This window comes from Halomonas sp. Cn5-12, from assembly GCF_021532545.1.
GTDB classification, from domain to species: Bacteria; Pseudomonadota; Gammaproteobacteria; order Pseudomonadales; family Halomonadaceae; genus Vreelandella; species Vreelandella aquamarina.
On sequence record NZ_JAKGAY010000012.1, the window covers coordinates 1 to 56,616 of the forward strand.

A 56,616-nucleotide genomic window follows, 5' to 3' on the forward strand; every position below is an offset into this window, starting at 1 on the left:
CTGGAAGCGGATCAAGGGGTTCAACAAGCTGGAGCTGGTCGTGAACAACGTCCAGTTCAAGGACGGCGAACCCTTGACCGATCAGTCAGACAGGACTGCCGCCTGACCGGCCATACACAGAATTTGAGTGCGCCAGGCAAAGCCTGGACATCCGGGAAACCGAGAAGGTGGAAAGGATGTCGTGAAACCCAGTGGGTGAAAGTCCCACCCGGCCAAGGCTAGCCACCAGCCGGCAGCGAGTGTTGCGTGGTGTCGGGTAACCGCCGCTGCGAAGCGTACACAGCGAGTGGATAGGCCGTGTGATAGAGCCCCGAAATTGTGGTAGTGGCAGTCGCCGACAGTTTTCAAATGCTGGAAGGCAACACGACCCTGCCGTATGGCTTGGCAGGGAAGGGCCGCCGGGGTCGAAGAGCAGGGCATGTCCATACAGGGGTTTCCCAGGAACCTGGGAGGCCCGTCCTTCTCCTCTGAACGACAAAGGTACAGGCATGGGGCTGCCTGCGGCGAAAGCTCCCGGTCCGGTGCTGTCGTGCCTGACGGTACCGGAAGCAAACAACAGGCACTCAGGGGGTACGGCCAGGCGACCATAAGGAGCCAGCCGGATGGAAGGGCGGGAGTCGGAGTCGCTCATAGTACCGAAGAAGGCGGGGAACCTACTCGACGGGACCCGCTGGAGGGAAGGGGCGGCCAATCATCAGAACTGCACGAGGGCAACATGACAGGTGCACAGGAACCTGAGGTCATGTCCACGAAACAAGTGCGGATAGCAGCGCTGGCAGAGCGCTTTCCGCAGCGTGCCTTCACGTCACTGGCGCATCATATCGACGCCCAGTGGCTGAGGACGGCCTACCTGATGACGCGCCGTGACGGCGCCGTCGGGATCGACGGCCAGACGGCGGACGACTTCGCGCGCGACTTCGAGGCTAACGTCCAGCGTCTGCTGGAAGCGGCCAAGAGCGGTCGCTACCGGGCGCCGCCGGTGCGGCGCGTCAATATTCCCAAGGGAGACGGGCGCTCCACACGGCCGATTGGCATTCCTACCTTCGAAGACAAGGTCCTGCAACGTGCCGTGGTGGCCCTGCTGGAGCCGCTCTATGAGCATGATTTTCACGAGTGCTCGTATGGTTTCCGGCCGGGGCGCTCGGCGCATCAGGCCATCGGAACGGTGAGGAATGGCCTGATGTCGATGGGCGGAGGCTGGGTCATTGATCTGGACATCAAAGCCTTCTTCGACACGATCGACCACCAGCACCTGCGTGCGTTTCTGCAGCAACGAGTGAAGGACGGCGTGATCCTCCGCCTGATCGGCAAGTGGCTCAAGGCCGGGGTATTGGACGCCGGGCAATGGCAGAAGGGCGAGATAGGCAGCCCACAAGGGGGTGTGATTTCCCCCTTGCTGGCGAATGTCTACCTCCACTACGTGCTGGATGAGTGGTTTGAGCAAGACGTCAAACCACGCCTGCGCGGACGAGCATTCTCGGTGCGCTTCGCCGATGATGCCGTGCTCGCCTTCAGCAACGAAGCTGATGCCCGCAAGGTGCTGGAGGTACTGGCCAAGCGCTTTGCGCGCTTCGGCCTTACCCTGCACCCGACCAAGACTCGGCTGGTACGGTTTCGGCCACATCGCGAGCTACGGGCCGAGACCTTCGACTTCCTGGGCTTTACCTATTACTGGGGGAAGTCCCTGCGTGGACGCTGGATCATCAAGCAGAAAACGGCCAAGGACCGGTTCAAGCGAGGCCTGAAGCGAATTTCGCTGTGGTGCCGAGCCAACTGCCACCTGCCCCTGCGTGATCAGCACCGCCAACTCTGTCGAAAGGTTATGGGGCACTATGCGTACTACGGGATAACCCACAACATCGAGTCTCTGCAACGCTTCCAATACAGGGTTCAGACAACCTGGATCAAGTGGCTCAGGAGGCGATCACAGAGAGGATGGTTCCCGTGGGAGAAGGCAAGGCAACTGTTGCTGACACTCCCGTTACCGCGAGCGAGAATCGTGCACCGAGCGTCCTTCGTGTGAACCTGACGGTTGAGGAGCCGAGTGCGTCAATCGCGCACGCTCGGATCTGTGGGGGGCCGGAACGAGCAATCGTCCGGTCTACCCGACCAATAACTCTAGTTTCATTGCAGCATTCAAAAGCTAAATATCAACTGCTTTATTAGTTTCTTGCGTGATTGGGTTGTTGGCTGTACCTGTTACTGCCAATCCCTACTTTGGTGAGCCTGGTGCCTGGGCAAGTGGTTGGGGTCAAGGAACGGCAGAATATATGGCGGTAAGCTCTAACGGCTCTGCTGAGTTTGTACATTGCATGTAATGATGAAAACCCAGTGAGCATGACGCTGACTATTGACGGTATCGCTTATGGGAATGATCGTCAGGGTGAGTTCAATCTTGTATTAGATGGTTATGAAATATCCAGCCCACATTTCACTAATTCACGCGCGCACGCTGGAGGGTTTCTTTATGCTTGGGAACGCATGCGCAAAGCCACAAGTATTATTGCTGTGACAGATGATGGTATGCGTGTGGAGCTTCCAAGTCGTGGCTCTGCGGCAGCACTGCCAAGTGTCGACTCTCCCGCGATGGGCTGTAAAACACCATTCTACTCGTTCTGAAGGATTTTAGGCGCTGTACCCAGCAGCGCCTAAATGTGACAGTTGTTCCTTAAATGATGTAATTCGCCCATTCCTGCATCATTGCTCTACGCTTTTCAAACAGATCTCCACGTCGATATGCGGCTTCCACTTTGTTTTCAATGGCATGTGCTAACGCCATTTCAGCTACATCCCTAGGGTAGCTCGTTACCTCGCCTGTCCAATCCCTAAAACTTGAGCGGAAACCGTGGGGTACAAAGTAACCTTGCTCGCCGTTTGGTCCGTACCCCAGCCCCCGCATGAACTGTAAAAGAGACATATTGGAAAGTGGGCGGCCAGTTTTCATGCCTGGAAAAATATGGTTGTTACCTTTCATGCGCGGGAGAGTAAGAAGCAGATCTACTGCTTGACTAGATAATGGCACCCTGTGCTCACGATTCGCTTTCATACGTGTGGCGGGTATCTGCCAAGTTGATTTTGCTATGTCGATTTCATGCCACTCAGCATTGAGTACTTCTGACGTGCGAGTAGCGGTCAATATGAGGAACTGCAGCGCCTTAGAAGACATGCTGTTGTAATGCTGAATTGAGTTCATAAACGCCGCTACTTGCTCGTAAGGCATAGCAGGGTGGTGATTCACCTTTTGTATCCGTGATGGCTTAGCCAGCAGCTTGTCGAGATGGCCACGCCAGCGGGCAGGATTAACCGGGTCGCGATATTCATGTGCTGCTGCGAAGTCTAATACGTTTTCAATACGCCCTTGTACACGCTTAGCGGTCTCGTTTTTGGCCGTCCAGATAGGCGTTAAAATCTTCAATATATCCTGCGTGGTGACCTCCTCTACTGGGAGGTTGCCTATTACCGGGCGCACGTATGTTTTTAGCGTACTTACCCACTGGCGCGCATGCTTTACGTTTCGCCAGCTGCGACGGTGAGACTGAATGTAGCGCGCTGCACAATGAGTGAACGTTACAGGCCCCGCTTCTGTATCAGCTTTCTGTTCACGTGCTGACAGCGGGTCGATGCCTTGCTTGACGAGCTTGCGTTGTTCAGAAGCAATCTCTCTCGCCTCTGATAGGGACGTATCTGCATAGCTACCGAGACCCATATCTCTCAGCTTGCCACTCCAGCGAAAACGGTAAATCCAGCTTGCGCCGCCACCTTTTCCAATTTTGAGGTACAGCCCATCCCCATCATTAGTCAGGCCAGGCTTTGATTCCCTGACAAGTTTTTGAACGCCTTTTGTTGTGAGTTTGCCCATGGCCGCTACCTCCGAATTAGGTTTTTAGCGTACCATATCTCAGCCCATACACCAGCCCATACTTGAGCTCTGTTTTACGTTGTATGTGAGTGGATGGGATTGGACTATGTTGACTATTTTTTTATTTTAAATCAGTGGTTTGCTGGATTTAGGTAGATGTTGTGGGATGTGTAGTATACGGACTGTCCCTCCGCCATTATTAAAAAAGCCCGTAGAGTCAACGACTTGCGGGCTTTGATTTTTTTGCATTCTAACCACTTTTTCTAACCATTTTTTTGAGAGCTATTCTCAGGTAGTCATACTGGATAGATTTCCAGTTTCATGGTGAAAAGTCGGTTCCCCTCCTGACCTTCTTTCTAGCCTTTCATTCTGCTGGGCACCTAACCGATATGGGCCGCCGCGCTGTAGCGAGCGCCACCGATCCCGCCGCTAGTCAGCCGACACGCCCCGCCGAACTCCCGCTGGGGCCGGGTGACAAGTAGCGCTGAAATTGATGTGAGCGAGCCGCACCGGGTGCGGTTGATTGTTGTTTAGTCGAAGTCTCAAGCATTCGATGCTGTGGAGGTGGTGGTCATAGCCAGCCGTAAAAGGTGACGAACCGCACCTTTTACGCTGAAACTATGGGCAACGCATTGATTTAGCGTGATTCCTTCAGAGAGTCGGAATTATAGCCACACGCCACCTTAGCGGCTGTGGCTGTGCTCTTGAATGTACGTCTTTAGCGCCTGATCTATGCGCCGTTGCCAGCCTTCACCTTGCGCCTTGAAGTGCTCGATCACTTCCGGCGATAAGCGGATGGAAGTCTTTACCTTGGTGGGTGCCTGCTGGCGGCCACGCTGACCAATGGCGCGTTGTAGGTTAGCGGGCAACACCTCAGACATAGGGCGCATCTGCTTAACGTCCTGGTCTGTGAGTTCTCTTACTTCACCGTCTTTATTCGTGAGCCGCGTTTTCATAGCGCCTTACCTCCCGTGTGTTGGCTTTCCTCAGGCTGATAACCCGTATGCCGCCTTCAATGGGCGTAAAGCACACCACGTGTACCCGTTGCCCGATCTTGCCCAACCCGATGAAGCGCTGTTCTGGATAGTCGTAGCGGTCATCTTCATGGAATAGCGCGCCGTCCCAATCAAAGCGTTCAACCGCTGTGAAAGGTAAGCCGCGCTCCTCCTCATTGCGAGCGCTTTTGTTCGGGTCAAAGTCGATTATCATGTTATTTAATTGTATGGACAAAAAGAAAGAAAGGAAAGTTCTATCTAGCTGGCGCTAGGGTCATAGCTACGCCGTTGTTTGCTGGGGTAGGGTATTCCATTATTAGCTTGGGCTGCCTGGCCACCGCTTGAAAGCGGGCAAGCCGGGGAAGGTAAAGCGCCCACCTACCTTAGTGTGTTGCGGGGGCTGAGCGTGTACGAGCGCAGGTGGGCGATGAAGCCTTGCGCCAGCACTGCCGCGCTCAGCTCGCCAGGTTGTTGGCCCTGAGGCGGCTAACCCAACGCGGGATGTGATTAAAGATTGGGCGCAGGAGACGTTCACCGCTACCCACACTGATCAACAGCCCAGCGAGCATCATGGGATAGCACCGTCTGCTCGCGCTTGCGATGGGGCCTTGGCAGCTTTGCTTAACTGGCATTGGTAGCGAATGGGGTGAACAGTATGCCGGGTATTTAGCCGGTGCCATTGAAGCCGCCGAGCGGGGTGTGGCGGGCTTGTTGGCTAAGTAGAGCGCTTGCCTACGCGCTAATCCAGCAGCGATTCGCCAGAGCGAGTGAGCAGCGCTTTTAGGCTGGGGGATTCAAACCGGCGTTGAATGGTAATGGCGTAGAATTCTTCCCATACGCCGGGCAGCGCGCCGTAATCTTTTAGCGTGCAGTTGTGCAGCTCGTCACGTACTACCACGGGGGGCATAACGGCAATGTGCTGCGTGTCCCGCGCCAATAGGCGCATCATTGCCATGTCGTCGACTTCGGCGGCAATCTTGGGCGTTAGCCGGTAGTGGCTGCACAGCTGGTCGAAGGCGTGGCGAGTGGCGTTTTCAACCCCAGGCAGAATAAACGCGTGGCCGTTTAAGCCTTTGGGAAAAGCAGGGGGCGGCGAGAGGTGGGGTGCTGCAATTAAACTTACCGGCTGGCGCGCTAACCGTTGGGAGCGCCAGGGGTGTTCACTATCGCCACGCACGGGTTGGTTAGAGAGCACCACGTCTAGCTTGTGGGCCGAAAGCCGCCTTAGCAGGTCATCCAGACCACCGCTTTGCAGTATCAAATCTAGGTCGTCTCGGCCCAGCAGCGGCCGTACAAATCCTTCCTGAAAGTTGCGCGATAGCGTGGCCACTGCCCCGACGCGTACCACTTCGCGATGGGCGTGGCCGCCTTCAGCAAACAGCGCGCTCAGCTCTTCGCCTTGGGTGAAGATGATTTCCGCGTAATCAAACGCCATCCTACCCGCTTCGGAAAGGTGCAGCTGCCGCCCTTCGCGAATAAACAGCGCTTGGCCTAGGCGCTCCTCTAACTGGCGAATTTGCTGGGAAAGCGACGACTGTGACACGTGCAGCGCTTCGGCCGTGCGGGTCAGGTGGCCTGATTTCGCCACTTGCCAAAAATAGTAAAGGTGATGGTAGTTGAGCTTCATGGCAGAGGGGCCTCAGGCTGCGTGTTGGCTATTCGTTCTGTTTTAAAGAACGGTTCTTTAAAAATAAACTATTTTTTATATGGTGGCGAGCTGGGCATAGTTTGTGGCATACGACTGAAGGGGAAAGGCTATGCCACATTTCATCAACATAACGGTGCTATCACTGCTAGCGCTGTGGTTACTGGTCCCGGTTTCGCTGTTAGTGATGGCGGGCGTCAGCGCACGGGCCAGCACGCCCGCATCGCTGAAGCGCGCTTGGCAAATAGGCCGCTGGTTAGCGGCAAGCGCGCTGGTCGCGAGCCTAGCGGTGGGCGGGCTACTGGTGCTGGATGCGCTGGGTGTACCTACCGGCCTGCCCGAAGCCGCTCAGCCGCTGGGCTTGTATCCGGATGGTTTGGCCGTGTGGATGGCGCTACTCATCAGCCTGTTAGGCACGGTGCTGCTGCGTTTTGCAGAGAACTACCTAAAGGGCGACCGTGGCGAGCGTCGGTTTTTGCCCTGGTGTTTGGTGGTGCTGGCAAGCGTGATGCTGCTGGTCTTTACCCATCACTTGGTCGTGATGCTGATTGCCTGGGTGGGAGTGAGTGTGGCGCTGCACCACTTATTAACGCTCTACCCTGAGCGTGTGGAAGCCCAACGGGCGGCATGGCAAAAATTTGTGGTTAGCCGTATAGGCGATGCGGCGCTGGTTGTAGCGGTAGTGCTTTTATATGCACGTTTCGGTACCTTTCAGCTACCTGAGCTGTTTGCGGCCGCTGCGGCGTCCTCTAGCGGCTGGCAGGTGGAGGCCGCCTCAGTGGCGCTGGCCATCGCGGCACTGTGCAAATGCGCCCAGGTGCCGATGCATGGCTGGTTGATCAAAGTGATGGAAGCGCCCACGCCGGTCTCCGCGCTGCTGCATGCGGGGGTGATTAACCTGGGGGGCTTTGTGTGGCTGCGTTTGTTCCCGGTGTTTGATGGCCTAACGCTGGGCCACTACCTGCTCATTGCGGTGGGTGGTTTTACCGCACTGGTCGCGGTGATGACGATGCTGACCCAAACCTCCGTCAAGCATGCTCTGGCGTGGTCTACCTGCGCGCAAATGGGCTTTATGCTGTTTGAAATTGGCGTAGGGGCGTACACCTTGGCGCTGGCTCACCTGTTGGCGCACTCGCTTTACAAAGCTCACTCCTTCTTGGCGTCTGGCCGTACCGTGAGGGCCTCGCGCTGTGAGCGCCTGCCGCTTGCACCGCTGCGTCAGCGTCTTTCTCTTGCGCTGCCTGCGGCCGCTGTCGCGGCGATGGTACTGATGCTGTGGCCCTCGCTGGTTAGCCATAATCCGCTGCTGGGTGCACTGCTTAGCTTGGCGGTGGGCAGCACGCTGTTGGGCATGCCGGTGGGCACCGCCAAACCCAAGCGTTTAGCGCTGGTAGGAATGGCGCTTGCCCTGGTGCCGCTGTATGCCTTGCTACATAGCGTGTTGGCACCGGCGCTGTCCAGCGCCTACACGCCCTTAACACTCACGGCAGGCCTTTTAGGGGCACTGATGCTGGCAAGCCTAGTGCTGGCCGCAGGGGCCGTGACGCTGTTCCCTCAGGCTACCTGGGTAGCCCGCTGGCGCGTTCACTTTAGCCAGGGGCTTTACCTGGCACTGCCGTTTCAGCGTGCGGTGGATGCGGTGGCCCCCATTCGTGCCTGGTCGCGTCCTTCATCGCTTGCCCCTGGTTTAAAAGGAGAGTGGTCATGAGTCAGCCTGTTGCCGTAGACACATCCTTACACCATTCGTCAGTGCCGTCGCCAGAGCAGTATCACGATGCGCTAAAGCGCGCGACTGACGCCATTGCCCCGGTGTGGCCGCTGGACCAGTGGATTGCGGTGAACCCATGGTGGGGCCTGAAACATCAGCCCATTGAGCAGGTGAGCCAAGCGCTCAGCCGCCGGGCCGGGCAGCCAATGACCATGCCTGCCGAGTTTTATCGTAACGCTTGGGAATCGGGCCGGATTACCCCGCAAGACCTGCAGCAGGCGCTGCGCCAAGGCGGCTACGCCTATAGCGAGCAGAGCTTAGTGAGCTACTTGGCAACACCGCCAAAGCCGGTAACGCCGCTACGCAGCGCCTGGGATTCCCTGGCAGGGCATGATGGGTTTGACCCGCTGGCGGAAAGCTGTGCCAGCTACTTCGATCACCATCAACAGCGCTGGGCAAGCCGTTTTGTGCCTTCGCTTTATCACTTCTGGAAAACGTCGGCACAACACGATCTGCGCTGCCCTAAAGCGCAGCGCCAGGCGTTACAAGCTCTGCCAGATGACCCCACAGCAGCGGTTGAGCAAATAGCTGAGGATTGGGCGCTCACCCCAGAAGCGTTTGAGGTACTGGCCCACACCCTGTTGTTACGGATTAACGGCTGGGCTTCCTGGTGCCAAGGCATTGGTTGGCATACCGCCCACCAGCAGGCAGAGGCGGGCATTACCCAGCTGGCTGCCATGGTACTGGCATGGGAGTGGATAGGCGTTGACCAGCTCACCAGCATCCAACAGAGCGAGTGGTTTGCCCAGTGGCAAACCGCCGATGCGGGCATTACTTCTGCGCATGAGGCGCTGTGGTGTTGGCAGCATGCCTATGAGCTGGGCTATCAGCGGGCGCTAGCCATGACGTTAGCCGCGCCGAGTGCCGAGCCTTTCTCAGCCCCTAAGGTGCAGGCTGCGTTCTGTATCGACGTGCGCTCTGAGCGGTTTCGTCGCCATTTAGAGCAGGCCACCCCTACCGTTGCCACCTTAGGCGTGGCGGGGTTCTTCGCTATGCCGGTGGCCGATGCGGCTACAGGGCCCGAGCGTGCCCAGCCCCGCGTGCCGGGGTTGTTAAAACCTGCTTATCGGGTGGGCTCTTTGCATCCCCAGCAGCGGGGCGTTCAGCGCTATCAAAAAGAGAGCCAGCGCCAAAGCGTGCGCCACGCGAAGTACGCGCCGCTTTCAACCTTCACCCTGGTGGAAACAACCGGCATTGCCTGGGGCTGGAAGCTGATTAAAGACAGCCTGCGTAAACAGGCAACCGTGCCCCAGTGCGAAGCGCCCGCCGGGCTTTTCCACACCTACGACGGCGAGCCAATTGCCCGCCATGAAAAAATAGCGCTGGCGAAAAACCTGCTAACGCTGCTGGGAACCCCCACGGCGTCGCTGCTGGTGCTGGTGGGCCACGACTCCCAAAGCGAAAACAACCCGCATCACGCCGGGCTGACCTGCGGGGCCTGCGGCGGGCAGGGAGGCGGCATGAATGCGCGGGTGGCCGCTGCGCTGCTGAACGACCCAGAAGTACAGCAGGCCTTGCAGCACGAGGGTATGACGTTGCCCAGCCCGTTTTATGTATTGGCCGCCACCCACTGCACGCTCACCGACCGCGTGCATATCTACCGGGATGAGCAGATGCCCGAAGCGCTAGAAGACGCGCTGGCCGCATTTGAAAGCGGTGTACACGTGGCGGGTGAGGCTACTCGTCTAGAGCGGGCACCTGACCTGGGGGTGGATGACGCCGACCCTATTGAGCGCCTGAAAACCTTCGCTACGCGCGGTGCCGACTGGTCGCAACCACGACCTGAGTGGGGGTTGGTAAATAACGCCGCGCTTATTTTAGCGCCACGGGCGCGTACCCAAGGGAAAGCGTTGGAAGGGCGCGCGTTCTTGCACGACTACCACCCAGAGCAAGATCCAGAAGGCAAGGTGTTAGAAGGGCTGATGATGGCACCGATGCTGGTGGCCAGTTGGATCAACCTGCAGTACTACGCGTCTACCGTGGTGCCTGGGCTGTACGGCGCTGGCAATAAGCTGCTGCATTCAGTGGTGGGTGGCCATGTGGGCGTTATTGAAGGTAATTCGCCCCAACTGCGCATTGGCCTGCCGGAGCAGTCGCTGCGCGATGGCGAGAAGCTTCATCACGAGCCGTTGCGCTTAACCGTGGTGATCGACGCGCCCAGAGAACGCATCGAAGCGATTATTGAACGCCAGCCGGTGGTGGCGGATTTAATCAACCACCGCTGGCTGTGGCTCACCCGGATGGGGGATAACGGCCTTGAGCGCTATTCGCCAGAAGGCTGGCAGCCGGTTGCCGTTTGAGGGGCGAGCTACTCAGCGCTGAGGCACGATGAGCACGCTGCCTTTAGCGTCTTCTCCAGCGGAGACCAAATAACCTTCAAAACTCTCGCCATTCAGGCCGTAAGTGATGTCTTTGCCGCTAGGGGTATAGCCATAGACCGTTGTGGAAAGTAATAAGGTGGAAAAGGTAAGGGCAGAAAGTGTAGAAATACCCGTTACTGAGAGGGGAGTGGGGATTTTAAAGCGCATTGTAGTGTCCAAGTCGATGTGGGAGTTAAAGCATGCCGAGAGGAGATGCGTAAAAACGTGCGGATTGCGTGGAAGACAAAGACTTGCGTCTGGAACTAGGTAACGGCATGCTTGTCCGTTGATAGTATGACTACTAGGGAGCATAGATACATGGCTTTTAACGATTCGAATATGGCAAGAACGCAAACACACAGTTCGGTGAGTAGTGCGAGCGCCAATAAGGTGTTACGCAACACATACGCGCTGCTGGCAATGACGCTGCTGTTCTCTGCCGTCACCGCGGGTGCCTCAGTGGCGATGGGCATCCAGCAGATGAATATCTTTGTATTCTTCATCGGTGCTTACGGCCTGATGTTCCTGGTTCACAAAACAGCTAACTCCGCAGTTGGACTGCTGTCGACCTTTGCGTTTACTGGCTTTATGGGCTTTACCCTGGGCCCAATTATTTCTACGTACCTAACGTTGCCTAATGGCGGTGCGCTGATTATGAACGCGCTGGCTATGACCGGCCTGACGTTTATCGGCCTCTCTGCGGTTGCGTTGACCACGAAGAAAGATTTCAGCTTCCTCAGCAATTTCCTGATGGCAGGTGCCATCGTGTTGATTCTGGCGATGGTTGCAGGCATCTTCTTCAACATTCCTGCGCTGTCGCTGATGGTTTCTGCAGGCTTCGTGCTGTTTGCTTCTGCAGCGATTCTCTATCAAACCAGTGAAATTGTGCACCGCGCTGGCGAGACCAACTACATCCTCGCTACCGTGACGCTGTACGTTTCTATCTACAATCTGTTCGTCAGCCTGCTGTCTATTCTGGGCATCATGAGCAACGATTGATTGGGTAGCAAGAACGCGATCACTTGATCGAAGTGACATCAATGACAGACCCTACTCAGTAGGGTCTGTTTTTTTTCGTTGAATTGGCACGAGATGATGCAATGGAGTACGGCTTATTAGTCATGGGTGCCCCCTACACAAGTGCGGCACCTCATTCGGCACTGCGCTTTGCTAAAGCAGTGATCAGCCGAGGCCATCAAGTGGCGGGCGTATTCTTCTATCAAGAAGGGATTCATAACGCCTCCAGCTTAATGACACCTCCGCAGGATGAACTCAACATGCGCGACGCTTGGATAGCGCTGCATCATGAGCATGGCGTGATGCTGGACGTGTGCATTGCGGCGGCGCTGCGCCGTGGCGTAATGAGTGAAGCTGAGGCAAAACGCCATGGGCAAGCGCACTCTAATCTGGATGCGCCATTTGAGTTAACCGGGTTAGGGCAACTGCTGACGCTTCAGCAGCGTTGTGACCGTTTAATCACATTTGCCTAGAGAGAGCGCCCAATGAGTCATGAACACGAGCGGCTAGTGATTATTCGCCATGCCCCCTATAGCTCCAATGCCTTGAGAGAAGGGCTAGATGTAGCGCTGGTCGCTGCGGCTTTTGGCCAAACGGTTAGTCTATTGTTTCTTGGCCAGGGAGTGCTGGCGCTTCTCAAAGAGCAGGCAGCCGGTGCGCCAGGACAAAAGGCAACGCTACCGACCATTGATATGCTGGAGATGTATGATATCGACCAGCTGCTAGTGCCTCAAAGCGCGCTGGATGCGTTGAACTTGCAAGCAGCCCAACTAGTGGATGGGGCCACGGTGGTGGCCGACGATACCTTACCCGAATTGGTACAGCGTCACTCCTATGTCATGAATTTTTAAGCGGGCAGCAACATGTTACATATTCTGAACAAGCCCCCGCACAGCGAAGCGGCCGCGCAGATGCTCTCTACCGTTGCGGAGGGCGATGGTATTTTACTGATTGAAGATGCCGTACAGGCGTTACTGCATGCTGATTGGCAAGGTTGGGATGCGGCGGCTGATGTGAGCGTGTGTGTGCTAAAAGAGGATGCGGCTTCTCGCGGCTTAAGCGGAGCTGCGCTCAATAGCCAAGCAATCCTGGTGGATATGGAAGGCTTTGTCGAACTGACTGAGCAGCATACTAAGATTCTGTCATGGTACTAAATCAATGAGTGATGAAAATTTATACCGTTATCTTGATGCTAATAAACAAATCAAACTCGACCCTGAGGGGTATTTAGTAAAGCAAGGGGACTGGGACGAGGGGGTTGCCGATTTGTTAGCTAAGGATGAAGAGCTAACACTTACAGAGGAGCACTGGGAGCTCATTCGCGTGGTGCGGGATTTTTATGCCCGCTATGAAATGGCACCAGCGATGCGACCGCTAGTCAAAGCCACCAAGCAAGCATTAGGCGAGGAAAAAGGGCGCTCGGTCTATTTAATGAGCCTATTCCCCGGCAGCCCGCCGAAACGTTTGGCTCGTATTGCTGGGTTGCCGAAGCCCACGAACTGCTTGTAGTAAGCAACCTTAGCGCTAAACCAAATCCCCTCGGGTACACACCGATAGCACGACAGCATCGTCTTGGCTGGTAGAGACTAGGGCGTGGCCCATGTCACTATCGAAGTAGATGCTGTCGCCCTCGGCCAGTACCAGCGGCGCATAGAACTCTGTATAGAGCATGATGTCGCCGTGCAGCACCATCAAAAACTCTTCGCCATCGTGACGCACCCACTGGTGATACTCTTCGAAACTACGCGCCCGTACGATGGTTTTGAACGGGATCATGCGCTTTTGGGCGAGCTGATGGCCTAGCAGCTCATGCTCGTAGGTGGGAGTAGGGTGCAACTGCCCTTTTCCTTTCCGCGTGAGATCGCGCCTACCCATGGTGTAGCGTTCGCGCTTTGGTGGCGTAAAGAGCTGGGGCAGGTCGATATTGAGACCACTAATCAGTTTCTGCACCACGCTAAACGTCGGCGACACCTGATCGTTCTCGATTTTGGAGAGCGTGGAGCGGGCAATGCCGGTGCGCTGGCTCACATCTTCCAGCGTCCACTGATTGGCAAGGCGAATCTGCTTGAGGCGCTCGCCCAGGCGTAACGGCTCGACAAAGGGTTTGCGCCCTGACGCGATGCGCAGCGCTGCGTGCTCTTCAGAAGTGGCGGTCATAACGGTCACGTAGAATGGAGGGCAACATGGTGGCTGCATAGTACCACAGCTCCCTAACTGCGGGTGCGGCTAGGGAACATTGGTGAAAGGCAGGCCCAAGAGCGCTTTCAGGTGTGCTTCGGCACCGCTAGCCAATGACGTGGGGTTGTAGCCACCCTCCAACACAGACACGACTCGGTTATCGGCGTAGAGCGCCGCGATTTCCATAGCCAAGTGTGTTACCCAGTAGAAATCTTCATCCTCTAGGCAGATGTCGCCCATAGGGTCATCTTTATGGGCATCAAAACCTGCCGATAGCATCACCAGGTCGGGTTTGAATGCGTGCAGCGCGGGCAGCCACTGATGCTCTATCACGCGACGGTACTCCTGACTTGCCGTGCCTACTTCTAGCGGCGTGTTCACTACGTTCTGCGATTCGCTGCGCAGGTAACGCCACGGGTAGAAGGGGTATTGAAAGCTAGTGCAAATCAGTACTTCGGGATCATTTTTAAAAATATCGATAGTGCCGTTACATTGATGCACATCAAAATCGAGAATGGCGATGCGCTTAGCACCGTATTTGGCCTTTGCGTGAGCGGCTCCCACGGCAATGTTGTTGTAAAAGCAGAAGCCCATCGCATCCGCAGCTTCTGCATGGTGCCCAGGCGGACGAACGGCGCAAAAAACGTTATCTGCTTGACGCTTGAAAACCTGATCTACACCACGAACGACTGCGCCAGCGGCCACCCGGGCGGCTTTTAGGCTATCTGGGTTCATCATGGTGTCGCTGTCCAGCGTGACAATCCCCTCTTTGGGAAGGCACTTTTCCAGCGCATTTAGGTGGCGAAGGGGGTGTACTCTTGCCAAGGCCTCATCGCAGGCTTCTTTCGCATCGGCTTGCATGGTTTGCTGCAATAGCCCAGAGAGTGATAGGCGCGCACGAATTGCCTCCAGCCGCAGTGGGCTTTCAGGGTGCTCTGGCCCCATGTGGTGCAATGCGCAGTCGGGGTGGGTAAGGTAGGCAGTGATCATGCAAGCGCTCCGATAACAATAAAGCTACCTTAATCGCCACGAGGACTTGCGCGACAGTGTCAATAAGTCGTACACAGTAGTCATTCACTCCAGGGGAGGTACATTCGTGAGCACACGTTTTTTGCATCATTTTTTCGAACCTCGTTCGGCAGCCGTGTTCGGTGCCTCTGAAAAGCCTGAGTCCTTGGGTGGTTTGGTTTTGGGCAACCTTCAAGAGGGTGGTTTTAGAGGTAAGCTCTGGGCCGTTAACCTGAGGGGCTACGAGACGGTGTTTGGCGTTGACTGTGTGCGTACGGTTGATGAGCTGCCCGAAGTGCCAGACCTTGCAGTAGTGTGTTCGCCTATTGAAGGCGTCCCCAAACTGATTAAAAAGCTCGGAAAGTTTGGCGTAAAAGCAGCTTTGGTGCTCTCTGGTGGAGTCTACCTTGACCGTGATGAGGACAATAAAGGCTCTATTCGCCAACGCATGCTGCAAGCTGCCCGGGAGTCAGGCATTCGTGTGCTTGGTCCGGAGTGTATGGGGCTGATTGTGCCCGGCAAAAAGCTCAATGCCTCCTACGCCAGCCAGCCGGTTAAAGCCGGCAGGGTCGCCTACCTAGGCCAGTCAGGGATGCTGGCCAACGCGATGATCGACTGGGCAGCGGGTCGCGATGTTGGCTTCTCCCATTTGATTACCGTAGGGGACAGCGTTGATGTCCTGCTGCCTGATTTGATCGACTATGTGAACCAGTTTTCCCCTGCTCAGGCCATCTTATTGCATCTGGAGCGGGTAACGGATGCCCAGCACTTTATGACCTCCGTACGGGATGCTTCCCGTAACCGTTTGGTGGTGGCGATCAAAAGTGGCCGCACGCCGCAGTCGGATATTTCCAGCATGCCCCCTACACCGGGAATCGCCAATCGCGACGTGGTGTTCGATGCTGCTTTCGCCCGTGCAGGCGTGGTTCGGGTAAACGATTCGGATGAAATGCTCGATGCGCTGGAGACGCTATCACGCATGAAGCCACTACACGGCGACCGTTTGGCGATTGTTTCCAACGGGCTTGGGCCTGCCATGCTGGCCATCGATAAGCTGATTAGCGCGGGTGGCAAGCTCGCTGAGTTCAGCCCAGACACCCAGGCGGCGCTGCATAAAAGCCAAGTGGATATGAGTAAGCCGGGTGAAAACCCTGTGGACTTAGGCGGTAACGCGACGCCAGAGCGCTTTGTGGAGGCGCTGCAAATCGTCACCGCTGACCCTAATGTGGATGCCGTGCTGGTAGTGCATGCCCCCACGAGGTTAGCGCCTTCCCAGGTCACCGCCCAAGCGCTGATCGATCACCGTAAAACCTTTAAGCGTAATTTACTCACTAGCTGGATGGGCTTGAAAGAAGCGCTAAATGCTCGCCATGTCTGCAACCTGGCAGGGATTCCTACCTATACCTCGCCTGAAAAGGCAGTGAAGGCGTTTATGCACATGGTGGATTACCAGCGTGTGCAGGCGCTGCTGCATGAAATTCCCCCCAGCCTGCCGTTTTCTACCAGCCCGGAAATACGTGCAGAATGCCGGGCACTGATCAAGCAAGCAAAAGAGCAGGGCAGGCAGACACTCACCCACTCTGAAACCGCACAAGTGTTGGAGGCTTACGGCATTCCTACCGCCACCAGCGCCTATGTGCACTCGCCAGAAGAGGCTTTGGTGGTCGCCGAGCGCTTTCCGGGACCCAAGGCGCTGAAAGTGGTTCATGAGGGTAACTGCCGGCCTTATCGCTATCGCAAGCACCCGCATAAAATTTCCGCTGGGCTGCTGCAAGACTTGGAAACGCCGGAGCAAGTCGCTGAGGGCGTGCGGCGGTTAGGCGATAAAGTACAAGAGAAATTTCCCGAACACGCCATTCGTGAGTACTGCTTACAGCCCATGCAGCGTGGCAAACACTCTATGCAAATTTGTGCAGGCATCACGCGAGACCCCGTGTTTGGGCCGCTGATCGTCTTCGGTATTGGCGGTTACAAGGTTAACGTACTTGCCGACCGCCAAGTGGCGCTGCCGCCGCTCAATATGAGCCTCGCCTCAGATGTAGTGGGCCGCACTCATGCGGCGTCATTGATTCGTGAGCACTCTGCCGACCCCGAGCGAGATATTCAGCACCTTTGCCAACTGCTGGTTAAGCTGTCACAAATGGCCTCTGACCTGACGGATCTGCGTGGTTTGGAGCTCAACCCGCTGCTGCTAAACCGTGACGGCATGCTGGCAGTCGATTTTGCGATGGATTTGGGGCACCCCGCACGCTTTGCGATCATGCCTTACCCGGAAGAGCTCAGGGAGTGGGTCACACTCAATAACGGCTGGCAGGTGGAGGTGCGGCCTATTCGCGCCGAGGATGCTCCGCTCATTACTACCTTCCACCGCCAGCTATCGGAAGAGAGCATTCGTTTTCGCTACTTCCACAACAAGTCGAACCTTACCCAGCGGGACCTCTCCATCCTGTCGCATATCAACTATGACCGGCAAATGGCATTTATTGCCGAGCATCAGCACGATGATGGCAGTAAGGAGATGCTGGGAGTGGTGAGGGTTTGGAATGATCCAGACAATATCCGCACTGAGTTCTCTATTATCATTCGGGATGATCTTCAGGGGCTGGGCATTGGCAGCCTGCTGATGAAGAAGATGATCGACTACTGCACCAGCATCGGCACGCTCGAAATGATCGGCAAGATCATGGTGGATAACCACCCGATGCGGGCACTGATGAAGCACCTTGGCTTCCGCTGTCGGTACAACATGGAAGAGCAGGTGATTGATGCAGTGTTACGGCTAAACGAACCCGACAGCGAGTGGCAACGGCACCGCTTGGAGAGCCAGCCGGATTAAGCCTAAGCCACACTCAAACAAATGGTCTGCTGGAATACCGGCAGGCCATTTGTTGAATGACATGTCGCGCTAGATGATTAGGGCGCTAAACGGAACCGGCTCCACTCACCGCCATCACGGCGCTCATAGCGCAGGCGGTCGTGCAAACGGCTGGGTTGCCCTTGCCAAAACTCGATCATTTCAGGATTTACTCGGTAGCCGCCCCAATGGATAGGGCGCGGAATATCCTGGCCTTCGTAAGCCTGTTCAAAGCGCTTTTGACGCTCCTCAATCCAGTTGCGATCTGGAATGACCACGCTTTGGGTTGCGATCCAAGCCCCTAACTGGCTGCCGCGCGGGCGGCTGGCAAAATACTCGTCTGACTCTTCTGCAGACACTTGCTCCACTGGGCCTTCGATGCGTACTTGGCGTGATAAGGAGGGCCACCAGAACGTCAAGGCAGCATAAGGCACGTTGTTTAACTCGCTACCTTTATAGCTATGGTAGTTGGTGAAAAACACCATGCCCTGCTCATCGAATCCCTTAAGCAGCACAACGCGTGCATGAGGACGACCCTGGCTGTCCACCGTGGCGAGGGTCATGGCATTGCCATCCTTGCCTTCGCTTTCCAGCGCTAAGCTGAACCACTCATCAAACATGACAAACGGGTTATCTGGGGTTTGCGCTTCTTCTAAACGCCCACCCTCATAGTCACGCCTGACGTCGGCAATTTTTCGTGTCATCGGTGAAGCTCCCTTGCAGTGATAAGTTGCATTATTGTCATGTTCGCTGGTCTACCGATAAAGCTCAAGTGTTGTTCGGTTTGTGGTTGCAAACGATAAGAGCAGTAGCAAAGCGTTAGCAGGCGCGCTGAATCGTTCTATGAGAAAACAGCAATAAATGAGAAACTCTACCAGTATAACGTTAGAGGATAGCTTGATGCAGAGTCGCACGACACGCATAGCCGTATGGGATAAGTTAATTCGTTTGTTTCACTGGTCCCTGTTGGCGGCGGTGGTAATTTCGTTTTACACCACCAAAACCACGGGGCAACCGTTTTTATTTCCTATCGAAGTGCATGCTCAGTCAGGCTACATCATTATTGGCCTGTTGGTATTTCGTTTTATTTGGGGGTTGGTAGGCTCGCCCTACGCTCGGTTTAGCACTTTTTTATACGGCCCGAAGAAGACGGCCGGGTACGCCAAAGCGCTGATGACACGGCGTGCATCGCACTATGCAAGCCATAACCCGGTAGGCGGGTGGATGGTGGTGCTACTACTAGTGTCACTGGGTTTTCAAGCGCTCAGCGGACTATTTCTGAGCGACGATATTTTCTTTCAGGCGCCGCTTTATGGGCTTTTGGGCCCTGCAGTAGGTGATGTGCTAGCCCGGCTGCATTCGTTGAATAGCGACCTGTTGCTGATATTGATTGGTTTACATCTGGTGGGTTTGGTTTGGCATACACTGCAGGGCGAGCGCTTAGTGCCCGCTATGCTGACGGGTGTGAAGCGTTTTTCAAACGTGCCAGCCGATGAAAAGCCTGCCGCTTACCGTGCACAAAAGCGCTATGCGATTGGCGCGTTGCTGGTAGCAGCAGGCGTGAGTGGCTGGCTCTGGTTTTATTAGCAGTGGCTAGCCGTTAAGGCGCTGCTGGCGGCTGCGAAAGCGCGCATAGCCCATGCAGCCCGTAAACAGCGCCAGGGCTACTAAGGCCTCCAGCACGCCGCGCATGCCTTGCCCCGGCAGCGTGGCTAACATAACGCCTTGGGTAAAGTAGAGTAGGCTAACGAACGCAAGCCAGGCGTGCCCACGAGCCCGCTGGCCAATAATAGACGGCAAGAACAGTACCAGTGGAAGCACAAACGCCACGACTGGCCGCCAGTTAAACGTATCGCCCTGTACAAAGAAGCCTCGATAAATCACTAGCACTAGTAGCAGCACAAAGCTGATGATTACTAACTGTCGTGCTTGTCGGGTTAATTTATCGAGCCCGTGTTTCTCCTCAAGCCCCTCTAACCACTGCCTCATGGTGCTTCCTCCAGGCGCATCTTGTGCATTGCCAGCGCTAGTTTCGCGAGCCGTTTACCTTGTGCCTTGCACAGAGCCCGTTCGTGCTCGTCTACCGGGCGATCACTGCGCGCCCCTGCCACATGGCTAGCCCCGTAAGGCGTGCCGCCGTGCTGAGTGTTCAGCAGCTCGGTTTCACTGTAGGGAATGCCCGCATACACCATGCCGTGATGGAGTAGCGGTACCAGCATCGTCAATAGCGTGCTTTCTTGGCCGCCATGCAAGCTGGACGTGGAGGTGAAGGCGCTGGCGGGTTTATCAATTAACGCACCGTTCATCCAGAGGCTACTGGTGGTGTCGAGAAAATACTTTAACGGTGCTGCCATATTGCCAAACCGTGTCGGACTACCTAACGCTAGCGCGCTGCAGTGGCGCAAGTCATCCAGGTCTGCATAAACAGCCCCTTCCTCTGGGATCTCTGGATCCACCGCTTCACAGGTTGGTGACACTGCTGGCACGGTGCGCAAGCGCGCCTCAATACCAGGGATGCTTTCAACGCCCGCAGCTAGTTGGCGTGCCATGTCTGCAGTGGCTCCTGAACGGGAGTAATACAGAATTAATACGTACGGCGTGACTTCACTCATGGCGTGTCCTAAACAGTAGGGGTGGCGACCGTCGGTGGGACTCTACGGCCACAAAAAACTAGTCGTATGTTACCAGAGCTATCCGGTGGGCAGGAGGGTGGATGTCGAGCTCACTTACCATGGGGAGTCGCACGTATACCCAGGCAGTACTACCATCCGCGAGTGTCTGTTCAACGCGTTCATAGCGAATGCCCAGCCGCTCGTAGCGGTCCAGCCGCTGCAAGGCCTCGGGCGAAACGGTCAGCAGTAGGCCATCGACATGACTATCTGCGTTGCGGGAAAGATCCAGCCCTTGGCGTTCAAATCCGTCTAGGCGCGCAGGCTTAGGCGAGCCTGAGGTGCCCATCACCACCCATCGAATGGGCAAGTAACGTAGCGTGCCATAAACAAAGACCTGGTGCGTGCGCTGTTCGATGTCCGGCAGCTCTTCCGGGCGTTCGTAGAACCATGGGCTAAGCATGGTCAACCATAGCCAAGTGGCCACTCCCATTAGGCAGAGTAGCGAGACTACCACTAACCGCTTTAACCAAATCATGCTGATGTCCTAGGCAACGAATGGCTATCTAGGGTGAAGAACTGACCGCCGTAAGACAAGTCTTAAGCAGTGTCGGTGATTTTGCTACGATAAGCATCGTCGCTTAGGCATTAGACTAAGCATCGGACCCTATCGGAGGAGCCTGTTATGAGCCAGTCACTTCGTGATGAGATGGATTTCCGCGCACTCGTTGGCGATGTGAAGCCACTTCCCCAGCGTAACCGTGCAGACACAGGCCCCCAACGTCAGCGGCCCTCAGAAGCCCAGCTGGCCAGACGTGAAAGCGCTGCAGAGCGCTTAGATGAGCGTAATTTTTTATCCGACGACTTTGTTGATCTGCTGCCCCCGTTTGATCCTATTGAGTTTCGCCGAGAGGGTATTCAACAAGGGGTCGTCGATAAATTAAAGCACGGTGGCTACAGTGTGCAGGCGCAACTACACATGCTACGGCGCCCGCTGGCAGAGTGCCGGCGAATGCTGTTTCCCTTCATCCAAGAGGCCTATGCGCACGACCTGCGCTCGGTATTAATCGTTCACGGCCGTGGGCGGGAGCTGGATAGCCCGGCCAACGTACTGCGCTCTTATATTGCCAAGTGGCTCACTCAGTTTGATGAGGTGCAAGCCTATGTATCGGCTCAGCCCTCCGAAGGAGGATTAGGCGCAACCTGGGTGATGCTGCGTAAAAGTGATCGCGCCAAAGCCAATAATCGCGAGCGCCAGCAGAAACGGCGTGGTTAAACCAAAAACGCCGACAAGGGCTGGCCCCTGTCGGCGTTTGTAGTGCAGTAGAGCGGTTTAATGGCTAGCCGTTAAACGCTTTTCAAATAGCGCTTGGCGCTCTTCAACGTCGGTTTGGTAACGTACGCTAAAGGCGTTCAGAGCGCGAAGGGCATCCTCTGGATGCTGGTCATCACGCAGTGCCATGGCGGAGAAACCACAGCGGCGCATGTAATCCAACTGATCCACTAGCACATCGCCAACCGCACGAATTTCGCCTGTATAGCCATAACGCTCGCGCAGCAGGCGAGCGATGGTGTAGCCGCGACCATCGGTGAATGCCGGAAAGTCTACAGCAATGGCAGAAGCGCCTTTCAACGTGCTGCCAAGCTCGGTAGTGAGTTCAGTGTCACTCGTGAGCAGAGGGGCGAGTTCGTTATCGTCCTGGTTCGCCTGCCATAGCGCCAGTGGAACAAACGCAGGGCGCTGCTCGGGTAGCGCCTCGGCATCGTATGAGACACACCAGGCGTTTTCAGCGGCCAGCTTACCGTTTTCAATTAAATGATCTACATGAACCGGGGTTTGTTCAACCACTTCGGTTTGGGTGTCATTGCTGGGCATAAACACGCTCCTTAAAGGGTTTTAGGCCAATGCGGCGATAAGTATCCAAGAAACGCTCATCTTCGTGACGCTCGGCCACGTAGACTTCCAGCACTTTCTCAACCACGCCCGGCACGTCTTCACGGAAGAAAGAGGGGCCCAAGATTTTACCCAGCGAGGCATCATCGGTGGAGTTACCGCCAATCGAGATTTGGTAGTACTCTTCGCCTTTCTTATCGACCCCCAAAATACCAATGTGGCCGACGTGGTGGTGACCACAGGCGTTCATGCAACCTGAAATGTTCAGGTCCAGCGGGCCAAGGTCATAGAGGAAATCTAAGTCTTCAAACCGCTCTTGAAGCGCCTGGGCAATTGGAATAGAGACCGCATTGGCAAGGGCGCAGTAGTCGCCACCGGGGCAGCAGATGATGTCGTTCAGCGTGCCAACAGTGGGGTTGGCCATGCCGAGCGCATCCAGCTCTTTCCACAGCGCTTCTAGCTCGTCAACCGGCACATCTGATAGCACCAAGTTCTGCTCGTGAGTAACACGCACTTCACCAAAGCTGTAGCGGTCAGCCAAATCAGCAACGGCTTCCATCTGGTCGGCGGTGACATCCCCCGGTGCGTGCTCACGGCGCTTCAGCGACAGCGTGACGGCTTTGTAGCCCGGCACTTTGTGGTCGGTCACGTTATTGGTCACAAAGCGCGCAAAGCTGCGGTTTTCACTGCGTAGCTTGTCGAAAGCTTCCGTGGCGCTCGCTGCTACCGGGCGACGGTCGGGTTCAGGGAAGTGTACCTTGGCTGCCTCGACCGCTGCTTGGTTAAGGGTCTGCGGGCCATCTTTCAGGTAGGCCCACTCTTCATCAACCCGGCGGCGGAATTCTTCAATGCCTAGCGCTTTCACCAATATCTTAATGCGCGCCTTGAACTTGTTGTCCCGGCGGCCGAACTGGTTGTAAACCCGTACGCAGGCTTCAAGATACGTCAGCAGGTGCTGCCAGGGCAGGTCTTCGCGCACCACATCGCCAATCATGGGCGTGCGGCCCAGACCACCACCGGCCAGCACTTTAATGCGCAGCTCGCCGTCATCGTTGCGCCACAGGCGCAAGCCAATATCGTGCACTTGAATAGCCGCGCGATCTTGGGCAGCACCGCTCACGGCAATTTTGAATTTGCGTGGCAGGTAGGCGAACTCTGGGTGTAGGGTCGACCATTGACGAATAAGCTCGCACCAGGGGCGTGGGTCTTCCACTTCATCGTTGGCAATACCAGCAAACTGGTCGCTAGTGGTGTTACGAATGCAGTTGCCGCTGGTTTGAATAGCGTGCATCTGTACTTTGGCCAGCTCAGCTAAGATATCTGGCACGTCTTCCAGCGCAGGCCAGTTGAGCTGCAGGTTTTGGCGCGTCGTAAAATGACCGTAGCCGCGGTCGTAGCGGCGGGTGATATCGGCCAGTGCACGCAGTTGGGCGCCTGCTAGCATCCCGTAAGGGATGGCAATGCGCAGCATCGGCGCGTGCTTTTGAATATACAGGCCGTTTTGCAGCCGTAGCGGGCGAAACTCTTCTTCTCCCAAACGTCCAGCTTGGTAGCGTTCCATCTGATCGCGGAACTGAGCTACGCGCTCGTCAACCAGCGTTTGGTCGTGAATATCATAACGGTACATGGGGCACGATCCTGCTAAAAGCGAAATGGTCACGTCGAGACGGACGGTAATGTGCCGTCACCTTAACGCGGGCGTCATATTCTACAAAAGAATATATAATTATCTTTTTATCGTTAAATGCTATTTAGAAGCTTCAATTTTAAAGCCGTGGGCTAGCCAGCGGCGTCGCTGCCATACCCACAAAAAGCTGCTGGAGTTGAGCAACCGGTAAAATAGCTGCGTCAACCATACACCGGCAAGGCCGTAGCCAAGCCAAATGCCCACCCACCAGGCCAGCGGCAAAAAGAGTAGCCACTGCATGCCCAGCGTCAGCAGCATGACGGTACGCTGCGCACCTGCGCCCATTAATGCCTGCGCCAGCACCAGCGCGGCAGCATCAAGCACAATCATCAAGCCGGTGATTTGCAGGGACAGTCTCCCCAGCTGCACCAGCGACTCATCGGTAAAGAAGATGCTTAAAATGGGCTCGGGTATAACAAGCATGGGTAACGCTAAAACAGTCAGCAGCATACCGGCAACACTTAAGGCGTCAATGCCCCAGCGGTGGGCGGCCTGCTGATCGTCACGGCCTAGGGCCTCGCCTACAAGGCTCATAGCGGCCACGCCAACGCCGACCCCTGGCAAAATCAGTAAGAGAGATAAATTCACCAGCACATGGCCCACGGCCACGCTGGATGTACCCAACTGGCCCAGCAGCCAAAACAGCACCATGTAGCCTGCGGCAAACCATAACTGCTGTAACGAGTGGGGAAGCGCGAGCTTCAGAGTAACCTTCACGCCATGCCATGAAGGCAAGAGGCGAGAAAGCGGGGGGCTTTGCCGCCACGTAATGACAGCCCAGATGAATAACCCGAGCAGAAGCGACAGAGTGGTGCCGATAGCGGCGCCGTTCACGCCTAATGCTGGTAACCATCCAACACCGTAAATCAGCGCCGCGCTGAGGGCGACGTTCACAACATGCACGAACACGATAATACGCAGATAAAGGTGCGTTTGTTGCAATCCATTCCAGTAGCCGCGCAGGCAAAGAGTCAGTGCAATCACCGTGAGCGCTACAACGCGCCAGCGGAAGTACTCAAGGGCGATCTGAGTCACTGCATCCGAAGGTGCCATCAGTTGAATGAGGGCGGGCGTTTGCCACCAAGCAAGGCAAGAGAGCGGCACACCAATAGCTAAGCCAATCATTAAGCCAGAGCGAAGCGGCTGGGCAGTGCAGGCTTTTTCAGCACCTGAAGCATGGGCGGTTTGCGACTGCACGCTGGAGGAGAGCCCGAAAACCAGTGCCGTCATCATAAACATGGCATAGCCGCCGATACCGACCCCCGCCAGTGCTTCCTTGCCTAAGTGACTTACCAGAGCAGCATCAATAAGGTTGAGCACGCTCTGGGAGAGCATGCCCAACATAATGGGGAAGGCCAAGCGCATGACCTTTCCCTGACGACGAACCACCGGCGACATACGCTAGACTGGTTTAGCTAGGGTCGTAAGAGAGTATCGGCGATAGCCAGCGCTCCATCTCCTCCAGCGGCATCTGCTTACGCTCAGCCAGCGCTTCGACTTGGTCGCGAGTAATTTTGCCGGTAGAGAAGTACTTCGACTGGGGGTGCGCAAAGTACCAGCCCGACACGGCGGCCGCTGGCCACATGGCAAAGTTTTCCGTGAGCGTCAGGCCAGTATTCTCCGTGGCGTTTAACAGGCGGAACAACGTCGCTTTTTCAGTATGGTCAGGGCACGCAGGATAGCCGGGGGCAGGGCGAATACCCTGATATTTCTCGGCAATCAGCGCATCGTTATCCAGCGCCTCTTCGGGCACGTAGCCCCAAAACTCTTTACGCACCCGCTCGTGCATGCGCTCGGCAAAGGCTTCGGCTAGCCGATCGGTCAGCGCCTGTACCATGATGGCGTTGTAATCGTCACCGGCGGCCTCGTAGGCCTTGGAGAGTTCATCCACGCCATGCCCGGTGGTCACCGCAAAGCCCCCAATCCAGTCGGGTTTGCCGCTCTCTTTGGGGGCGATGAAATCAGCCAGGCTGTAGCAGATACCGTCACGGCCTTTAGTGGTTTGCTGACGGATGTGGTGCAAACGCTCGATAACCTTGGTGCGACTCTCATCGGCGTAGACCTCGATCACGTCGTCATCCACGCTGTTGGCGGGCCATAAACCAATGACCCCGCGGGCATGCACGCGCTGTTCATCGATCAATTTGCGCAGCATCACTTGTGCATCGGCAAACAGGCTCTGGGCGGCTTCGCCCACCACTTCGTCATTGAGGATTTTTGGGTACTTCCCGGCAAGCTGCCAACTCATGAAGAAGGGGGTCCAGTCGATACGCTCAACCAGTTCTTCCAGGTCGTAATCGTCGAAGGTCATCAGGCCCAAGGTATTCGGCTTGGCAGGCGTATGGTTCGCCCAGTCGGTGCGGAAGCGTCGTTTACGCGCCTGGGTGTAATCCAGGTCTGCCGCTTTGGGGCGGCGTTTGGCGTTGCGCTCGCGTACTTTTTCGTACTCTTCACGGATCTCGGCCACGTAGGCCGACTTCAAATTGGGGGCTAGCAACTTACCGGCCACGCCTACCGCACGGGAAGCATCCGTCACGTAAATAACGGGGTGCTCGTACTGCGGTTCGATTTTAACTGCCGTGTGCGCTTTTGAGGTGGTGGCACCGCCAATCAGCAGCGGCAGGTTCATACCGCGGCGCTGCATCTCTTTGGCCACGTGCACCATCTCATCCAGCGACGGGGTGATCAGCCCGGAAAGGCCGATGATGTCGGCTTTGTGTTCAATGGCTGCCTGGAGGATTTTTTCGGTGGGCACCATCACGCCAAGGTCAATCACTTCGTAGTTATTACACTGCAGCACGACACCGACGATATTTTTACCGATGTCGTGTACATCACCCTTGACGGTAGCCATGACAATTTTGCCTTTGGCCTGGGTGTCTTCGCTCTTTTCCGCTTCGATATAGGGAATCAGGTAGGCCACGGCCTGTTTCATAACGCGAGCCGACTTGACCACCTGGGGCAGAAACATTTTGCCAGCGCCAAACAGGTCGCCCACCACGTTCATGCCGTCCATCAGCGGGCCTTCGATCACCTCGATAGGACGGGCCGCCTGGGCTCGGGCTTCCTCGGTATCCTCTTCGATGTATGCGGTGACCCCTTTCACCAGCGCATGCTCGATACGCTTGTTGACCGGCCAACTGCGCCACTCGAGATCCTCTTTCTTGGCGGCGCCGCTGCCGTCGCCCTTGTACTGATCGGCGATCTCCAGCAATCGCTCGGTGCCGTCGCTGCGGCGATTGAGCACGACGTCTTCGACGGCTTCACGCAGCTCGGTGGGCAGGTCATCATAGACTGCGAGCTGACCCGCGTTGACGATGCCCATGGTGAGGCCTGCACGAATGGCGTGGTAGAGGAACACCGAATGGATCGCTTCGCGAACAGGGTTGTTACCCCGGAACGAGAACGACACGTTGGAAACACCGCCGGAAATCATGGCATGGGGCAGGTGCTCACGAATCCACTGGGTGGCTTCGATAAAATCGACGGCGTAGTTGTTGTGCTCTTCGATACCCGTGGCGATGGCGAAAATATTCGGGTCGAAGATGATGTCTTCCGGCGGGAAGCCAATTTCGTCCACTAACAGCCGGTAAGCGCGCTCGCAGATTTCAGTTTTGCGGGCAAAGGTATCGGCCTGGCCCTCTTCGTCAAAGGCCATAACAACAATGGCGGCACCGAAGCGGCGACATTTCGTGGCCTGCTCGCGGAAGGCGGCTTCACCCTCTTTCAGAGAGATAGAGTTAACAACGGCCTTGCCCTGAACGCACTTCAGGCCCGCTTCGATGATGTCCCACTTTGAGGAGTCGATCATGATAGGCACGCGGGCAATGTCCGGCTCGCCCGCAATCAAGTTCAGGAAGCGTACCATGGCTTCCTTCGACTCCAACATGCCCTCATCCATGTTGATGTCGATAATTTGCGCGCCGTTCTCAACCTGCTCTAGGGCCACTTCCAGCGCCGTGGTGAAATCTTCTTCAACGATCAAGCGCTTAAAACGTGCCGACCCGGTCACGTTGGTACGTTCACCAACGTTAACAAACAGCGAGTCGGCTTCGATGTTGAACGGCTCGAGACCCGACAGGCGGCACGCTTTGCTGCGCTCCGGTATTTGGCGGGGCGCCATAGGGCGCACGGCATCGGCAATAGCGCGAATATGTTCAGGCGTTGACCCGCAGCAGCCCCCAATAATGTTGACTAAACCGCTCTGGGCAAACTCGCTGACAATGGCGGCCATCTCTTCAGGTGTTTGGTCGTACTCACCAAACTCATTGGGCAAGCCCGCATTGGGGTGAGCAGACACAAACGTATCGGCTTTGGTGGAGAGCTCTTCTAAATAGGGTCGGAGCTCTTCAGCACCCAACGCACAGTTCAAACCCACAGAGAGCGGGTTGGCATGACGCACGGAGTTCCAGAAGGCCTCTGTGGTTTGCCCGGAAAGCGTGCGCCCGGAGGCATCGGTAATCGTGCCGGAGATCATCACCGGAAGGCGGCGGCCAAGATCCTCAAATAGCTCTTCAAGCGCATAAATCGCGGCTTTAGCATTGAGTGTGTCAAAGATAGTTTCGATCATGATGAGATCGGCACCACCTTCGATCAGCGCATTAGCGGCTTCGTAGTAGTTTTCCCGCAGCTCATCAAACGTCACGTTACGTTTTGCGGGGTCGTTAACGTCTGGAGAGAGTGATGCCGTGCGTGACGTTGGGCCTAGCACCCCGGCCACGTAACGTGGGATATCGGTCTCGGCGGCAACCGCATCGCATACTTCGCGTGCCAAGCGTGCCGATTCACGGTTAAGCTCGGGCACCAGGTCTTCCATGCCATAGTCGGCCTGGGATAACCGGGTGCTGTTAAACGTGTTGGTTTCCAGGATATCCGCGCCAGCTTCCAAATAATCGCGGTGAATACGCGCGACGACATCCGGGCAGGTCAGCGCTAGTAGGTCATTGTTACCTTTTAAATCCGACGGCCAATCGCGGAAACGTTCACCGCGGAAATCATCCTCGCTGAGCTGGGCATTCTGCAGCATGGTGCCCATGCCGCCATCCAGAATCAGGATGCGTTGGGCAAGGCGTTGGGTGAGGGAAGCAGTCAAATCACTAGCAGCCATGGCAGGGGGAAATCTCCAGCGTCTCAGTCAGAAAGGATATTTTTATCGTCGTCGTCATTAGTTGAGCGGCGGCTATCATACCAAAGGGCGCCCCATAGGGCAGCAAGCGTGGGCGTGAAGTTATTGCAGAATCCTTATTAGCCGGACTCATAGGCGAGAGCAATAGCCGACTAAAACACTCGGGATTGTGTCGGCACGCGGTTTTGCTTACCATAGGCATAAATGACATGTGAAGTGGTACTGCCACTACCACGGGAGGATAACATCCCTTATGACCACGACTATCGAAGCGCCCGGCATTAACATTACCGACAGCGCACAAGACTACTTAGCGGAACTGCTGGAAAAGCAGAACGTTGAAGGCATCGCTGTCCGTATCTTCATTACTCAGCCCGGCACGCCCTATGCAGAAACCTGCTTAGCCTATTGCCGTCCTGGGGAAGAAGAGCCCACCGACGTTAAGCTTGAGCTTGAGAAAATTGGTGTATTTCTCGACAAAAACAGCTTGGCGTTTTTAGAGGAAGCGGTTGTCGACTTTAATGCCGACCGTATGGGCGGACAGCTGACGATTAAAGCACCCAACGCTAAAATGCCCAAGGTGAATGCAGACAGCCCGCTGGAAGACCGTATCAACTATACGCTCTACAGTGAAATCAATCCTGGGCTGGCGGCTCACGGTGGCGAGATTAAGCTCGTCGAGCTGACAGAAGACCGCGTGGCGATTCTAGCGTTCGGCGGCGGTTGTCAGGGGTGCGCAGCGGTGGATCTCACGCTTAAAGATGGCGTAGAGAAAACGCTGATGGATCGTATCCCCGAACTGGCAGGCATCCGTGATGTGACTGACCATACCGACACGACAAACGCTTATTACCGCTAAAGCATCATTCAGATACTTTAAGCTAGCGTCGCAAAAGCCCAGCAGGTCACTCTGCTGGGCTTTTTTGTGGTGCGCTTTTATATGCAAAAACGATCGACGATAGAAGCCGCTGCTGGCAGTCAACGTTTATTCCATGTAACACTATTGTAAAGCTATTCTCTAAGCCGTTATGGCAAGAGAATTCCCAACAAAGTGCCATGGAGAGACGGCTATTAAACGCCCATCTGTGTTTTCTAATATCCATAAACCTATCTTTTTTGGGTCTTTGGGCCTGCTACTTGCAGTGACGCTTCCGCTCATACTGTTTCCAGAGATGGGCCGCGTCTGGGTGATGGCAGCGCAAAGCTTCGTGACCACTAACTTTGGCGTGCTCTATCTCGCCATGGGCGTCGCTTCGCTGGGCTTTATGTTCTACATCGTGTTTAGCGATATAGGGCAAATCAAACTGGGCGATGTAGACGCCGAGCCGGAGTTTTCGCTGCTCTCCTGGGGCGCGATGTTGTTCGCAGCAGGCATCGGCGGGGCGGTTGTGTTCTGGGGTATGGTCGAGTGGATGTACTACCTGCAGAGCCCTCCTTTTCATGTGGAGCCTTTCTCTGAGGAGGCAACCGCATGGGCAGCGACTTACGGTATGTTCCACTGGGGCCCTATTGCTTGGTCGATCTACCTTGTACCCGCACTGCCCATGGCTTACTTCCTGCACGTGCGTAAACATAAAGTGCTGCGCATCAGTGAAGCCATTCGCCCAGCGCTAGGTGAGAAGCTGGCTAGAAGCTGGCTGGGCAACATCATTGATATTCTATTTATTTTTGGCATGCTGGGCGGCGGCGCAACGTCGCTAGGTATTCTGGTACCGCTGATCAATGAAGGGCTGGGTGGTCTGTTCTCCTTCACCCCTAATGCCACCAGCCAAATTGCGGTACTGGTAGGCACTACGGCGATCTTTGCGGTAAGTGCATGGCGCGGTTTGAAGGGCGGCATCGAGATGCTGTCTGACATCAACATGTGGCTTGGTTTAGCTGTGCTGCTGTTTGTCTTGGTGATGGGGCCTACCGTCTTTATTTTGGATACTGGCCTAAACTCCATCGGCTTAATGCTCAGCAACCTGGTTCAAATGGCGACGTGGACAGAGCCTTTCGGTGATCTGAATGGCTTCGAAGACACCGGTTTCCATCAATCCTGGACGATTTTTTATTGGGCTTGGTGGTTGGTATTTGCGCCAACCGTGGGTCTGTTTATTGCGCGCATTTCGAAAGGGCGCCGCATCAAAACCATGGTGGCCGGATCAATTTTCTTTGGCTCACTGGGCTGCGCGCTGTTTTTCATCATCCTGGGCAACTATGGCCTTTACCTACAGCTTTCAGGCACGCTGGACGTTATCCAGGTGATGAACGATCAGTCAGCTAATGCGGCCTTTTATGCGGTGCTGAGCCAACTGCCGCTCTCTTGGCTGGTGACGTTAGCAGTGGTGATTCTGCTGTCTATTTTCACTGCCACTACCTTTGATTCGATTGCCTACATTCTCTCTTCTGCCGCAGAAAAGAAGCTCGATAAAGAGCCAGCGCGGTGGCACCGCCTGTTTTGGGCCTTCACGCTGTCCCTGCTGCCAATGTCTCTGCTGTTCTTAGGAGGGCTGCAAACACTACAGACCGCTAGCATTGTGAGCGGTGTGCCGCTGCTGTTGATTTCCATGTTGCTGATGGTTTCTATGGTTAGGGCGGCGCACTACGATTTGCGCTTCCAGCCCGACTACGATGAGCCAGAAATCAATATCGAAGAGTTTCCGGAAAACGATCCATGGACCGAAAAGGGCACTTGGGAGTTACCCGATGAGCAGAGCGGTGAGCCCAGTAAGTCTTAACCGACTGGACAGCTACTCCTAATCTTTTAATGCCCTAACCACTATTGGCCATCCCGTTATCGGGATGGCTTTTTTGTCTCTGGTGTGTCGTCACTGCTACTGGCGAACGTGCTGGGCAGGTCTGCCAGCTGCGCTTGCAAGGAAGCCATGCGCTGCCATAGCTGCTCTTGCCAGTGCTCACTGTCTCGCGTTTGCTGCCGCTGAGTTTCCAGTGCTTTGTGCGCTTTCTCTAGCGACTCTTCGAGCGTGCTGCGATGGGTATGCAGCTCACCGTTTTGGCGCTCAAGCTCGGTGATGCGCTGCTTGAGCAAGCTACACTCTTGCTGATAACCCTGAAGAGCGTCATTTTTTTGCTTCAGCTCATGGCTCAGCGCATCTGCTCGTTGCTCCCACTGCTGTAGGCGCTTCTGCAACGCTCTCTCTTCCTGGGCGCGTTCTTGTCGTAACGTATCCAATAGCGCCATCAACTTTCCTTCTGATGCCTCGTTGCGCTGCTCTTCTTGGGCTAAGCGCTGCTCCCAACTCCTCTGCTGCTCTTCGAGCTTTTCACTGTAATGCGTTTGCGCTTCTTTTAACGCTTGCTGGGTTTGGTCTAGCTGATGGCGGTGTTGGGCAGCTTCCTGGTGGAGCTTTTCTGCTTGTTGCTGCCAGTGGCGCTCATTGGCTTGGCTCTCTGCCAGCTCTCGATTAAGCGTTTCAAGGCGCTCTTCAGTCTGGCGAAAGTGAGCAGCCAGTGCGCTTTCACGCTGCTCGGCGTTTGCCGCCTGCTGTCGAGCCTCGGCAGCTGCCTGTTGAGCACTTTCTACTTGGCGATTGGCATCTTCACGGTAGTGAACCAGCGCTTGGTTAGCGGCGTCTTGGGCCTCGCGCCATAGCTCGCTGGCGACATTAACGACTACTTCAGGCACGCCTTTGGGGGGCGGTACATCCCGGTTCTGCTCACGCTCGGTACGCCATAAGCGGAAATGCTCACTGATGGTCGTAAAACTACCGGTGCCGAGCACTTCTCGGATGCGCTGCACGCTGGGTGTGTCCCCGCGGGCCAGCAGCGTATCAATCGCGTGCTGGACGTCACTGTACTGAATTCCGCTGCGTGCCATGGTCGTCATCCTTTGCAGTTAGAGAGCGCTATTGTCGTGGTTGTGTCTGAAAAACACAATAATTACGTAATACATAAAACGTAATATTATTTATCTTATAGTGTATAGATTCAAGATTACGCCCATTATCTTGAATTTTATAAGGCGTAGCGCCACACTTAACCCATTGAATAACGACGAAGAGAGCGCTGAAATGCCAAGCCTGATAGAGGAGGAGCACTGGCCAACAAGCCAATCTGTCCTCGCGTCTACTCAGTACCCGCGAATCGAGGCGGAAAATGACTACCAAGCCGTGTGGCTATGGCTGGCGGAGTACCGTGACAGCCCGCAAACGCTAAAAAGCTACCGCCGAGAAGCGGAGAGACTGCTGCTTTGGCTTGCCAGCCAAGGGAAAGGCTTATGTGATATGAACCGCGAGGCGCTGCGCCAGTTTGAAGCTTTTCTAGAAGACCCTCAGCCGCGGGCAGCGTGGGTGGGGCCTTCAAAACCAAGGGAGCATCCTGAGTGGCGGCCATTTAGAAACGGACTGTCGCCCACTAGTCGCCGGCAGAGCTTGATTATTCTTCAGGGCTTATTTAGCTGGCTGGTAGAGGCAGGGTGGGTTGGGCATAACCCCTTTGTGCTGATGCGCGACAAAGCACGACGGATGAATAATCAGTCGCAGGCCGTAGAGCGCTATCTGGAGCAACCGCTGTGGGCCTGGTTTTGGCAGTGGTTAAACCAGCCTTTGAGCAGTAACGATGCTCGCCTCATTTACGAGGATGCGCGTCGACGTTTCATCTTTAGCTTTGCCTATTTATTGGCTCCACGTATTAGTGAGATGGCCAGCGCCCAAATGGATGACTTTCATGAGGTGGAGGGGCGCTGGTGGTGGAGTGTGATAGGCAAGGGTAGTAAACAGGCTCGTATACCGGTGCCTGATGACATGCTGGAGAGTTTGAAAACATGGCGGGCAGCGCTAGGGCTAAAGGCACTGCCAAGCTACCACGAGCCAGCGCCAATCATTCGTGCGCTGGATAAACGCCGAGGCATTAGCGATAACCAGCTTTACCGATTGATTAAGGAAACCTTTGCCAAGGCCGCTGATGTGCTAGAAGAGGAGGGCGGTAAGCCTGCGTATGTGAATGCGCTTCGCCGAGCAACGCCTCACTGGCTGAGGCATACGGCGATCACTCATCAAGCCCAATCCGGCGTTAGCCTGCGTTACTTAGCGGAAAGCGCTCGCCATGCCAAGCTAGATACCACCAGCCGTTATTTGCACACCGAAGCCGATGAGTGGCATCAAGAGCAGCAGCGCCACCGCTTGAAAACGCCCCCAAAAGCAGGGGCTGAAACGTTATAATAGCCGCGACTGTGATTCATCAACGCAAAGGATACGCCATGGCAACTTCAGGCGCAGAGCTAGCCCAACAGGAGCTGGTCGAAGAGTTTGAGATGTTTGATAACTGGATGGACCGTTATCAGTACATTATTGATATGGGAAAGCAGCTGCCTGACTTTCCGGAGGAGCGTCGCACGGAAGAATATAAAATCCAAGGCTGCCAATCCAACGTGTGGATGTGCCATGAACAGGCAGGCGACAAACTGGTGTTCAAGGCTACATCGGATGCTGCCATCGTATCAGGGCTAATTGCCGTGTTGCTGCGTATCTACAGTGAGCGCACAGCCGAAGAGATCAATCAGACCGAGCCGCATTTTTTGAAAGATCTCGGGCTTGATAAGCACCTTTCACCCACGCGCAGTAACGGCCTGCACGCCATGTTAGAGCGTATCTATCAGGTGGCTAAGCAAGGATAAACGTTAGTGGCGGCAGGAGGTTGAGCGGCAACGCTCAGCAGGGCGGTCGTCATCTTCACGGCAGAGCGCTTCGCTGCGCCCACCGGGCACCGGATCCATGCCGCCTGGGCTACCTGGATGGCATTTCACGATGCGTTTGGCAGCCATCCAGCCGCCTTTGAAAGGACCGTGCACCTGGATGGCCTCGATGGTATAGGAAGAGCAGCTTGGCCAGAAACGGCAGCGAGGGCCAAGCAGTGGGCTGATGGTGTATTGGTATACACGAATACAGCCTACCATCACTGCTGTTAGCAGCTTTAGAAAAAACTGTTTAATGGCGAACAGCCAATTTTTCACGGCGCTTTTTTGCCGTATAGCGTGGCCGGGTCAATCAATGGCTCGCTGGTAATCTTGGCGCTGTCTGCACCGAGCGACACATAAAAGCAGCTGCGACGGCCGGTATGGCACGCGGGACCAGTTTGCTCCACCTTAACCAGCAGCGTATCCCCATCGCAATCTAGCGCTGCGCTTTTAAGGTGCTGTTGCTGGCCAGATGTCTCACCTTTGCGCCATAGCTTTTGGCGCGAGCGTGAGAAGTAGCAAACTCGCTGCGTTGTTAGCGTCTCTTCCAGGGCTTCTCGGTTCATCCACGCCATCATCAGTACTTCGCCCGTATCATGTTGCTGGGCAATGGCGGGAATCAGGCCGTCTTCATTAAAGCGAACGGCATCTAGTAGCGTTGCAAGCTTGGGCAGGGAGGTTGTTGTGGTCGCTGACTCTAACGCCTTAAAAAGCTGTTGAGGGGCGAGTTCATCAAATTGGGACATTAGGCATTACTCACGGATCGGCATGCTTGACATAAGCCCTGAAGCTCAATCGTTTGGCGCTCAACGTTGAAGCCTTGGCGCTGGGCAAGGGCGGCAAGCTGATCGCTAATTTCATCAAGGTGCAGCTCTTCGACGTAGCCGCACTGGCGACAGATAAGTAGCTGGAAGCCATGGGCGTGCTCTGGGCATGCGCAAGCCACATAGGCATTTTGTGATTCAATGCGATGCACCAGCCCCTGTTCGATCAGAAATTCCAGCGCGCGATAGACAGTAGGCGGGCGGGCAGCGGCATGCTCAGTGGAGAGCTGATCCAGCAGATCATATGCTTTGAGGCCGCCACCGTTTTCTGCGATAAGCTCAAGTACCCGGCGGCGTATCGGGGTAAACCGAACGCCCCGCGTGTGACACTGAGATTCTGCTTGCTGCAATAGCGTATTCGCTTCAGTCATTAGATAACTCGTTGAACGTCTCGCGTGTAGTCTACGCCGTTGCCGAGGGTGTGTCAGGGTTATCGACCAGCTCGCTTTTACGCGCAAAATGGTGCTGGGCGAACGCTACGCGCTTAGCCACCGGCACGTTATCAGGCTGACGCTCAATCAAGTCCAGCCGGCGACGTAGTCCCTCACCGTTGGTCATTTGAATTGCCAAGCCGGGGCGGGCGTTGAGCTCCAGTAGCATTGGCCCGTGTTTACGGTCCAACACCATATCGGTCCCCAGGTAGCCAAGGCCGGTCATCTCGTAGCAGCCTGCCGCCAGGTGAAGGAGAGTTTCCCACTGGGGCACGACAAGGCTTGCCAGGTCATGCCCCGTATCGGGGTGGCTATAGCAAGGGCGGTCAAACTGCACACCCCGTAGCGCTGCTCCAGTGGCGATATTCAAGCCAACCCCGACAGCCCCTTGGTGAAGGTTAGCTTTGCCATCGGATGCCGCCGTGGAGAGGCGCATCATGGCCATCACCGGATAGCCTTTAAAGACAATCACGCGAATGTCAGGAACACCCTCGTAGGTGTACTCAAGTAGGCTTTCATCAAAGTTAATCAGCGTTTCAATGACCGCTACATCGGGCGAGCCGCCTAATGAATAAAGGCCCGAGAGAAGGTTTGAGACGTGTCGCTCAATGTCTTCCATCGTCAGGCTGGTACCACTGGGTTTGTAGAAAAGGCCATTTTCTACCTTTTCAATAACAAGAATACCCTTACCACCACTCCCTTTGGCCGGCTTGACAACAAAGCCCTGATGGCCGTCAAGCATGTCCCTCATATGCTTAACGCCAAACTGTGTCGTCACCGTACCGATGAGTTCGGGCGTGGTAATGCCATACTGCTGAGCCAGTAGCTTTGTTTTGAGCTTGTCATCCACTAGAGGATATAACCGGCGCGCATTGTACCGGCCAATATAACGAATATTACGCCGGTTCATACCCACAATGCCTTTATCCCGAAGGCGGGTCGGCCACGTCCAGTTTTTTAGCCAGCTCATGAAGGCTTCTCATCTTCGGTAATGGGTTTGAAACGACGAAGTTCCAGCAGGCGATAGCCCGTGTAATTACCCAATAGCAGAATAAAGGCCATCAAGATGAGCTGCACACCCAGGAAGTTGAAGGTGATGTGGCGTACCCACGGGTTATTCATTGCAAGGAATGCCAGCACCGCTGTTAGCAGGCTGCCCCCGCCCTGTACCAATACCTGTTTGGGACCTTCTTCTTCCCAAAGGATCGACATCCGCTCAATGGTCCACGCCAAGATGATCATCGGGAAGAACGTCACCGTTAACCCGGCGCTCAAGCCCATGCGGTACGCCAGCACGGTAAAGATCGAGATGATGGCAATGACCGTAATAATGACCGCCGAGACCCTCGCGACTAAGAGCAAATTGAGGTACGAGAGATAGTTACGGATAATTAAGCCAACCGCCACGATGAGCAGGAAACCAATCAAACCGGTCAGTAGGCTGGTTTGAATAAACGCCAGAGCAATCAGTACAGGCATAAAGGTCCCTGACGTTTTCACACCCACAAGTACGCGCAGGAATACAACCACTAGCGCACCGATCGGGATCAACAGGATCGTCTGGAATAGCGCCTGCTCTTCCAGCGGCAGGCTGTGAATCGAGAAGTTTAGCAGCGTGTCGTCGGAGTAGTGGTTACGCACCGCCGCCGAAGCAGGCTGGTAGTGGGTTAGCATTGAGAAGGAAACACGGGAATTCGTGCCACCTTGAACCTCAAGCACCGCACGACCGCCAGTTTCCCATAATAGCAAGTTCTCGGGTTGACCCTGTTCGCCGGTCGCTGGGTTAAACAGCGTCCACTCTTCGGCAGTTTGGTCAAACACCTGAATCCAACTACTGAGGGTTTGACGGCGACGACCATCTTCCAGCAGTAAGCCGCTTACTTCTCTGGCCTGCACGCCTGCTTGATTCAGCAAGCGCACAATCAGAGCTGACGGTTGCATTTGGGTTAGCAGCAGGCGCGCATTTTCTCCCTGACGCTCTCCATTAATATCGAGAATTAACTCGCGGGCAAACGTAGCGTTATTGGCGCTACGATCCCAAGCACGATCAATTAGCTGGCTAGCGGCCGTATCGTAGGGGCTTTCCCAGGGAGTAACAGCAGGGATGCCGGGCGGCGTTTGTATGGGAGCGCGAGAGTCAGGTGATACCAGCATCTGAACGGAGTAATAGAGCTGCTGGCTGCCCACCGCTTCACGGATGGTCCACTGCGCCCGCCGACCCAGCTCATCTGCCAGGTAAGCCAGCCCATAGCCAGAAGATGCCGTGTTTTCGGTCAATACACGGAATCCTGCCTGGTGGGATGGCAGCGCTAGATCGACCTGTACCGGGCCATTTTGAGCGTTGAAGTTAATAACCGCTTCAATCTCCCATACTTGACGCTGCTCGCCTGGAAACCAGGGAATCTCAAACTGCAAATGGCGATGCACGCTGGCGACGATACCAACCAGCAGCAGCAATCCAACGATAAAATAAAATGGCAACCGTGACATGGTGATTCCTTTCAGCGTAAAGCGGCGGGGGAGTGTGATTACTCTTCAGTATCGTCTTGATCGGCCGCTTCATCATCAGCCGCTTCTTCAGAGGGTTCGCCACCCGGGAATTCGGGGCGGTCATGCAGATAGGTTTCAGCAACGTCGATCGTTGCTATATCCATCATGAAACGACGCCCAAGCAGTACCGGATAATCCAGATGCGAGCGGTCGTTCAGAGTGAACTCGACGTTTTCACGAATTGGCCCTAAAGTCATCAACAGTGAAATTACCGGGCGGGACTCTTCGCCAGATGCTTGGATGATTTTAACGCGGCGTTCAATAGGCGCCTCAATCCACTCGTCGCGAATCTGCTCTACAACCACGTCATCTTCATTCAGTGCCAGCTTAAAGCGCACCCAGTCTTCACCATCACGCTCAAAGCGAGTGATTTCGGAAGCAGATAAGGATGACGTATTGGCTCCTGAATCGACCCGCGCCTTTAAATAGGTGCCAATGCTAGGCAGGCCCACCCATTCGCTGCGGCCAAGCAGTGTTTTATTATCTTCGGGTTCTTCAACACGGCACTCTTCGCGAATAATGACGGGATCTTCGCTACGCGCTTCCAAACTGGCAACTTCTTGACGTAAATGGCGCAGCAGGCTGCCCACCTCACGAACATCTGCCGTCAGTACCTGCTGCTGGCTGAGCTGCTGCTCAATGAACGCGGTAGAGGCGTCGCACTGCTGGGCCAGTGATGTCTCAAGCTCAAGGATGCGGGTATTAAAAGACGCCTCGCTTAACGGCGGCGGCTCATTTGACTCTGGCTGTGTCACTGCGCAGCCTGCAAACGACATCGACAAACCGGCCATTAGCCATAAAACACCTGAGCGCATAACGAGGGATATCCTTGGACAATAAGAGCACGAATGATAAGGAGAAGGGTGACCGCTTGTCCAACATGGCTGCGGTTTTTCATTCGTCTAGTTTAGCTGATTTAACATAATATATATTATGCGAACCTAGCTGATCAGTTGCTTGAGCAAATAAAGCCTATTACCTGGCAAACCATATGCGCTACCCGCTCGATATTGATGTAGGTGGGCATCTATTAGGTTTCACCATGGATGACTGGATGTACCTGCAGCCGGATGGTCGGCTGATCAATACTTAGCAAAAAAGCAGCCTAGCATTTTGCTAGGCTGCTTTCATACGGACAGTACTTAGCATACAGTAGTGCTTAGTCGTCTGCCGCTGCGTAGGAGCCGTCTTCACGATGGACTTCGTTACCAGTGATTGGCGGAGTAAAGACACAAGCTACGGTCATGCCCTTTTCCTTGCCGCGCAGCAGGTGCTCATCGTGCTGGTCCAGCAGGTAGATGTCGCCGGCCTTGATCGGCCAGATTTTGCCGTCGGCCAGGGTCTCTACCTCGCCTTCACCCTCATAACAAAATACCGCTTCATAGTGGTTTTTGTAATGAATGTGTGTCTCAGTGCCAGGAAAAATGCGGGTGATATGGAAAGAGAAACCTGCATTATCGTTGGCCAGAACAAGGCGCGTGCTGTCCCAATTACCGTTTTCAGCAGTGACCAGGCGATCTGTTTTACGTGCTTCTTCGAGATTACGAACGATCATAAACGTGCTCCGTTGCGTGGCAGCCAGCTGTTGGCTGCCTATTCCTGTAAGGGACGTAATGGCGTGTGACGATTTAGCGTAACGCTACACTATGCCTTAATAACAGACTTAACTGACGCTTCAAGGATATCTAAGGCTTTCAGCAGATCTTCATCCGGAATAGTTAGCGGACAAAGGCACTTAACCACTTCACCATCCTGACCACTGGTTTCGATGATGAGACCGTGCTCAAACGCATGGCTGGTGATCTTATCGGCGATATCGCCAGATACCACGTCAATACCGCGCATCAGGCCACGGCCACGCTCGGTCGCCGGCATGCCATTTTCTGTCAGCATAGCGGCCAGTTTTTGGAAGCGCTCTTCGACGATACTCGCTTTACGCTGAACATCACGCGCAAAGGTGTCGTTAGACCAATACTTTTTCATCGCTGCGGTCGCCGTCACCATCGCTAAGTTAAAGCCACGGAACGTACCGTTGTACTGGCCAGGCTTCCACTTATCGAGTTCAGGACGCATCAACACATGTGCAAACGGTAAACCGAAGCCTGAGAGCGATTTCGAATTAGTGACAATGTCTGGCGTAATGCCTGCATGCTCGAAACTGAAGAATTTACCCGTGCGACCACAGCCTGCCTGGATATCATCCACAATGAGAAGGATGTCATGCGCATGACAGATACTTTCTAGGCGCTTGAGCCAATCCAGGCCTGCGACGTTGATACCGCCCTCGCCTTGCACGGTTTCAACAATCACGCCCGCTGGGATATCTAAGCCGCCTGACTTATCGTTTAAGAGCTTTTCAAAGTAGTCCAGCGTGTCGGCATGCTCACCCATGTAGCCATCAAATGGCAGAAAGCTTGCGCCTTGTGTAGGGATGCCACCCGTCGCTTCGCGGAACTTACGGTTACCGGTGGTTGCCAGGGCACCCATGGTCACACCGTGGAAGCCGTTGGTGAAGGTCACAATGTTATGGCGACCTTTAGCAACACGGGCCAGACGGATGGCCGCTTCCACTGCATTTGTGCCGGTCGGGCCAGGCAGGTGGACTTTATAATCAAGTCCACGGGGCTTCAGAATGACGTTCTCTAGGGTTTCCAGGTAGTCACGCTTAGCGCTTGTCCACATATCTAAGCCATGAACCACCCCATCACTGGAGAGATAGTCAATCATCGCTTCTTTTAGATGCGGATTGTTATGACCGTAGTTCAGCGTGCCAGCACCGGCGAGAAAATCTATATATTCACGACCATTCTCATCGGTCAGCCGCGCATTCTGTGCCTTGGTAAAGACAACAGGAAACGAGCGTGAATAGGTACGAACATTGGATTCCATGCGTTCGAATGTTTGGGTCTGCATTAGCGACCTCCTTATCAAGTGTGTAAGCCAAGCGAGTAAAACAGTGACAGCTAAGGCAACACGAGCGGGAAAACGGTTTAACAAGCCTATAGGGTATTACTTACCAACCGTTAAATATGATCGGTTTGAAATGGCCCAATACGTACTAAGTTTTCCGGGTCGTGCTCTCCCCCAAGCTGTTCTGTCGAAAAGTATTCACGGCTGTTCAAAGGTGCCTGCCAGCGTGCAGCTAGGCGACGGAACAACCCCCACGATGCTTGGTTGTCAGGGGTGATCGTGGTTTCTAAGTGGTGAACGTCGTCAAGTTCAGGGCGCGACATAATCGCTTCCACCAGACGGCGTGCCAGACCTGTGCCCCGAGCTTTTTCACCTACGGCGATTTGCCATAAAAAATAGGTGTCAGGGGCATTATCTTTGACATAACCGGATACAAAACCAACTACTTCACCCTCTTCGTTGGTAGCCACAGCACAGGTATCGCGGAACTGCGTTGCTAGCAGCAGATAAGCGTAGGCTGAATTAACATCGAGCGGCGGGCACGCTTTGATGAGTTCGTAAATCCCCCAACCATCATCAGCATTGGGCTTACGAATAAAAAGCGGCATTTCGGCATGGCCTACCACGGCATCAGCAACGGTTGGGCGAGCCAGCTCGGCAGAAGGTGTAAAAGGCTTAATAGGCGTACTCATGGTTATGCTTCGCTGTAGCGAATTTGAGAATCATTATAACAGCTGATTATGAGCAATTCAAAAACCATATTATTCATCCTCGCATTTTCTATAATTTTTGGTTATCAAGCGAGCGTTACGTACTCTAGCATCAAGTTTCTGGGCGCTACCATCAGAGTTTAGATCAGTGATGCCGATGCGCGAGACAAAAAAGGCGAGCCGAAGCTCGCCTATTGCTGTTGATCAATAAGGTTAATAGCGCGCGGGGGTTCGCATGGTGACGAACTCTTCGGCCCCAGTGGGGTGAATACCTACCGTACGGTCGAAATCTTCTTTGGTAAGGCCTGCTCGAACGGCGATGGCAATACCCTGAATCAGCTCGCCTGCTTCTTCACCTACCATGTGGGCACCGACAACAACATCGCTGGCGTCATCGACAATCAGTTTCATCAACATGCGCTCCTGGCTACCGGAAAGCGTGTGCTTCATGGCTCTGAAATCAGTGCGGTAGACCCGTATTTTGGAAAACTTCTCCCTAGCCGCCTCTTCAGATAAGCCTACCGTACCGATATTGGGATGACAGAAAACGGCAGTAGGAATGGTGTCATAGTCCAATGGCCTAGGCGTTTTTTTATGGAAGTGAATATCCACCAGTTGCATCGCCTCTGCCAGGGCGACGGGCGTTAATTCAGGCCCAGCGATTAGATCACCCAAAGCTAGTATTGAAGGAATCTGCGTCTCATAACGCTCATTCACGGACAGCTTGCCTTCGCTGTTTAGCTCAATCCCTAGTACATCGATACCCAGGCCGCTTGTATTCGCCTTGCGCCCAGTTGCGGCAAGCACCGCATCCACTTCTAGGGTTTCCCCAGTGGTTAGCTCAACCTGCAGAGCACCCTCTGTCCGTTCAATGCGCGCAATGTTGGCAGAAAAATGGAGGTTAACGCCCTTTTTGGCCATTTCATCACGCGTGAACTCGCGGACTTCCTGGTCAAACCCTTTTAAAAGCAGGTCGCCTCGATAAATCAAATGTGTCTCGCTGCCCAATCCGTTAAAAATACTGGCGAACTCGACGGCAATATAGCCACCACCCAGTACTAAAAACCTTTCAGGAAAGCTATCTAAGTCAAATACTTGGTTAGAGGTTAAGGTAAGATCGCTCCCTGGAAACTCGGGTACCCAGGGCCAGCCGCCTGTCGCGAGTAAGATTTTTTCGGCGCTGACGCTCACTTCGCCATCTGCATTGGTTAGTGTCACTGTGTGTGGATCAACAACGCGGGCCCGAGCGTTAAACAGTGTTACCCCTGCGCTTTCTAGCATGCGCTGGTAGATGCCGTTAAGCCGTTTGATTTCGCTGGTTTTATTATCTCTTAACGTAGGCCAATCGAAGGTTGCTGGTGAGGCCAGCCGCCAGCCAAAACCTGCCGCATCATCAAAGCTGTCATGAAAATGAGCAGCATACGAGTATAGCTTTTTGGGTACACAGCCCACGTTGACACAAGTACCGCCTAAATAGCGATCTTCCGCAACAGCAACACGTGCGCCGGTAGCTGCTGCCATACGTGCCGCGCGAACCCCACCTGAGCCCGCTCCAATTACAAATAAATCGAAGTCATATGCAGCATCCGCTGACATGGTTATCTCCTATCCACTGCCGTGCTTACCCTCTGCTAAGGTAAGCGCTAAGATTGACCTTCTGTGCAAGGGGGGTTAAAACGCCCTACCTTGTAACAAAAATGCTGCTGCGCTACGCATGGACTCCCTCAACCCCTGAATAATGTTATCTCACGGAGATTCGATGTCTGATCAAATTGCTACGCTGCTAGATAACAATCGCGCTTGGGCGGAACGTATGTGTGAAGAAGACCCTGACTTCTTTAAACGCCTCGCTAATCAACAATCACCTGACTACCTGTGGATTGGCTGCTCAGATAGCCGCGTTCCTGCTAACCAAATTATCGCCCTGCCACCAGGCGAAGTATTTGTGCATCGCAATGTCGCTAACCTTCTCCACCACACCGATATGAATGCGCTGTCGGTTGTTCAATATGCGGTGGATGTCCTCAATGTAAGCCATATCATGATTGTTGGGCATTATGGCTGTGGTGGTATTAAAGCAGCTGTCACGGGTGGTGAATGTGGCGTGGTAGATTATTGGCTTCACTCAGTCCGTGAACAGTACAACCGCCATCGAGACACACTCGATCACTTGCCCATTGAAGATCAAATTGATCGCATGTGTGAGTTGAATGTGAAGGCCCAGGTCAACAGTTTGTGCCGCACTAAAATCCTTCAGCGCGCTTGGCAGCGCGGCCAATCCATCTCGGTACATGGCTGGGTATACGGCCTGAGCGACGGTCGCGTGAAGGATTTAAACTGCACTATCAGTGGTCTTGAGCAGGTTGAAACGCTTTATCGCATTGATCGCGTTCAATCCAGCGACTAAACGCTGATGCCTACCGCTTCGTTAATCGTAGCGGTAGGCACGGTGACAACTTCGACAGCTAAGACCCACCTCAGAAAAAGCCCGTGTAGCTGCTCGATAATCTTCCTGTTCCGCAGCGTCTATTAAGACACCTACTTTCTCTTCCAAATCGACAAACCCAGCGGAAAAGTCATCCCATTCTTCCCATATTTCTGGTTTCGCATCAGAGCCTCGCCCATGGGTTCCAGCAATAAATGCGGGTAATAAGTGGGCTTGAGTAGCCTTCTCCTGCAGCTCCGCTAGGCGCGGGGCTGCACCACGAGCGTCTTGATTATTGACTAAGTCAAAGCGCAGCTGACGAAGCAGGCGTTCTAGATCTTTTAGCTCATCCTGTCGCCAGATAACTGCTTCACGCTCACTACCAAAAGGTGTGTCATCAACCGATTGTGGCATTGCGGGCGCTTGTTCAGCGTGAGCCCCAAGGCTAAATAAACCGAACACCACGAAGGTTCCGGCAGAACGGGCAACCTGACTTTGAAGGGGGCGATGAAGCAGCATATTTTTGGACCTCAACCAATGGGACACGTAACACCAGTACCTTTTAAACCGCAGTAACCGCCAGGATTTTTATCTAAATACTGCTGGTGATACGCTTCGGCGTAATAGAACACGTCGAGTGGCTTGATCTCTGTGGTGATACGCCCTTTGCCTGCGCGTTGCAATGCTGCTTGGAACGCCTCTGCGCTTTGCTTAGCAGCCGCCAGCTGGGCCTCGGTAGTGGTGAAAATAGCAGAGCGATACTGGCTACCAATATCATTACCTTGACGGTTACCTTGCGTAGGATCGTGCTGTTCCCAGAAGATGTTCAGCAGTGTGGTCAGACTTACCCGTTGTGGATCATACACCACTTTGACAACTTCGGCGTGCCCTGTTAAGCCTGTACAAGTCTCTTTGTACGTTGGATTGGGCGTGATGCCCCCAGCATAGCCCGCTGCCGTCACATACACCCCCGGCTGCTGCCAAAACAGCCGTTCTACCCCCCAGAAGCATCCCATACCCAACACAATTTCCTCATAACCTTCAGCAAACGGTGGGTGTATAGAGTGTCCGGTAATGGTATGAAGGTCGCTGGTCTCAATGGGTGTATCGCGCCCTTCTGGTGCTTGATGTTTCGTAAATAGCGTCATAACACCCTCTTCTATTCTATTGCTGCGGATAAATATAAGGATCGCCTGAGCGCGTGAACGTGTAAATTAGGTCAACGGCTTGGTTAGCACCAGACACCGCCTGTAGATACAGGTTCCGCCATAGCGTATAGCGTAAGGTTAGTTCTGCAATTGGGGAGAAAATACCTACGCCATAGCTAATGCGAAGATCATCAGACAGTTGGCCACTCACCGCTACCTGACTGTCGTCACCCGCCCCAGTGGTATCAAGTGTCAGGTCATCAATTCCAAACGCTTCTCCGATAGAGCCAACGGCCCCACCGGTGCGGCCAAGGGACATACCAATGAGCGCAGTGGTTAGTGCGCTATCAACACCACCGCCTGAAGCATCCGGCGCGCGGCCGCGTAGCAAATACGATAGCGCACGGGTCTCGTCCATCGCGGGCTCTGAAAAGATCATCACATTGGGCTGTTCGGCATCGCCTGTTACGCGCAGCCCCGCAATCACATCATCTTCGGTGATATCCGGGTTGCGGATGGCCTCAAAATCTAGCACTGGCAAGCCCGGAGGACCACTAAAGATCAGTTGACCACGACGAATCAATAGATCTTGCCCGAATGCCTGGAAACGGCCATTTACTAAGTTGACGTCGCCAAACAGCTGAAGCGCTCCGCTATCCTGACGAATCTCCAGGCTACCGCCCAATCCTGACTCCAGGCCATAGGCGGAAATTTGCATATCGCGCCCAAGATTCAGTGTAATCAGCACATCCAGAGCCATACCGGTGTCTGCCAGTTCATCAGCTGCACTGGGATCATTCCCAGCCTCTGCCGCAAGACGTGCTTGCCGTTCAGCCTCACGATCATCGCGCTCGGTAATGATAATTTCATCCGGGCTTGGCGATGTTGCTGACGAAGGTAGATCACCCACCTCTAAGCGAGCCCAGGGAAGATCCACATTGCCCCGTACCTGCAGACGCTTTGGGGTAATACGAATGCGAATATCTGGCGCGGCTTCCAGGCGACCGAACTGCGGTAATACCACCAACAAAGGCTCTTGAGTTGCGTTTAGGTCTATGCCAATACGCCACGCTTCATCGGTAGGCCAATAAGCGTTACCGCTAATCGAAAGCCGGCCTCGCTCGGCAGCGAGAAAACCGTCTATATTTCCCTCTTCGCCATCAAAGGCTACCGCCAGCTCGCCATCCACAATAGTAATGGGAATATCGGGCCCGCTAATACGCAGGCTGCGTAAGGCTAGTTCACCCTGTAAATCAGGCTGGCTTGTGGTGCCACCAATTTGCACGTTGCCATTTAAGCCGCCTTCAAGCTCATCCATACCCACCAACATAGGGCGATAGGGAGCTAACGTGATGTTATTTGCCCGTAGCTGACCATCAAGCACTCCCTGACCCAATGGGTCGTTTACCGCTAGATTAAGCGTAAGCTCACCTACTTCCGACAGAGCAAGCAGTACATCCGCTTGGGCCTGTGCTTGATTGGCTTCAATTTTCGCATCCAGATTAATAGTGGGAAGCTCTACTGGCTGACCATAATCATTGACTGCCGTGATGGCTAACTCACTGAGCAGCTGAAGATTGGCTTGCCACTGGGCGCCTCCCTGCCCCCAGTTGGCTACTAGATCCGCCGTGGTATCACCTTCAAAGCTCCACTCCTCTGGCAAGAAAGGTTCCAGCATCTCCATGGGTACTTCGCGAACACTCAGCACTGCACGCCCCTGGTCGGATGACGCGGTAATGGGCTCTTCAGAGCATACGAGGCCGCCCTGCAACCGACGCAGGCAGAAAGGTGTTAAGCGTGCCTGGCCGTTAGCAAGATTGTAAGTGATATCCAGCGGCGCTTCCAAGCGAATGTCCCCTGCTTCTGAATCAACTTCCAGCGGGGTTAATCGCGCCTGATACTGTTGAGCCTGCTGGTTATAGCGCCCGTCTAAGCCCAAATTAGCTTGGCTCAGAATGTTATCGGCTTCGCCTGTGGTACTGAGTTGCAAGGCATGCTCGGAAAGTCGCCCGGTGAGGTCAAGGGCGACCGACGCGAGCGCTTGCCCACCTGCATTAACGCCTTGCAAATCCAGTTCGATATTGAGATCGGGGTCGTCAAGACCCTCGACATTACCCGATAGAGAGAGCGTAGTTAGCCTATTTTCAGCAAAGCGTAAACTGCGACCATTCAGCTCTACTACCACTTCTGGCCGGGAGAAACTGCCTTGGGCTTGAATATCACCGGTTAATGTCCCTGCTAGATCAGGATGTAAGCTTTGGAGCTGATTCAACGCGATATTGGCCTCAAGAGACATCGCCTCTTGGCTGAGTTGTCCTGATGCCGTTAGACGGTTATCACCTTGGGTAAAGAGCAGCTCTTCAATATCAACTTCCAGTTCGCTGTTAGCCTCAAGAGAAGCTTGGAGCGTGAGTGGGTACTCCTGTAGCTGCCCTTGAATATCTAGCTCCGGCAGGCTAATGTCCCAGCGCTCACCGCGCTGGCGTACGCCGGCGACGATATCACCACTTAGATTGCCAGCTAGCTGCGGAACAAACAGCGATGGATCTACATTTTCCAAGCGCACGTTGGTATCGACCTCAATCGCCTCTTCCCAGCTTACCCGGCCCTCGCTGCTAAGCTCACTATCATTAATAGTAAGGGTGAGAGGTGACCAATGGAAAGAGGCTAAATCGCCCTCTCCACTCAAACGGATGGCGGTGGCAGGCACTTGTGGGCCTTCGGCATTCGTTTCAAGCGTTACTTGATAGGCCTCCAGGCTGCCGTTGACACCAAGGCTAAGGTTTTCCAGCACGTAGCTCTCAGCTGTAGTGGCAGGTTCATCCGATGACGCCTCTGGAATCTCGCTGTTGTCAACTAGCGGCCACTGCAAACGGTCGCTCTCTAGTTGCGCTTCAAATGGGAGCGTGGGAGTTAACGCATCTACTTGTGCAGTCAATGACGCATTAACGGGCCCGGTTGCGTTGAGATTCGCGGTCAGGTCAGCAAGGCTACCAGAAAGATTCAGTGACACCTGCTCACCGCTAAGTGCTGGGAATAATTCGGGTAGCCATAGTTCTGCACGAACCGCAGCATCCAGTGGGTAGTCGCCGCTTAGAGTGACATTGGCAGATAAGGTGGCGTCAGCATCAGGTGTGGCAAGCTCCAGAGTGCTTAGCGTTATGTCGCTGCCCTCGGCCCGAGCTTCTACAAGCAGTCGCTCAACCTGATACTCAGCAGCGCCACTTATTGTTACGTCAGTGACTAACAGTGATGCCAGCTCTACGTTAATCGGCAGCTGAATCTCGGGAAGCGTAAGCCGCTCACGCTCGCTAAGGGCAATAGCCTCATTGTCAGCCGCAGGCTTCGCCGGCTGAGCTAGCTGAATAGCGCCGTCTATACCGGCGGCGTTTAGCGATGTATCTATCTTTTGCGTCAACAGCACGCCGGGAGATGGCGGCAAGTAGAGAGAAAGCTCTTCCAGTGTGGTAGGTGCGATAGTGACTTGCTGCTGCTCGGCGGTTATGGAAGTAGCAAATGCTTCCCAGCCCACTTGTGTACCGTCGGCCAGCGTCAGCTGTACGTTATTGAGAGCGATATCGCGCAGTTCAATCGGAAACGGCAGATAAATGCTGAACGGTGCATTGCTTTCCTGTGGCGGCTCCTCGGTTGCTGAGCTTTCAGCTAAGCGAATATCTGCACCCTCAACGCGTAGCGTGTCTAAGCATAACTGACCGGATAGCAAGCAATCTTCTGCCCAGGCAAGCTCAAAATCCTCTAGCGTAATTTGAGTGCCACCAACAGCCATTTGAAAGCCTTGCAGACGAAAGCTGTCCAGTAGCGCGCCCTCTTGCTGCTCGTAGGTGAAAAAACCACGTTGTTCACCTTGGGAAAACAGCTGCCCGGTTCCCCAAGGGGAGAGCGCCACCCCGGCAACTAAGGCAATTAACCCAAACAGCCATAACGGCAATACGATGATAAGGCATAACAGGCTCCAGAACGCTAACCAAGTACGGCGCTTAGGTGAGAGCATCTGACGGTTTTGGGGCGCTTTTGAATCAACCTTAGCCAAAGAGCTCTCCTAGAATTCTGGACCAATCGAAAAGTGCACGCGGAAAGCGTCGTCGATATCAAAGGGATGTGCGATGTCGAAACGTATCGGGCCGACGGGAGACACCCAGCGCACGCCCACGCCCGCGCCTGTTTTAAGGCCAGTCGGGCCCCAATTATCGAACGCATCCCCTGTATCAATAAAGGTGGCGCCCCACCAGTCTCCCGTAACACGACGCTGATACTCTAATGTGGAGGTCAGCATTTGTTGGCCGCCACGTAAGCGACCTTTTTCATTACGCGGTGACAAGCTCTCGTAGGAGTAACCGCGTACGCTGCGATCACCGCCTGCGAAGAAACGCAGCGATGGCGGAAGCTTGTCAAAGTCACTGGTCTCGATAGCGCCAATGCTTAATCGAGCTAAAAAGCGGTTGTCATTGCCGATGGTGCGAATCCATTCGGTATCGCCGGTTAGCCGGGTGAATTTGGCGTCAGACCCCCAGGCTCTGTCAGAGTACTCAATCGATAACTGCTGACGATCGCCCCACAGAGGAAAACGTTGAGGACGAGTGCGGGTTCGCGACCACTGAATCCCTGGATAAAACAGCCAAACCTCATCAGCTTGGCCGCCTTGGGTAAAGTCTTCATACGTTGTGCGGAAGTAGAGCGTTTGTACCCAACGGTTCTCAAATTCCCAACGCCGAGCCACTTCTACGGTGCCTTCCAAGGATTTTGTGTCGCCATCGTCAATATTGCGCACGCCATACTGCAGGCGGTAGTTATCCCGTATCGGGTCCTCTAGCGGAATATTGTATACCCCCGTAAAACGCTGTTCAGGGGCAGAAAGATAGAGATCATGATCCAGACTGTGACCAAACCGGTTGATCCATGGCTGCTGCCAGCCAAAACGCAGGCGTGGGCCTACATCTGTGGCATAACCTATACCTACCTCAAACTGGTGGCGATCTGCCGGCTCGACACTGACATCGATGGGCAAGCGGGTATCGTCACGGCTGTTAATACTGAGAGCACTGGCAAGCGCTGCGCTACTTACTCTAGAGCGTTCAGGCTGCGATGCAGTGGCTTCGTTCCACCAGGGCGACCCTCCGCTCGGCGGAGCGATTGTCAATTCTTGAGCTGTTTCCAGCCGGGGCCGTACGGAGACAGAACTAAACCATCCTGTTTCAGCTAAACGCTGATTATAGCGGGCCAGGGATTCCGCTAGGTAAGGCTCACCAGCACGAAACGTCTGCATTTGTCGCAGCCGCTCAGGTTCAATATGGCTGCCCGTAATAAATGTATCGCCAAAGTGATAGCGTGGCCCGCTATCAAAGGCCATATAGAGGCGAGCGCTTTCCAAGTAAGGGCGCACTTCCATCCGTCGATCTGAAAACCCCCAGTCGAAGTAGCCCCGCTCAATAGCTAGACCGGCAAACTGGCTACGTAGGCTGTCCCAGGGGGCATGACGCAGCGGTTCCCCCTGCTTTAAAGGAAAATCATCAAGCGCGTCTTGGAAAGGGGGGTCATTGTTCGCATCCCCTGTAATACTGATGTCGAGTACTTCAATCACTACCTGAGGTCCTGATTCAATACGCACGGCGATGGGCGGCTGATCTAGCTCGACAGTAATATCAGGTTCGTAATAGCCATATACTCGCATGGCTTCTTGCGTGCGCTGGCGTATTTCACCTTCCAAGCGGGCATCGGTGTACTGGTCGGCCTCAATATTTTCTAAATAGGCCTCAATATTAACTAGCACACGCCCATCAACACCGCTGATGTCTGCTTCAAGGGCCCAAGAGACCGATGAAGCAGACATCAGCGGCAGCACCAGTAAATACGCCACTTGTTTGGCCGTAGGCCACCGCCGTTGTCTTCCCATACCGTTATATCCCTAACCCTATCACCGGCTTAGTGGCTTGTTTATTCCACATCGTGATGCTGCTATTTAATTGCGCAGCATTTCCATCTGCGCACTAAAGGCTAGCTGCGCCTGCCGGACCTGCCGTAAGTCGCTCTCAAGCGTGTTTAAGCGCTGGGTCCACTGCGCTTCCAGCGCTGTTAATTCAGCTTGGCTAGCAGGCTCTTCTTGAGTATTAACTTCAGCGACAGTAGAAGAGAGCTGCGTTAACTGCTGCTCGATATTTTCCCGCCAGATACTCAATTGCTCTTCAGTAGCGGTTCGGTCGCTGGCTACCTGGCGCTCCATGGTATCGAGCCGCTGGTTGATGACCTCCTCTAAATGAGTAACCTCCTCCACTAAATTTTGCCTACCAGAGGTACCCGCTTGCTCTAAGGCATCTAGCGATGTCCGAATAGCGGCTAGCTGGCTATCACGAAGGGCTGCTTGCTCCTGAAATTGCTCGAATCGTTGTGAAAATGTCTCAAGGGCCTCATTTGATACAAGCTCTTCATTTTCTGTGAGAAGCCCGTAGAGCTCTTCACGCGTATTAGTCAATGCCACAGCCAGCTGCTCCTGCTCTTGGAATAGAGTGGATATCTGAGCTTGTACAAAGGTTATCGCATCTTGGGCCTCTGTGTCATCGGAGTCGAGCCTTGCGTGAAGATTAGACACCTCACCACTCACACGATGCACTTCTGCTAGCAACCTCTCTCTTTCGTACCAAACCCCTACTGCTGCTGCGCCTAATAGCAACATCAACAGAATCAATACGAGCCAAAGCGGCCATAATCGCGGCCCCCTGCGATGGCGTAAGTGCTGTGCTGTCAGGCTTTGATCCACGTCGGGAACAATACGCTGAGATGAAGTGACATCGGACATATGTTTTCCTTAGGGCGTCGTTGGATCGGCGCGTCGTCCAATTCCCCGATAATGTAAGCCGCAGCTGGCTACAAAAGTGGGGTCGTAGATATTGCGTCCATCCAATATTAGCTTTTCGCGTAGCAGTGAGGCTAAGCGGTGCCAGTCAGGATTCCAGTAGGCTTTCCATTCGGTCACTAGCATCAGGGCGTCTGCACCCTGGCAGGCAAGATAAGGATCATCCTCGAACGTCATTAAATCATTCCGCTGCCCAACCGCCGAGTAGAGCGCTGGAATAGCCGCCGGGTCGTGTAGTTTGACCGTGACTCCCTGTGCCCAGAGCGCTTCAAGCAGCGTTAACACCGGTGCATGATCAATCCGGGCGGTGCCTGGTTTGAACGCGGCACCCCATATCGCTACCGTTTTGCCTGCTAAATCACCCTCAAAAAATCCCCACAACTTTCTGAACAGCGTCTCTTTTTTCTGCTCATTGATGTCCATCACCTGCTCAAGCAGCGCCGAGTAGCGACCACTGGATGACTGAACATCGGCTAAGCGCATCAAATCACGCGAGAAGTTAGGGCCACCAAAGCCACATCCTGGATAAAGGTACTCAAACCCTATCCGCGTATCTGCGCCCATACCCTGGCGTACATGCTCAACGTCTACTCCTAACGTATCGGCAAGACCTGCAATTTCATTCATATAGCTGATACGGGTAGCCAACATACCATTGATGGCCAGCTTGGTCAGTTCAGCGGCACGACAAGGCATGCATTGAAACACTTCGCTACGACGATTGAAGGCACGCAGTAGCTCTCTTGTCACTTGCTCACCCATGGCGTCATCGCACCCGAGCAGCCAGCGCACTGGACGAGTAAAAGAGAGCCAGGCTCGCCCTTCTTCCAGAGTGTCAGGCAGTGCCACACGACTATGCTGGTGTCCCATTAGCGAATGCAAACGCTCGGTCTCGCCCACTGGGAATGTTGAATTATTGACCAGCACCGCGCCGCTGTACTCCTGAAACATTGGGTGTTGTAAAAGCGAATTGGCTGACTGACGCTGACTAGGAGAAAGCGCTAACCAAACAATATCAGGCGTTTCAGAGACGTCAGGAGTAGCAACGATGGTTAAGTTGCCTGCTGCCATAGCTTGCTCAATCTGTGCCATCAGCGATGGTTCTCGGCGTAGCCAGTCAGCACTGGCCAGCGTTGGCCACGGAACGCTCTCGTGGAGTAACCAGTCAACGTGATGACCTACCCAAGCAAGCGCCGCCGCCGCAGTTGCGGCGCTTAATTCACTACCATGCAGCAATACACGCATTCAGATACTCTCCCTGGCCAATAAGCGCCGATAAAATAAAGTGTTAGGCGTCATGCTGAGTTCCTTTCCATGCGTTTCGCGTTAGGAGTGGTTAGAATAACCATAATACTCAACGTTTGAGTGGATGCCACCTTGCCGCTAACCACCGCGAAATGGCAAACCATATTCATTTCACTCAAGACCAACTGCCGATGGGGGTTACACCATGTCAGTGACACTTCAGGATAGCACCACTCGCCGCTATCAAGACAATGTCGATGCCGCAGAAGTTGCGAAATTTGAAGCACTTGCCAGTCGCTGGTGGGATCCAGAGAGCGAATTTAAACCGCTTCACGATATTAACCCTCTGCGCTTGGACTTTATCGATGCTCGGGCTGGGCTGGCTGGTAAGAAAGTGCTGGATGTAGGTTGCGGTGGCGGTATTTTGAGCGAATCGATGGCCCATCGAGGAGCCAGCGTGACGGGCATTGACCTAGGGGAAGCACCGCTAGGGGTGGCGCGGCTTCACGCTGAAGAGAGTGGCGTTACGGTAGAGTACCGGCATATCAGCGTTGAAGGTTTAGCCGCTGAAGAGCCCGGGCACTATGATGTGGTGACCTGCATGGAGATGTTGGAGCATGTACCCGACCCCGCCTCGGTTATCCGTGCCTGCAGTACACTGGTTCGCCCTGGAGGCTATGTGTTTTTCTCAACGCTCAATCGCACGCCGAAGTCTTACGCCTTTGCCATCCTAGGGGCCGAATACGTGTTGAAGCTGCTGCCCCGTGGTACCCACGACTACGCCAAGTTTATTCGCCCTTCCGAAATGGCACACTGGGCGCGTACGGCCTCTCTTGAGGTGCGTGAGCAAACGGGACTTACTTATAACCCTATTACACGGCACTATCGTCTGGTTCCTCATGATGTATCCGTCAATTACATGATGTACTGCCGCAAAGCGAGCGAGTAAATGTTGATACCCTCCCCCCAGGCGATACTGTTTGATTTAGATGGCACATTGGTAGATACCGCCCCCGACTTGGCTGCCGCAACTAACGCGTTAAGAGCCCATCACGGCTTAGCGGCCCTGCCGTTCCAGGAAATACGTGGGCAAGTGTCTAATGGTGGCAGCGCCCTGGTCACGCTGGCGCTTGGCCTTGAAAGCGGTAGTGACGAGCATGATGAGGCAAGGCAGTTCTTGCTGGATGCTTACGAGCAAGCGGTGGCGGTCCATAGCAAGCTTTTCGAGCCGTTAAATGAGTGGCTAACGCAGTGGCACAGTGAAGAGCGACTTTGGGGAATTGTGACTAATAAACCGCGGCGCTATACCTTGCCGCTTTTGGAAGCGCTGGCGCTAACGCCAGGGGCGTTGCTCTGCGCTGATGACTTAAGTGTTAAAAAACCTGCGCCTGAGCCGCTTTGGGAAGCAGCAAAACGCCTCGGTGTTTCCCCCGAGGCGTGCTGGTATATCGGCGACCATGTTCGCGATATGCAAGCGGCTAAAGCAGCCGGTATGACGGCTGTCGCCGTGGGCTATGGCTATATCAGTGAAGAAGACGACTACCAGAGCTGGCCTGCCGACCTGTGGTTTACAACGTGTGATGAGCTGGTAGCCGCTCTTCATGACCACCGCACTGATTAGCCTTCGCCAGTGTGGAAACGTTAGACGCGTGGCGGCTGGGCGTCAAACTTCTGGCCGCTAACGCCTTTACTATCAGGCCCCATCAGCCATAGGTAAGTGGGCATGACCTCTTCAGGCGTACGCAGTGTAAACGGATCTTCACCTGGGTAAGCAGTGCGGCGCATTTGGGTACGCGTAGCACCTGGATTCAGCGTATTCACCCGAACATTCGTCTGATTCTCTAATTCATCAGCCAGCACCTCCATAAATCCTTCTGTGGCGAATTTTGACACAGAATAGGCACCCCAATACGCTCGCCCTTTACGGCCAACGCTGGAGGAAGTGAAGATAACCGATGCATCATCAGACGCCTGGAGCAATGGCAGCAGCGCTTGAGTCATCCAGATGGGACCATTGATATTGACCTGCATTACCTGACTCCACAGTTCGGGATTATACTGCTCGAACGGAGTAATGCGGCCAAGCAGCCCAGCGTTGTGCAATAACCCATCTAGACGGCCAAACTCTTTATCCAGCGTTTCTGCCATATCGTGAAAATCTTTGAGTGTCGCCCCTTCAAAATTGAGCGGAAAAATAGCCGGCTGTGGCCCGCCAGCCGCTTCAATTTCATCATAAACGCGTTCAAGTTTAGCAATAGTGCGGCCTAGCAATATAACGGTAGCCCCATGACGGGCATAGGTTAATGCCGCCGCGCGGCCAATCCCATCTCCCGCACCGGTTACCAACACGACGCGATTTTCTAGCAGATTGGGCGCTGGTTGATAGTCGATTTTGCAGCTCATGAGGTTTCCTTGAAGCTAAAAAAGTAAACGGTATTAACCCGCCGACTGGCGTAAGAAGTCATTGGCCAACCCAGCGGCACTGCTTTGGGGATAGTCATCCCGCACTTGTTCCAACAGCTCGCGGCTACGCTCTGCTTCGCCTTTACGCGCCTTAACCAAGCCGAGCTTGTAGAGTGCATCGGGTACTTTGGTACTACCGTTGTACTGCTCAATAACGCGCGTGAAGGCTTGATCAGCTGCATCTAACTCACCCTCTGCAGCATAAAGTTCGCCCAGCCAGTAATGGCCGTTCGCCGTCAAGCTACTTTCTGGGTGGTCGGCCACAAAGGACTCAAAGGCCGCAATAGCATCTTCAAACTGGCGCGCCTGAACGTGGGCAAATGCAGCTTGATAAGCCGCTTGTGCGTCTTCACTTACATTACGGGC

Annotated in this window: 54 protein-coding genes (1 of these 54 only partly in view); 20 read left to right on the plus strand and 34 right to left on the minus strand. The window is 54.5% G+C overall.

The genetic code is table 11. The features are described from left to right. The first annotated feature begins 715 nt into the window (after positions 1-715). Both ltrA and L1249_RS08525 read left to right on the plus strand, forming a co-directional pair. Complete coding sequence (gene ltrA, locus L1249_RS08520; protein WP_235253511.1) at positions 716-2,023, plus strand: group II intron reverse transcriptase/maturase; 1,308 nt, start codon at positions 716-718, stop codon at positions 2,021-2,023. 308 nt (positions 2,024-2,331) lie between these two features. Next, positions 2,332-2,619, plus strand: coding sequence for a hypothetical protein (locus L1249_RS08525; protein ID WP_235253513.1), 288 nt, complete (start codon positions 2,332-2,334; stop codon positions 2,617-2,619). 49 nt (positions 2,620-2,668) lie between these two features. On the opposite strand, the gene L1249_RS08530 is transcribed toward L1249_RS08525, so the two are convergent. The 4 genes from L1249_RS08530 to L1249_RS08545 form a co-directional block, all read right to left on the minus strand. Continuing rightward, a complete protein-coding gene (locus L1249_RS08530) occupies positions 2,669-3,859 on the minus strand; it encodes a tyrosine-type recombinase/integrase (RefSeq protein ID WP_235253514.1) in 1,191 nt (396 codons plus the stop codon). Positions 3,860-4,542: 683 nt separating this feature from the next. After that, positions 4,543-4,815: a BrnA antitoxin family protein gene (locus L1249_RS08535; RefSeq protein WP_044629138.1), complete on the minus strand. Its 273-nt coding sequence runs from the start codon at positions 4,813-4,815 to the stop codon at positions 4,543-4,545. After that, positions 4,793-5,068 (minus strand): BrnT family toxin, encoded by a 276-nt coding sequence (locus L1249_RS08540; RefSeq protein ID WP_044629137.1) that lies wholly within the window; start codon positions 5,066-5,068, stop codon positions 4,793-4,795. Before L1249_RS08540 ends, L1249_RS08535 begins: the two co-directional genes overlap by 23 nt. 525 nt (positions 5,069-5,593) lie before the next feature. After that, a complete protein-coding gene (locus L1249_RS08545; protein ID WP_137093175.1) occupies positions 5,594-6,481 on the minus strand; it encodes a LysR family transcriptional regulator in 888 nt (295 codons plus the stop codon). Between the two features lie 130 nt (positions 6,482-6,611). On the opposite strand from L1249_RS08545, the gene L1249_RS08550 reads away from it, so the two are divergent. Next, positions 6,612-8,207, plus strand: a complete 1,596-nt coding sequence (locus L1249_RS08550; protein ID WP_137093173.1) for an NADH-quinone oxidoreductase subunit L — start codon at positions 6,612-6,614, stop codon at positions 8,205-8,207. After that, a complete protein-coding gene (locus L1249_RS08555; RefSeq protein ID WP_172416155.1) occupies positions 8,204-10,567 on the plus strand; it encodes a putative inorganic carbon transporter subunit DabA in 2,364 nt (787 codons plus the stop codon). The genes L1249_RS08550 and L1249_RS08555 overlap by 4 nt, the downstream gene beginning before the upstream one ends. A gap of 12 nt (positions 10,568-10,579) precedes the next feature. Here L1249_RS08555 and L1249_RS08560 read toward each other — a convergent pair whose 3' ends face one another. After that, positions 10,580-10,795 (minus strand): hypothetical protein, encoded by a 216-nt coding sequence (locus tag L1249_RS08560; RefSeq protein ID WP_044629133.1) that lies wholly within the window; start codon positions 10,793-10,795, stop codon positions 10,580-10,582. A 150-nt stretch (positions 10,796-10,945) separates the two neighbouring features. Between L1249_RS08560 and L1249_RS08565 the strand changes: the two genes are divergently transcribed. The 5 genes from L1249_RS08565 (at position 10,946) to L1249_RS08585 (ending at position 13,153) form a co-directional block, all read left to right on the plus strand. After that, on the plus strand, positions 10,946-11,626 hold the full coding sequence (locus tag L1249_RS08565) for a Bax inhibitor-1/YccA family protein (protein WP_062361173.1): 681 nt from the start codon (positions 10,946-10,948) through the stop codon (positions 11,624-11,626). Positions 11,627-11,727: 101 nt separating this feature from the next. Next, complete coding sequence (gene tusD / locus L1249_RS08570; protein ID WP_172416154.1) at positions 11,728-12,117, plus strand: sulfurtransferase complex subunit TusD; 390 nt, start codon at positions 11,728-11,730, stop codon at positions 12,115-12,117. Between the two features lie 12 nt (positions 12,118-12,129). Then, positions 12,130-12,495, plus strand: a complete 366-nt coding sequence (tusC, locus tag L1249_RS08575) for a sulfurtransferase complex subunit TusC (RefSeq protein ID WP_062361175.1) — start codon at positions 12,130-12,132, stop codon at positions 12,493-12,495. Positions 12,496-12,507: 12 nt separating this feature from the next. Continuing rightward, positions 12,508-12,798 carry a sulfurtransferase complex subunit TusB gene (gene tusB, locus L1249_RS08580; RefSeq protein WP_062361177.1) on the plus strand — a complete coding sequence of 97 codons (291 nt, stop codon included), beginning with the start codon at positions 12,508-12,510 and terminating at the stop codon, positions 12,796-12,798. 4 nt (positions 12,799-12,802) lie between these two features. Next, positions 12,803-13,153 (plus strand): TusE/DsrC/DsvC family sulfur relay protein, encoded by a 351-nt coding sequence (locus L1249_RS08585; protein WP_044629128.1) that lies wholly within the window; start codon positions 12,803-12,805, stop codon positions 13,151-13,153. Positions 13,154-13,168: 15 nt separating this feature from the next. On the opposite strand, the gene L1249_RS08590 is transcribed toward L1249_RS08585, so the two are convergent. Both L1249_RS08590 and L1249_RS08595 read right to left on the minus strand, forming a co-directional pair. After that, positions 13,169-13,801, minus strand: coding sequence for a helix-turn-helix domain-containing protein (locus L1249_RS08590; protein WP_044629172.1), 633 nt, complete (start codon positions 13,799-13,801; stop codon positions 13,169-13,171). Between the two features lie 69 nt (positions 13,802-13,870). Next, positions 13,871-14,812: a histone deacetylase family protein gene (locus L1249_RS08595; RefSeq protein WP_089674465.1), complete on the minus strand. Its 942-nt coding sequence runs from the start codon at positions 14,810-14,812 to the stop codon at positions 13,871-13,873. A gap of 106 nt (positions 14,813-14,918) precedes the next feature. On the opposite strand from L1249_RS08595, the gene L1249_RS08600 reads away from it, so the two are divergent. Next, the gene (locus L1249_RS08600; protein ID WP_089674463.1) at positions 14,919-17,666 is read left to right on the plus strand and encodes a bifunctional acetate--CoA ligase family protein/GNAT family N-acetyltransferase; all 2,748 of its coding nucleotides are present in this window, start codon (positions 14,919-14,921) and stop codon (positions 17,664-17,666) included. A 77-nt stretch (positions 17,667-17,743) separates the two neighbouring features. On the opposite strand, the gene pdxH is transcribed toward L1249_RS08600, so the two are convergent. After that, positions 17,744-18,388, minus strand: a complete 645-nt coding sequence (gene pdxH, locus L1249_RS08605) for a pyridoxamine 5'-phosphate oxidase (RefSeq protein ID WP_044629125.1) — start codon at positions 18,386-18,388, stop codon at positions 17,744-17,746. A 196-nt stretch (positions 18,389-18,584) separates the two neighbouring features. Here pdxH and L1249_RS08610 point away from each other — a divergent pair, with 196 nt between their 5' ends. Beyond that, positions 18,585-19,271 carry a cytochrome b/b6 domain-containing protein gene (locus L1249_RS08610; RefSeq protein WP_058577927.1) on the plus strand — a complete coding sequence of 229 codons (687 nt, stop codon included), beginning with the start codon at positions 18,585-18,587 and terminating at the stop codon, positions 19,269-19,271. A gap of 6 nt (positions 19,272-19,277) precedes the next feature. Here L1249_RS08610 and L1249_RS08615 read toward each other — a convergent pair whose 3' ends face one another. From L1249_RS08615 to L1249_RS08625, 3 genes are read right to left on the minus strand one after another with little or no spacing between them, the layout of a single operon-like run. Then, entirely contained in the window at positions 19,278-19,673 is a 396-nt protein-coding gene (locus L1249_RS08615; RefSeq protein ID WP_058577928.1) for a DUF2069 domain-containing protein, read from the minus strand. Next, positions 19,670-20,296, minus strand: coding sequence for an NAD(P)H:quinone oxidoreductase (wrbA, locus tag L1249_RS08620; RefSeq protein ID WP_172416153.1), 627 nt, complete (start codon positions 20,294-20,296; stop codon positions 19,670-19,672). The genes L1249_RS08615 and wrbA overlap by 4 nt, the downstream gene beginning before the upstream one ends. 58 nt (positions 20,297-20,354) lie before the next feature. Continuing rightward, positions 20,355-20,831, minus strand: coding sequence for a gamma-glutamylcyclotransferase family protein (locus L1249_RS08625; protein WP_172416152.1), 477 nt, complete (start codon positions 20,829-20,831; stop codon positions 20,355-20,357). A gap of 147 nt (positions 20,832-20,978) precedes the next feature. On the opposite strand from L1249_RS08625, the gene smrA reads away from it, so the two are divergent. Beyond that, the gene (smrA, locus tag L1249_RS08630; protein WP_044629121.1) at positions 20,979-21,569 is read left to right on the plus strand and encodes a DNA endonuclease SmrA; all 591 of its coding nucleotides are present in this window, start codon (positions 20,979-20,981) and stop codon (positions 21,567-21,569) included. A 57-nt stretch (positions 21,570-21,626) separates the two neighbouring features. On the opposite strand, the gene L1249_RS08635 is transcribed toward smrA, so the two are convergent. The 4 genes from L1249_RS08635 to metH all read right to left on the minus strand — a co-directional run bounded on the left by L1249_RS08635 (position 21,627) and on the right by metH (position 28,981). Continuing rightward, positions 21,627-22,169, minus strand: coding sequence for a DUF934 domain-containing protein (locus L1249_RS08635; protein ID WP_089674461.1), 543 nt, complete (start codon positions 22,167-22,169; stop codon positions 21,627-21,629). After that, on the minus strand, positions 22,156-23,814 hold the full coding sequence (locus L1249_RS08640; RefSeq protein ID WP_058577932.1) for a nitrite/sulfite reductase: 1,659 nt from the start codon (positions 23,812-23,814) through the stop codon (positions 22,156-22,158). The genes L1249_RS08635 and L1249_RS08640 overlap by 14 nt, the downstream gene beginning before the upstream one ends. A gap of 120 nt (positions 23,815-23,934) precedes the next feature. Further along, positions 23,935-25,272: an MATE family efflux transporter gene (locus tag L1249_RS08645; RefSeq protein ID WP_172416151.1), complete on the minus strand. Its 1,338-nt coding sequence runs from the start codon at positions 25,270-25,272 to the stop codon at positions 23,935-23,937. 13 nt (positions 25,273-25,285) lie between these two features. Next, on the minus strand, positions 25,286-28,981 hold the full coding sequence (gene metH, locus L1249_RS08650; RefSeq protein ID WP_172416150.1) for a methionine synthase: 3,696 nt from the start codon (positions 28,979-28,981) through the stop codon (positions 25,286-25,288). 271 nt (positions 28,982-29,252) lie between these two features. Between metH and nfuA the strand changes: the two genes are divergently transcribed. Together nfuA and L1249_RS08660 are read left to right on the plus strand one after the other, a co-directional pair. Next, positions 29,253-29,858, plus strand: a complete 606-nt coding sequence (gene nfuA / locus L1249_RS08655; protein WP_054645091.1) for a Fe-S biogenesis protein NfuA — start codon at positions 29,253-29,255, stop codon at positions 29,856-29,858. Positions 29,859-30,027: 169 nt separating this feature from the next. Beyond that, positions 30,028-31,719 carry a BCCT family transporter gene (locus L1249_RS08660; RefSeq protein ID WP_268825186.1) on the plus strand — a complete coding sequence of 564 codons (1,692 nt, stop codon included), beginning with the start codon at positions 30,028-30,030 and terminating at the stop codon, positions 31,717-31,719. 56 nt (positions 31,720-31,775) lie between these two features. Here L1249_RS08660 and L1249_RS08665 read toward each other — a convergent pair whose 3' ends face one another. Beyond that, positions 31,776-32,819, minus strand: coding sequence for a DNA-binding protein (locus L1249_RS08665; protein ID WP_044629114.1), 1,044 nt, complete (start codon positions 32,817-32,819; stop codon positions 31,776-31,778). Positions 32,820-33,012: 193 nt separating this feature from the next. Here L1249_RS08665 and L1249_RS08670 point away from each other — a divergent pair, with 193 nt between their 5' ends. Then, the gene (locus tag L1249_RS08670) at positions 33,013-34,161 is read left to right on the plus strand and encodes a tyrosine-type recombinase/integrase (RefSeq protein WP_228168442.1); all 1,149 of its coding nucleotides are present in this window, start codon (positions 33,013-33,015) and stop codon (positions 34,159-34,161) included. Positions 34,162-34,199: 38 nt separating this feature from the next. Next, the gene (locus L1249_RS08675; protein WP_044629113.1) at positions 34,200-34,616 is read left to right on the plus strand and encodes a SufE family protein; all 417 of its coding nucleotides are present in this window, start codon (positions 34,200-34,202) and stop codon (positions 34,614-34,616) included. Positions 34,617-34,619: 3 nt separating this feature from the next. On the opposite strand, the gene yidD is transcribed toward L1249_RS08675, so the two are convergent. Genes yidD through L1249_RS08705 form a run of 6 tightly spaced genes read right to left on the minus strand, consistent with a single transcriptional unit; the run spans position 34,620 to position 39,296 of the window. Continuing rightward, complete coding sequence (gene yidD, locus L1249_RS08680) at positions 34,620-34,895, minus strand: membrane protein insertion efficiency factor YidD (protein ID WP_044629169.1); 276 nt, start codon at positions 34,893-34,895, stop codon at positions 34,620-34,622. A 53-nt stretch (positions 34,896-34,948) separates the two neighbouring features. Then, complete coding sequence (gene hisI, locus L1249_RS08685) at positions 34,949-35,422, minus strand: phosphoribosyl-AMP cyclohydrolase (RefSeq protein ID WP_044629112.1); 474 nt, start codon at positions 35,420-35,422, stop codon at positions 34,949-34,951. After that, a complete protein-coding gene (locus L1249_RS08690; protein ID WP_044629111.1) occupies positions 35,422-35,871 on the minus strand; it encodes a transcriptional repressor in 450 nt (149 codons plus the stop codon). The genes hisI and L1249_RS08690 overlap by 1 nt, the downstream gene beginning before the upstream one ends. 31 nt (positions 35,872-35,902) lie before the next feature. After that, complete coding sequence (locus L1249_RS08695) at positions 35,903-36,901, minus strand: alpha-L-glutamate ligase-like protein (protein ID WP_044629110.1); 999 nt, start codon at positions 36,899-36,901, stop codon at positions 35,903-35,905. Further along, the gene (locus L1249_RS08700; RefSeq protein WP_044629109.1) at positions 36,898-38,421 is read right to left on the minus strand and encodes an inactive transglutaminase family protein; all 1,524 of its coding nucleotides are present in this window, start codon (positions 38,419-38,421) and stop codon (positions 36,898-36,900) included. The genes L1249_RS08695 and L1249_RS08700 overlap by 4 nt, the downstream gene beginning before the upstream one ends. 38 nt (positions 38,422-38,459) lie before the next feature. After that, entirely contained in the window at positions 38,460-39,296 is an 837-nt protein-coding gene (locus tag L1249_RS08705; RefSeq protein ID WP_044629108.1) for an ATP-dependent zinc protease family protein, read from the minus strand. A gap of 176 nt (positions 39,297-39,472) precedes the next feature. Between L1249_RS08705 and L1249_RS08710 the strand changes: the two genes are divergently transcribed. After that, positions 39,473-39,574, plus strand: a complete 102-nt coding sequence (locus tag L1249_RS08710; RefSeq protein ID WP_230834195.1) for a DUF3833 domain-containing protein — start codon at positions 39,473-39,475, stop codon at positions 39,572-39,574. A 66-nt stretch (positions 39,575-39,640) separates the two neighbouring features. Here L1249_RS08710 and L1249_RS08715 read toward each other — a convergent pair whose 3' ends face one another. The 4 genes from L1249_RS08715 to gorA all read right to left on the minus strand — a co-directional run bounded on the left by L1249_RS08715 (position 39,641) and on the right by gorA (position 43,697). Then, the gene (locus L1249_RS08715; RefSeq protein WP_044629107.1) at positions 39,641-40,036 is read right to left on the minus strand and encodes an ectoine synthase; all 396 of its coding nucleotides are present in this window, start codon (positions 40,034-40,036) and stop codon (positions 39,641-39,643) included. Positions 40,037-40,125: 89 nt separating this feature from the next. Further along, positions 40,126-41,394 carry a diaminobutyrate--2-oxoglutarate transaminase gene (gene ectB, locus L1249_RS08720; protein ID WP_044629106.1) on the minus strand — a complete coding sequence of 423 codons (1,269 nt, stop codon included), beginning with the start codon at positions 41,392-41,394 and terminating at the stop codon, positions 40,126-40,128. 110 nt (positions 41,395-41,504) lie between these two features. Next, positions 41,505-42,083 carry a diaminobutyrate acetyltransferase gene (gene ectA / locus L1249_RS08725; RefSeq protein ID WP_044629105.1) on the minus strand — a complete coding sequence of 193 codons (579 nt, stop codon included), beginning with the start codon at positions 42,081-42,083 and terminating at the stop codon, positions 41,505-41,507. A gap of 231 nt (positions 42,084-42,314) precedes the next feature. Next, positions 42,315-43,697 carry a glutathione-disulfide reductase gene (gorA, locus tag L1249_RS08730; protein ID WP_044630057.1) on the minus strand — a complete coding sequence of 461 codons (1,383 nt, stop codon included), beginning with the start codon at positions 43,695-43,697 and terminating at the stop codon, positions 42,315-42,317. Between the two features lie 163 nt (positions 43,698-43,860). Between gorA and can the strand changes: the two genes are divergently transcribed. Then, on the plus strand, positions 43,861-44,508 hold the full coding sequence (gene can / locus L1249_RS08735) for a carbonate dehydratase (RefSeq protein ID WP_235253515.1): 648 nt from the start codon (positions 43,861-43,863) through the stop codon (positions 44,506-44,508). Between the two features lie 21 nt (positions 44,509-44,529). Here the strand turns inward: can and L1249_RS08740 are convergent, their stop codons facing one another. The 6 genes from L1249_RS08740 to L1249_RS08765 all read right to left on the minus strand — a co-directional run bounded on the left by L1249_RS08740 (position 44,530) and on the right by L1249_RS08765 (position 53,787). Further along, complete coding sequence (locus L1249_RS08740) at positions 44,530-45,045, minus strand: c-type cytochrome (protein ID WP_083602206.1); 516 nt, start codon at positions 45,043-45,045, stop codon at positions 44,530-44,532. 11 nt (positions 45,046-45,056) lie between these two features. Beyond that, positions 45,057-45,674 carry a peptide-methionine (S)-S-oxide reductase MsrA gene (gene msrA, locus L1249_RS08745; protein WP_089674453.1) on the minus strand — a complete coding sequence of 206 codons (618 nt, stop codon included), beginning with the start codon at positions 45,672-45,674 and terminating at the stop codon, positions 45,057-45,059. A gap of 16 nt (positions 45,675-45,690) precedes the next feature. Then, positions 45,691-49,725, minus strand: a complete 4,035-nt coding sequence (gene tamB, locus L1249_RS08750) for an autotransporter assembly complex protein TamB (protein ID WP_442908421.1) — start codon at positions 49,723-49,725, stop codon at positions 45,691-45,693. 9 nt (positions 49,726-49,734) lie between these two features. Next, on the minus strand, positions 49,735-51,585 hold the full coding sequence (gene tamA, locus L1249_RS08755; protein WP_044630060.1) for an autotransporter assembly complex protein TamA: 1,851 nt from the start codon (positions 51,583-51,585) through the stop codon (positions 49,735-49,737). Positions 51,586-51,651: 66 nt separating this feature from the next. Beyond that, a complete protein-coding gene (locus tag L1249_RS08760) occupies positions 51,652-52,485 on the minus strand; it encodes a hypothetical protein (protein WP_044630061.1) in 834 nt (277 codons plus the stop codon). Positions 52,486-52,494: 9 nt separating this feature from the next. Next, positions 52,495-53,787: a nucleotide sugar dehydrogenase gene (locus L1249_RS08765; RefSeq protein WP_044630062.1), complete on the minus strand. Its 1,293-nt coding sequence runs from the start codon at positions 53,785-53,787 to the stop codon at positions 52,495-52,497. Between the two features lie 205 nt (positions 53,788-53,992). Between L1249_RS08765 and ubiG the strand changes: the two genes are divergently transcribed. Next, positions 53,993-54,736 carry a bifunctional 2-polyprenyl-6-hydroxyphenol methylase/3-demethylubiquinol 3-O-methyltransferase UbiG gene (gene ubiG / locus L1249_RS08770; RefSeq protein ID WP_044630063.1) on the plus strand — a complete coding sequence of 248 codons (744 nt, stop codon included), beginning with the start codon at positions 53,993-53,995 and terminating at the stop codon, positions 54,734-54,736. Then, complete coding sequence (locus L1249_RS08775) at positions 54,737-55,408, plus strand: HAD family hydrolase (RefSeq protein ID WP_044630064.1); 672 nt, start codon at positions 54,737-54,739, stop codon at positions 55,406-55,408. Positions 55,409-55,428: 20 nt separating this feature from the next. Here L1249_RS08775 and L1249_RS08780 read toward each other — a convergent pair whose 3' ends face one another. Further along, positions 55,429-56,190 carry a YciK family oxidoreductase gene (locus tag L1249_RS08780; RefSeq protein ID WP_044630065.1) on the minus strand — a complete coding sequence of 254 codons (762 nt, stop codon included), beginning with the start codon at positions 56,188-56,190 and terminating at the stop codon, positions 55,429-55,431. A 33-nt stretch (positions 56,191-56,223) separates the two neighbouring features. Continuing rightward, positions 56,224-56,616: the 3' end of a tol-pal system protein YbgF gene (gene ybgF / locus L1249_RS08785; RefSeq protein WP_044630066.1), read on the minus strand. The gene runs 417 nt beyond the window's last position; 393 of the gene's 810 nt are visible here — the last part of the coding sequence; the start codon falls outside the window, past its right edge; it ends in the stop codon at positions 56,224-56,226.

Coding starts and splice junctions, on each gene's coding strand:
- ltrA (WP_235253511.1), top strand. CDS start 716: ATGACAGGTGCACAGGAACCTGAGGTCATGTCCACGAAACAAGTGCGG.
- L1249_RS08530 (WP_235253514.1), bottom strand. CDS start 3,859: ATGGGCAAACTCACAACAAAAGGCGTTCAAAAACTTGTCAGGGAATCA.
- L1249_RS08535 (WP_044629138.1), bottom strand. CDS start 4,815: ATGAAAACGCGGCTCACGAATAAAGACGGTGAAGTAAGAGAACTCACA.
- L1249_RS08540 (WP_044629137.1), bottom strand. CDS start 5,068: ATGATAATCGACTTTGACCCGAACAAAAGCGCTCGCAATGAGGAGGAG.
- L1249_RS08545 (WP_137093175.1), bottom strand. CDS start 6,481: ATGAAGCTCAACTACCATCACCTTTACTATTTTTGGCAAGTGGCGAAA.
- L1249_RS08550 (WP_137093173.1), top strand. CDS start 6,612: ATGCCACATTTCATCAACATAACGGTGCTATCACTGCTAGCGCTGTGG.
- L1249_RS08555 (WP_172416155.1), top strand. CDS start 8,204: ATGAGTCAGCCTGTTGCCGTAGACACATCCTTACACCATTCGTCAGTG.
- L1249_RS08560 (WP_044629133.1), bottom strand. CDS start 10,795: ATGCGCTTTAAAATCCCCACTCCCCTCTCAGTAACGGGTATTTCTACA.
- L1249_RS08565 (WP_062361173.1), top strand. CDS start 10,946: ATGGCTTTTAACGATTCGAATATGGCAAGAACGCAAACACACAGTTCG.
- tusD (WP_172416154.1), top strand. CDS start 11,728: ATGGAGTACGGCTTATTAGTCATGGGTGCCCCCTACACAAGTGCGGCA.
- tusC (WP_062361175.1), top strand. CDS start 12,130: ATGAGTCATGAACACGAGCGGCTAGTGATTATTCGCCATGCCCCCTAT.
- tusB (WP_062361177.1), top strand. CDS start 12,508: ATGTTACATATTCTGAACAAGCCCCCGCACAGCGAAGCGGCCGCGCAG.
- L1249_RS08585 (WP_044629128.1), top strand. CDS start 12,803: ATGAGTGATGAAAATTTATACCGTTATCTTGATGCTAATAAACAAATC.
- L1249_RS08590 (WP_044629172.1), bottom strand. CDS start 13,801: ATGACCGCCACTTCTGAAGAGCACGCAGCGCTGCGCATCGCGTCAGGG.
- L1249_RS08595 (WP_089674465.1), bottom strand. CDS start 14,812: ATGATCACTGCCTACCTTACCCACCCCGACTGCGCATTGCACCACATG.
- pdxH (WP_044629125.1), bottom strand. CDS start 18,388: ATGACACGAAAAATTGCCGACGTCAGGCGTGACTATGAGGGTGGGCGT.
- L1249_RS08610 (WP_058577927.1), top strand. CDS start 18,585: ATGCAGAGTCGCACGACACGCATAGCCGTATGGGATAAGTTAATTCGT.
- L1249_RS08615 (WP_058577928.1), bottom strand. CDS start 19,673: ATGAGGCAGTGGTTAGAGGGGCTTGAGGAGAAACACGGGCTCGATAAA.
- wrbA (WP_172416153.1), bottom strand. CDS start 20,296: ATGAGTGAAGTCACGCCGTACGTATTAATTCTGTATTACTCCCGTTCA.
- L1249_RS08625 (WP_172416152.1), bottom strand. CDS start 20,831: ATGATTTGGTTAAAGCGGTTAGTGGTAGTCTCGCTACTCTGCCTAATG.
- smrA (WP_044629121.1), top strand. CDS start 20,979: ATGAGCCAGTCACTTCGTGATGAGATGGATTTCCGCGCACTCGTTGGC.
- L1249_RS08635 (WP_089674461.1), bottom strand. CDS start 22,169: ATGCCCAGCAATGACACCCAAACCGAAGTGGTTGAACAAACCCCGGTT.
- L1249_RS08640 (WP_058577932.1), bottom strand. CDS start 23,814: ATGTACCGTTATGATATTCACGACCAAACGCTGGTTGACGAGCGCGTA.
- L1249_RS08645 (WP_172416151.1), bottom strand. CDS start 25,272: ATGTCGCCGGTGGTTCGTCGTCAGGGAAAGGTCATGCGCTTGGCCTTC.
- metH (WP_172416150.1), bottom strand. CDS start 28,981: ATGGCTGCTAGTGATTTGACTGCTTCCCTCACCCAACGCCTTGCCCAA.
- nfuA (WP_054645091.1), top strand. CDS start 29,253: ATGACCACGACTATCGAAGCGCCCGGCATTAACATTACCGACAGCGCA.
- L1249_RS08660 (WP_268825186.1), top strand. CDS start 30,028: ATGGCAAGAGAATTCCCAACAAAGTGCCATGGAGAGACGGCTATTAAA.
- L1249_RS08665 (WP_044629114.1), bottom strand. CDS start 32,819: ATGGCACGCAGCGGAATTCAGTACAGTGACGTCCAGCACGCGATTGAT.
- L1249_RS08670 (WP_228168442.1), top strand. CDS start 33,013: ATGCCAAGCCTGATAGAGGAGGAGCACTGGCCAACAAGCCAATCTGTC.
- L1249_RS08675 (WP_044629113.1), top strand. CDS start 34,200: ATGGCAACTTCAGGCGCAGAGCTAGCCCAACAGGAGCTGGTCGAAGAG.
- yidD (WP_044629169.1), bottom strand. CDS start 34,895: ATGGTAGGCTGTATTCGTGTATACCAATACACCATCAGCCCACTGCTT.
- hisI (WP_044629112.1), bottom strand. CDS start 35,422: ATGTCCCAATTTGATGAACTCGCCCCTCAACAGCTTTTTAAGGCGTTA.
- L1249_RS08690 (WP_044629111.1), bottom strand. CDS start 35,871: ATGACTGAAGCGAATACGCTATTGCAGCAAGCAGAATCTCAGTGTCAC.
- L1249_RS08695 (WP_044629110.1), bottom strand. CDS start 36,901: ATGAGCTGGCTAAAAAACTGGACGTGGCCGACCCGCCTTCGGGATAAA.
- L1249_RS08700 (WP_044629109.1), bottom strand. CDS start 38,421: ATGTCACGGTTGCCATTTTATTTTATCGTTGGATTGCTGCTGCTGGTT.
- L1249_RS08705 (WP_044629108.1), bottom strand. CDS start 39,296: ATGCGCTCAGGTGTTTTATGGCTAATGGCCGGTTTGTCGATGTCGTTT.
- L1249_RS08710 (WP_230834195.1), top strand. CDS start 39,473: ATGCGCTACCCGCTCGATATTGATGTAGGTGGGCATCTATTAGGTTTC.
- L1249_RS08715 (WP_044629107.1), bottom strand. CDS start 40,036: ATGATCGTTCGTAATCTCGAAGAAGCACGTAAAACAGATCGCCTGGTC.
- ectB (WP_044629106.1), bottom strand. CDS start 41,394: ATGCAGACCCAAACATTCGAACGCATGGAATCCAATGTTCGTACCTAT.
- ectA (WP_044629105.1), bottom strand. CDS start 42,083: ATGAGTACGCCTATTAAGCCTTTTACACCTTCTGCCGAGCTGGCTCGC.
- gorA (WP_044630057.1), bottom strand. CDS start 43,697: ATGTCAGCGGATGCTGCATATGACTTCGATTTATTTGTAATTGGAGCG.
- can (WP_235253515.1), top strand. CDS start 43,861: ATGTCTGATCAAATTGCTACGCTGCTAGATAACAATCGCGCTTGGGCG.
- L1249_RS08740 (WP_083602206.1), bottom strand. CDS start 45,045: ATGCTGCTTCATCGCCCCCTTCAAAGTCAGGTTGCCCGTTCTGCCGGA.
- msrA (WP_089674453.1), bottom strand. CDS start 45,674: ATGACGCTATTTACGAAACATCAAGCACCAGAAGGGCGCGATACACCC.
- tamA (WP_044630060.1), bottom strand. CDS start 51,585: ATGGGAAGACAACGGCGGTGGCCTACGGCCAAACAAGTGGCGTATTTA.
- L1249_RS08760 (WP_044630061.1), bottom strand. CDS start 52,485: ATGTCCGATGTCACTTCATCTCAGCGTATTGTTCCCGACGTGGATCAA.
- L1249_RS08765 (WP_044630062.1), bottom strand. CDS start 53,787: ATGCGTGTATTGCTGCATGGTAGTGAATTAAGCGCCGCAACTGCGGCG.
- ubiG (WP_044630063.1), top strand. CDS start 53,993: ATGTCAGTGACACTTCAGGATAGCACCACTCGCCGCTATCAAGACAAT.
- L1249_RS08775 (WP_044630064.1), top strand. CDS start 54,737: ATGTTGATACCCTCCCCCCAGGCGATACTGTTTGATTTAGATGGCACA.
- L1249_RS08780 (WP_044630065.1), bottom strand. CDS start 56,190: ATGAGCTGCAAAATCGACTATCAACCAGCGCCCAATCTGCTAGAAAAT.